Here is a 56,687-nt window from a genome sequence, read left to right on the forward strand (position 1 = left end):
GAGCCGCGCGGGGGCAGCGTCCACCTGCGGCTGTGGACCGCGGAACGCCTCGCCGAGCGCGTCGGCGCGAACCGGCTGACCGGCACCTGGATCACCCACTACGCCCGTGCGCTCGGCGCGCGGATCGGCGCGGACGCCGATCTGCACTCGCTGCCGCCCGTCACCGGGATGCTGCGGCTCGGCAAGGGCTGCGCCGTCGAACCCGAGGTGGACCTGTCGGGCCACTGGCTCGACGGGGACCTGCTGCACATCGGCAAGATCCGGATCGGCGCGGCGGCCACGGTCGGCGCGCGCAGCACCCTTTTCCCCGGCGCCCGCGTCGGCAAGCGCGCCGAGATCGCGCCGGGCTCCGGTGTGACCGGGGCGGTGCCGGCCGGCCAGCGCTGGTCGGGCGTTCCGGCGGCCCGCTCCGGCAAGGCCGCCCACCGCTGGCCCGGCAGCCGCCCGCCGCGCACCCGTGGGTGGTCCCTGGTCTACGGCCTCACCTCCACCGCGCTGGGCCTGCTGCCCGCGCTGGCGGCGCTGCCCGGACTGCTGACGCTGCTGTTCTTCGTCCGCGGCGAGTCCGCGCCCGGCGCCGCGCTCGCCGCCGCGCTGATCGCCGTACCGCTCGCCACGGTGGTGTCGCTGGCCACTTACGCGCTGCTCGTCCTGGTCCTGGTCAGGGCGCTGGGCACCGGACTGCGCGAGGGGTATCACGCCGTGCACAGCGGCGTCGCCTGGCGGGCCTGGGCCACCGAGCGGCTGATGAACACCGCCCGCGTCGTGCTCTTCCCGCTGTACGCGAGCCTCTTCACCCCGGTATGGCTGCGCGCCCTCGGCATGAAGGTCGGGCGGCGCGTCGAGGCGTCGACCGTCCTGGCGCTGCCCGCGATGACCACGGTCGGCGACGGCGCCTTCCTCGCCGACGACACGATGGTCGCCACCTACGAACTGGGCGGCGGGTGGATGCGTATCGCCGCCGCCCGGGTCGGCAAGCGGGCGTTCCTGGGCAACTCCGGGATGACCGCGCCCGGCCGCTCGGTACCGAAGAACGGCCTGGTCGGTGTCCTGTCCTCGACGCCGAAGGGCGCCAAGGCGGGCAGCTCCTGGCTGGGCATGCCGCCGATGAAACTGCCCCGGGCCGCCGAGGCCGGCGACCAGAGCCGCACCTACGACCCGCCCCGCGCCCTGATGGTGGCGCGCGCCGCCGTCGAGGTGTGCCGCCAGCAGACCCGCGGCCAAGTGGCTGCTGGTCGGCAGGTTCCGGACGGTCGAGCATCCGCTGTGGAGCTCGTTCGTGTGGCGCAACGAGCTCGCGGACACCTTCGTCGAGGTGCTCGCCGTGCCGTGGCTGGTGGGATCGGTCCCCGGCACCCCGCTGATGAACCTGTGGCTGCGGACGCTGGGCGCGCGGATCGGCCGCGGCGCCTGGTGCGAGACGTACTGGCTGCCGGAGGCCGACCTCGTGCGGGTCGGCGCCGGGGCCACCGTCAACCGGGGCTGCGTGGTGCAGACCCATCTGTTCCACGACCGGATCATGCGCATGGACACGGTGACGCTGGGGGATGGATCAACCCTGGGTCCGCATGGCATCGTGCTCCCCGGCGCGACCGTCGGGCCGCGCACCACCATCGGTCCCGCCTCGCTCGTCATGCGCGGCGAATCGGTGCCCGAGGGCACCCGCTGGCTCGGCAACCCGATCGCCGCCTGGCACACCGACCGGCACGCAGAGGGGACCCGCAGTTAGTGAACAAGGCACCGGGGGGCGGCCGTGCGGCCGCCCCGGCCAGGCCCGGGGCGGCCGTCTCCACCGATTCGTACCTGCCCGAGCACGGCAACGGCGGCTACCGTACGGTGCGCTACGACCTGGAACTGGACTTCCGGCCGAGCGCCGACCGGCTGTCCGGCCGGGCCCGGATCTCCGCGGTCACCGAGCACGCGCTCTCCGAGTTCAGCCTCGACCTCGGAGCGTTCCGGATCGACCGGGTCCTGGTGGACGGCAAACGGCCCGCCCGCTACACCCACCGCGCCGGGAAGCTGCGGGTGCGCCCCGCCCGTGAACTGCCCGCGGGAACGCCCTTCGCCGTCGAGGTGCGCTACGTCGGCACCCCGCGGCCGATCCGCAGCCGCTACTGGGGTGACCTGGGCTGGGAGCCGCTGGAGTACGGCGCGCTGGTGGCCGCCCAGCCGATCGGCGCGCCCTCCTGGTTCCCCTGCAACGACCATCCGTCGGACAAGGCCGTCTACCGCATCGCGGTGACGGCGCCGTCGGTGTGCACGGTGCTCGCCAACGGCACCCTGGAGTCGTGCACCATCGGCGGTTCCACCACGACCTGGGTCTACGAGCAGCGGGCGCCGATGGCCAGCTATCTGGCCAGCGTCCAGATCGGCCCCTACGAGCTGGTGGAGCACCTCGGCGGCCCGATCGCGCAGCCCGCGGCCGTCCCGGCCGCCCTGCTCGCCCCGTTCGCCCATGACTTCGGCCGCCAGCCGGAGATGATGGAGCTGTTCCAGGAGCTCTTCGGCCCGTACCCCTTCGACGACTACGCGGTGGTCGTGGTCGACGAGGAGCTGGAGGTTCCGGTCGAGGCGCAGGCCCTGTCGGTCTTCGGTGCCAACCACATCGACGGACGGCGCGGCTTCGAGCGCCTGGTAGCCCATGAACTGGCCCACCAGTGGTTCGGCAACAGCCTCACCCTCGCCGACTGGCGCCACATATGGCTGAACGAGGGCTTCGCCTGCTACGCCGAGTGGCTGTGGTCGGAGGCCGCGGGCGGCGCCCCCGCCACCGTCCTGGCCACCCGTGCGCACACACGGCTCGCCGGACTGCCGCAGGATCTGCGGCTCGCCGACCCGGGCGTACGGCGAATGTTCGACGACCGGCTCTACAAGCGCGGCGCGCTCACGCTGCACGCGCTGCGGACGACGATGGGCGACACGGCCTTCTTCGCGCTGCTGCGCACCTGGACGTCGCAGCACCGCCACCGCACCGTCACCACCGAGCAGTTCACCGCCCTCGCGCAGCAGTACACCCCGCGCCCGCTGGACGCCCTGTTCACGGCGTGGCTGCGCGAGCCCCGGCTCCCGGCACTGCCGCGGGCCGGCGACTGACCGCACTCGGCATCCGGCACCACGGCAGTCCGGCACCACGACATCCCGCACTCCCGCATCACGACATCCGGCGTTCCGGCATGCCGACACACCCGGAACAGCCCTGGATGCCGGGATATGTCATACAAGCTGTATAGGCTCGGCGTCGCAATATGGGCTAAATCGGTCAACTCCTATCATCATCGAGGCTCTGCAGGCCGAGAAGTGAAGGTCCGTCATCGGTTCGCCCTCTCACAGCTGCGGTGATCACCGACTAGGAGACGCCCGTGCCAGGCACTCCCCACTTCTCCCTACGGCGCGGCGCTCCTCGCCGCGGAAACCGTCCCCGAACCCGTCGCGGACGCCCGAGGCACCTCGCCGTCCTGCTCGTGGCGGCCCTGTCGGCGAGTCTGACGCCCGCGGTGGCGGGATCGGCGGCGCAGGCGGCGCCGGGCTCCGACCCCGTCGTCCCCTGCGGCATCACGACGGCTGCGCTGAACCGGCCAGCCACCGCCTCGTCGACCGAGAAGTCCGACACCCCGGCGGAAGCGGCGTTCGACGGCAACGCGGGCACCCGCTGGTCCAGCGCCGCCGCCGATCCGCAGTGGCTGCAGGTCGACCTCGGATCCAGCCGGCCGGTCTGCGGAGTGCAACTGGCCTGGGAGAACGCGTACGCGAGGGCGTACCGGATCCAGGTCTCCGACGACGGCACCGACTGGACCACCGTCTACTCCACCACCGCGGGCCAGGGCGGCATCGAGACGGTGGCGCTGAACGGAACCGGCCGCTATGTGCGGCTGGCCGGCATCCAGCGAGCCACCTCGTGGGGCTATTCGCTCTGGGAGTTCAGCGTCCTCACCCCCGGCGGCACCAGCAGCCCGCCCGGCGGCGGCGGCGGCAGCTGCCCCTGGTCGGGGTCCAGCGCGCCCGTGGCCGAGCGTGTCACGCAGGTCATGGCGCAGATGACGCAGGCCCAGAAGATCCAGATGGTGCACGGCACCGGCAACACCTCGCCGTACGTCGGGAACCTCGCCGCGATCCCGTCCCTGTGCATCCCCTCGGTGGGCTTCCACGACGGCCCCGGCGGGGTGGGCGACGCTTTCTCCGGTGTGACCCAGCTGCCCGCGCCCGTGTCGGCCGCGGCCAGCTGGGACACGGCACTGCAGCACCAGTACGGCGCCGTCGCCGGGAACGAGTTCGCGGGCAAGGGCGCCGATGTGGCACTCGGCCCGACGCTCAACATCGTGCGGGACCCGCGCTGGGGCCGGGCCTTCGAGAGCTACAGCGAGGACCCGTACCTGTCCGGCGAGATGGCCGTCGCCAACATCCAGGGCATCCAGAGCCAGGGCGTCATGGCTCAGGCCAAGCATGTGGCGGTCTACAACCAGGAGACCAACCGCAACGGGCCGAAGGACAACGCGGTCATCGACACCCGCACCCTGCAGGAGATCTATCTGCCCGGGTTCCAGACCGCGGTCAGCAAGGGCGCGGCGGCGTCGGTGATGTGCGGCTACAGCACCGTCAACGGCGCCTACGACTGCCAGCACCCGTACCTGCTGAACACCGCCCTCTACCAGCAGGCGGACTTCGGCGGGTTCGTCACCAGCGACTGGGGCGCGACCCACTCCACCGTGGAGTCCGCGAACAGCGGGATGACGATGGAGATGCCCGGCGGGTACTACTACTCCAACTACCTCGCCCAGGCGGTCGCCAACGGCCAGGTGAGCCAGGCCACGCTGGACACCATGGTGAGCCGGGTACTCACGCAGATGTTCGCCTTCGGCCTCTTCGACCGGAAGCACACCGGGTCGACCACGGCCCTGGTGACCTCCGCCGCCCATCAGGCGACCGCCCGTCGGATCGCCGAACAGGGCAGCGTCCTGCTGAAGAACACCGGTGTGCTGCCGCTGTCGACGGCGTCGACGCACTCGATCGCGCTGCTCGGCCCCGACGCCGGCGCGGGCGTGCGCAGCGTGGGCGGCGGCAGTGCCGTCGTCACCAGCTCCGGCACCGTCTCGCCGCTGGCCGGGATCCAGAACCGGGTCGCGGGCACCGGCACCACCGTCCAGTACAACGACGGCACGGACATCGCCGCCGCGGTCGCCCTGGCCCGCGCCTCCGAGGTGGCGGTCGTCTTCGTCGGGTACGGGGAGAAGGAGGGCACCGACCTGACGGGCATCGATCTGCCCGCCCAGCAGAACGAGCTGGTGGCGCAGGTCGCGGCCGCCAACCCGAGGACTGTGGTGGTGCTCAACACCGGCTCCGCGGTCACCATGCCGTGGCTGGGCCAGGTGCAGGGCGTGCTGGAGGAGTGGTACGCCGGGCAGGAGGTCGGCAACTCCGTCGCCCGGCTGCTGTTCGGCGACGCCAACCCGTCGGGGAAGCTGCCCGTCACCTTCCCGGCGAGCCTGGCCGACGTGCCCGCGCACACCGCGGCCCAGTGGCCGGGCACCGACGGCAAGGTGCAGTACTCGGAGGGCCTGAAGGTCGGCTACCGGTGGTACGACGCCGGCGACGTCACCCCGCTCTTCCCGTTCGGGTTCGGGCTGTCGTACACGACGTTCGCCTTCTCCGGACTCCAGGTCGGGACGCCGGACGCGAGCGGCAACACCACCGTCTCCGCGACCGTCACCAACACCGGCAGCCGCGCCGGCGCGGAGATCGCCCAGCTCTACGTCGGCGCTCCCGCCGCGACGGGTGAACCGGCCCGGCAGCTCAAGGGGTTCCAGCGGGTGGAACTGCAGCCGGGGGCGAGCCGGCGGGTGCAGTTCACCGTCACCGCGCACGATCTGGCGCACTGGTCGGACACCACGGCCGGCTGGACGACCACCCCGGGCGACTACCGGATCCAGGTCGGCGACTCGTCCCGTGAGCTGCCGTTGACCGGGACCCTGACGGTCGGCACACCGCTCTCGGCCAGGACGGTGACCAGCACCGTTACCAGCACGGGCAGCGTCACCGTGACCAACCCGCACGGTATGAGCAGCCGTGCCGGCACCCCGGTGCGGCTGGCCATCGCGGCCCGCACCACCGGATCCGCCGGGACCGGCCCGGTGTTCACCGCGACCGGGCTGCCCGAGGGTCTGTCGATCAGCCCGGCCGGGCTGATCTCCGGTACCGCGACGGCCCCGGGCACCAGCACGGTCTCGGTCACCGCGACCGGCCCCACCGGCGCGACCGACACGGCCGGCTTCGTGTGGACCGTCAGCCGGTCCTGACCTCGCCGACGTGGCCGGTCCGTGCCGTGCCGTCGTGAGCCGGCGACGGCACGGCGCGGCCGACCACGTTGACGGCGGTCCACGCGGCGCCGACCGCGGCGTACTGGCTGCTGGCTGCCCCGTAGAGGTCGCGCGCCGCCGCGAGGGTCGCGGTCCGCGCGGCGTGGTAGTTGGTGGTGGACGTCATGTACACGGTCAGCGCCCGGTACCAGATCGCCGCCGCGGTGTTCTGCCCGATCCCGGTCAGCACCGAGCCGTTGACGGTCGGGCTGTTGTAGGAGATCCCGTTGATGACCCGCGGGCCGCTGCCCTCGGCGAGCAGGAAGAAGAAGTGGTTGCCGATCCCCGAGGCCACGTGCGGGTCGAGGTTCGGGACCGACGTCGACCAGTAGTCGGGTGAGACACCGTCCCTGGACGGCCGGTCCATGTAGCGCAGCGGGGTGCCGTTCCCGTTGAGGTTCGCCTTCTCGCCGATGAGGTAGTCCGGCACGTCGGCCGGGATGTTCGCGGAGAACTCCACCATGGTGGCGAAGATGTCGGAGGTGCTCTCGTTGAGCGCGCCCGCCTCGCCGCTGTAGGTGAGCCCGGCGGTGGCGGAGGTGATGCCGTGGGTGATCTCGTGCGCGCCGATGTCGATGGTGGTCAGCGGATGGGCGTTGTCCGATCCGTCGCCGTAGTTGACACAGCCGCAGGCATCGCTCCAGAAGACGTTGGTGTAGTGGCTGCCGTAGTGGACGACGCTGCGGACGCCCTTGCCGTCGTTCCTGACCCCGAGCCGGTTGAACGAGTACTTGAAGTAGTCCCACACGGAGACGGCGGCGAACTGGGCGTCGACGCCCGCGGACTGGAGATTGGTCGGCAGCCCGTTGCCCCAGATGTTGTCCGCGTCCGTGAGGATGGTGTTGGTACGGCCGTCGACGGTGACGGTGTTGCCACGCGTCGGGTCCTGGAGCAGATAGGACGAGATCGTCTTCGTGGTGGTCAGCGGCACCTGGCCGTCATGCACCCCGTAGCCCGTACCGAGGGCGGGGGAGTCGGCGGCGGCCGTCCCGGTGCCCGCACCCATGACCGACGCCAGCAGCGCCGCGGCCGCGAGAACGGCCCCGGCGGTGAGTCTCCGTCGCATCTGACTGCCTTCCTGTCGCCGGCGCGGGCGCGGTGGCGCCTCGCTCTTGGGGCGCCGGGTGGGCGCCGGGACGAAGCATGACGGTACGGACAGGATCCTTGGCAGGGGCCCGTCAAGAATTGGCGCGCCTTCGCCGGTCAGGAGGCCGGATACGTTCGGCCGGCGGCCGGTATCCGATCCCAGGCGCCCTGGACGGAGCCGGTGCTCCCCTCTACGGTTGCGTCCGTGGACCGGATGAGCGCCTTGGATGCGGGTTTCTACTTCATCGAGGACGAGAACGTGCCGATGCACGTGGGATCGGTCCTGGTGTTCGAGGGGCCGGTGCCGTCGTACGGCGATGTCATCAGACTTCTGGTGTCCAAGCTCCCCGACGTGCCCCGGTACCGGCAGCGGGTCAAGAGCCTGCCGATGCATCTGGGCCGTCCCGTCTGGGTCGACGACGAGCACTTCCAGATCCTCTACCACGTACGCCACACCGCGGTGCCCGCACCGGGCGGCGACGACCAGCTGCGCAACCTCGCCGGCCGGCTCTTCGCCCAGCGTCTGGACCTCACGAAGCCGCTGTGGGAGATCTGGCTCGTGGAAGGGCTGGAGGGCGGCCGTTGGGCGCTCATCTCCAAGGTCCACCACTGCATGATCGACGGAATAGCCGGCACCGACATGATGCAGCTGGTGCTGGACTGGCGTAAGGACAGCGAGCTGTCGGAACCCCGGCCCTGGACGCCGGAGCCGAGCCCGTCCACGCTCGACCTCGTCGCCGACGGAGTGCGCGACGCGGTCCTGACGCCGCTGGAACACCTGTCCGCCGTCCCCGCGCTCGCCCGGCGGTTGCGCAGCGGTTCCGAACTGCTCGGCATCGCCCGCGCCCTGGCCGGCAGCCTGCCGAACACGGCCCGCCGGCTCACCACCCGCGCGGCCGGCTCCCTCAACGGGTCCCTCGGTCCGCACCGCCGCTGGGTGTGGGCGAAGGCGGATCTGACGGAGACCAAGCAGATCCGCAAGGTGACCGGCGGAACGGTCAACGACGTCATCCTCGCCGCGATCACCCGCGGTTTCCGCGATCTGCTGGAGAGCCGCGGTGAGCTGTCCGAGGGCATGGTGGTCCGCACGATGGTGCCGGTCTCCGTGCGCTCGCGGGACCAGCGCAACAAGCTGGACAACCGGGTGAGCGCCGTCCTGCTGAACCTGCCGGTGAGCGAGCCGGATCCGCAGGCGCGGCTGGCCGCGGTGCGCGAGCAGATGGACGACCTCAAGAGCAGCCGCCAGGCGGCGGGCGCCGACGCGATCACGGGTATGGCGAACTTCGCGGCGCCCACCCTGCTCGCGCTGGGCTCGCGCACCGCCATGCGCTTCCCGCAGCAGTTCCTGCAGACCGTCACCACCAACGTGCCGGGCCCGCGGGTGCCGCTGTACATGCTGGGCCGGCGGCTGGCCGAGATCTACCCGTACGTGCCGATCGCCAGCACCATGCGGATCAGCGTCGGGATCTTCTCCTACCTGGGCCAGATCACCTTCGGCATCAACGCCGACTTCGACGGCGTACCCGACATCCAGGTGCTCGCGGACGGCATCCGCGAGGGCTTCGACGAACTGCTCGCGCTGACCTGACACGCGCTCCGTCGCGGCCCCGGTGATCGATTGGCGGGGCCGTGCGGGCAGGCTTAGCCTCGAAGGAGTGACCGAATTCGTTCACTTCCGACCTGAGGCGCAGGCAATCGCGCAGGCACTCCCATGACGGACTCTCAGACGGCATCCCCGGAGTCTGCCGCATCCCCGGAGCGGGGCCACGGCAGCGGTATCGCACTCCTCGTCATCTGTTCGTGCCAGCTGATGGTGGTCCTCGACATCACCATCGTGAACATCGCCCTTCCGCACATCCAGACCTCGCTCGGTTTCTCGACCGAGAACCTGTCCTGGGTCATCAACGCCTACACGCTGACCTTCGGCGGACTGCTGCTGCTCGGCGGGCGGCTGGGCGACATCCTCGGCCGTCGCCGGGTCTTCATCTTCGGCGTGCTGCTCTTCGTGCTCGCCTCGCTGCTCGGCGGACTCTCCCAGGAATCCTGGCAGTTGCTCGCGGCCCGCTCGCTGCAGGGCGTCGGCGGCGCCGTCGCCTCTCCCACCGCCCTCGCGCTCATCACCACGACCTTCCGCGAAGGACCCGAGCGGAACAGGGCGTTCGGTGTGTTCGCCGCCGTCTCGGCGGGCGGCAGCGCGATCGGACTGCTCGCCGGCGGACTGCTCGTGGAGTGGCTCGACTGGCGCTGGGTCTTCTTCGTGAACGTGCCCATCGGCCTGCTGATCGTGCTCGCGACCCCCCGGTTCATCCGGGAGTCCGAGCGCCATGCCGGCCACTTCGACATCATGGGCGCGCTCACGTCCACGCTGGGCATGGTGCTGCTCGTCTACGGATTCATCCGGGCCTCCAAGGACGGCTGGAGCGACAGCGTCACCATCGGGGCCTTCGTGGCGGCCGTGGTGTTCCTGTACCTGTTCATCACCATCGAGCGCCGGTCGCGGCAGCCCATCACCCCACTGTGGATGTTCCGTGACCGCAATCGCGCCGGTGTGTACGGAATGATGCTGAGTCTGTCCGCCGCGATTTTCGGGATGTTCTTCTTCCTGACGCTCTTCGTGCAGAACATTCTGGGATTCAGTCCGCTGCGGGCCGGTCTCGCCTTCCTGCCGGTGAGCGCGATCATCGCGGTGGCCGCGGGGTTCACCTCGCAACTGCTGCCCAAGTGGGGACCCAAGCCCTTCATGGTGGTGGGGGCGGTGCTGGCCGCGGTGGGACTCGGCTGGCTGACGATGACCGATGTCGACAGTTCGTACCTGGGCAGCATCCTCGGCCCCATCCTGGTCTTCGGCACCGGCATGGGTCTGCAGTTCGTGTCCCTGACGCTGATGGCGGTATCGGGCGTCGAGGCGAAGGAGACGGGTGCGGCCTCCGGGATCCTCAACGCCACCCAGCAGGTGGGCGGGTCGCTCGGCCTGTCCGTGCTGGTCACCGTCTTCGGCACGGCCAGTCGCAACGAGGCCACCGACCAGGTCCCCCGGTTCCTGGCGCAGGCGACCCCGGCCCAGCAACTGGAGTTCCGCAGGACCGGACAGCTCCCGTCGCCCTGGGGCGACCAGGTGCTGACTTCGGGCATCTCGACCGCATTCGTCGCCGCCGCCGTCTTCGCTGTCGTCGGCGCACTGATCGCCCTGCTGGTCATCCAGGTACGCCCCTCCGACCTGGAGCGTCTCCAGGGTGGCGGCGCTGTTCCGCTCGTGCCCGCAGAGGTGGGCGAGACGGCTTCCGAGGCGTCGCCGCGAGTGCCGGACCCGCGCGATGTTCCCCCTCCGCCCGGCTGAGCGCCGGGCTCGTGCACTCCGACCACTCGCTTACCGGGGTCAACCGGGGTACACATAGGCCATGGCCCGGTTGACGGTCCGATCCTCGGGCGCCCTGCCGGCCGGCCGACGCAGGTGGATCAGGGGGATACGCAGCGTCGCCGGCCAGGTCTTCGCGCTGCAGGTGGTCGTGGTGCTGCTGCTCGTCCTGGCGGCGGTGTTGGCGCTCGTCCTGGAATCGGAGCACGACAGCACCCAGGAGGCCCGCAACCGCTCGGTCGCCGTCGCGCAGACCTTCGCGAACTCGCCGGGAATCGTGGCGGCGCTGAAGGCCCCGCACCCGACCGCGATCCTCCAGCCGAAGGCCGAGGCCGCCCGGATGGCGTCCGGGGTGGACTTCATCGTCGTGCTCAACACCGACGGCATCCGCTACACGCACCCCAAGCCGGACCGCATCGGCAAGAAGTTCGTCGGCAACTACGAGTCGGCCCTGCAGGGCCAGGTGATCACCGAGAAGATCGTCGGAACCATCGGGCCGCTCGTCCAGGCCACGGTCCCCGTCTACGACACCAACGGCAAGGTCGTCGGCGTGGTCTCCGCCGGGATCACGATCACCAAGGTCAGCGGGGTCGTCGACCGACAGCTGCCGCTCATCCTCGGCGCCGCGACCGTCGCGCTCTCGCTGGCCACGGTCGGGGCGGCACTCACCAGCAAACGGCTACTGCGCCAGACCCACGGTCTGGGGCCGACCGAGATGACCCGGATGTACGAGCACCACGACGCGGTGCTGCACGCGGTCCGGGAGGGCGTGGTCATCGTTGGCGGGGACGGCAGGCTGCTGCTCGCCAACGATGAGGCGCGCCGGCTCCTCGGACTGCCGGCGGACGCCGAGGGGCGCCCCGTGGCCGGCCTGGGACTCAGCAGCCGGGCAGTCGAGCTGCTGGCCTCGGAACAGGCCATGAGCGACGAAGTCCTGCCGGCCGGTGACCGGTTGCTGGTGGTGAACGTCCGGCCCACGGACCGTAACGGCGGGCCCCCTGGCATGGTCGCGACCCTGCGGGACTCCACGGAGCTGCACGCGCTGTCGGACAAGGCCGAGGCGGGCCGCAGACGCCTGCGACTGCTCTACGAGGCCAGCGTGGCCATCGGCACCACTCTGGACGTGGTGCAGACCGCCCAGGAACTCGCCCGGGTGGCCGTCCCCCGGTTCGCCGACTTCGTCTCCGTCGACCTCGCGGTGCCCGTGCTGCGCGGTGAGGAGCCCTCGGGGAGCTCCGGCACCCAGATGCAGCGGGTGGCCGTCAGCGCCATCAGGGACGATGCTCCGCTGTATCCGGTGGGCGAGCCGATCACCATCATCCCGTCCACTCCGCAGGCCTGGAGTCTCGACACCGGACAGGGCGTGTTCGACCCCGACCTCGCGTCGTCCACCGACTGGAAGGTGCAGGATCCCGAGCGCGCCGACGCGATGCTCGCGTACGGGGTCCACTCGGTCGTCAGGGTCCCGCTGCTGGCCCGTGGCGTGCTGCTGGGCATCGCCAAGTTCTGGCGCTCCGAGCGGCCGGAGCGCTTCGACGAGGACGATCTCTCCTTCGCCGAGGAACTGGTCACCCGCGCGGCGGTGTGCATCGACAACGCCCGCCGCTACACACGCGAGCACGCCATGGCCGTCACCCTCCAGCACAGCCTGCTGCCGCACGGCCTGCCCGAGCAGAACGCCGTCGAGGCCGCCTACCGCTATCTGCCCGCGCAGGCCGGCGTCGGCGGGGACTGGTTCGACGTCATCCCCCTGCCGGGCGCCCGGGTCGCGCTGGTGGTGGGTGATGTCGTCGGCCACGGCCTGCACGCCGCCGCCACCATGGGGCGGCTGCGCACCGCGGTCCACAACTTCTCCACGCTGGACCTGCCGCCGGACGAGGTCCTCGGGCATCTCGACGAGCTGGTCGGCCGGATCGACCAGGACCAGACGGCCGCCGGCTCCGGCGACGACGTCACGGGCGCGACCTGCCTGTACGCGATCTACGACCCGGTCTCGCGGCTGTGCACCATGGCCAGGGCGGGCCATCCGCCGCCCGCGCTGGTCCACCCGGACGGGACGGTGGAATTCCCCGACCTGCCCGCCGGCCCGCCGCTCGGCGTCGGCGGTCTGCCGTTCGCGACGGCGGAGATCAGGCTGCCCGAGGGCAGCCGGCTGGTGCTCTACACCGACGGGCTCGTCGAGGACCGTGAGCGGGACATCGACGACGGCCTCGAACGGCTGCGCAGTGCCCTCAAGGACACCGACCGGACCCCGGAGGAGACGTGTGAGGCGGTCCTGGAGGCCCTACTCCCCGCCCACCCGAAGGACGACATCGCCCTGCTCGTCGCCCGCACCCACGTGCTGCCGGCCGACCGGATGGCGGAGTGGGAGGTACCGTCCGACCCCGCGGCCGTGTCCGAGGTCCGTGCCGCGGTCAGCCGGAAGCTGGCGAGCTGGGGCCTGGACGAGACGGCCTTCGTGACCGAGCTGATCCTCAGCGAGCTCGTCACCAACGCCATCCGCTACGGGGCGGAGCCGATCAAGGTCCGGTTGCTGCTCGACCGCACCCTGATCTGCGAGGTGTCCGACACCAGCGACACCTCACCGCACCTGCGCTACGCCGCCACGATGGACGAAGGCGGCCGGGGACTCTTCCTCGTCGCCCAGTTCGCCGAGCGCTGGGGCACCCGCTACACCGCCGACGGCAAGGTCATCTGGAGCGAGCAGCCGCTCCAGGGCTAGCCGGCGAGCCGGACGTCGTCCAGCCAGTCCAGCATCCGCGCGGCGACGACGTCCGGTATCTCCAGCTGCGGCACATGGCCGACGCCGGGGAAGGTCTCGAAGCGCCAGCCGGGATTGCGCGCCGCCGCCGCGCGGGCCGACCGCACCGGCACCAGCCGGTCCCGCTCCCCGCTCATGAGGAAGACCGGCACCCGCAGCGACCGCATGGCGGACCAGTACGTGGTCCGCCGCGCGTTCACCAGCACCAGTGAGCGCGCTGCGGCCAGGAAGGCCGCGTCGAGCCCCGGCACCCCCGCCCGCCGTTCCGCCAGCTCGACCGAGGCGCTGACCAGCTCCTCGGGAACCGCCGACGGGTCGGCGCACACGAGACTGAGCAGCCGCCGTACCTGCTGCCGGGCCGTGCTCCCGGTCCGCGACCGCGCGAGCACCCGTTCCCCCACCCCCGGCACGGCGTAGAGCAGGAACGCCGACAGGACCAGCGGATCGGGCCGGGCCCCGAACGGCAGTGGAAGGGCGGGGTCCACCAGCACGAGTCCGGTGGCCGTCCCCGGACGGGCCGCCGCCTGCAGGATCGAGATCATCCCGCCCATCGAGTTGCCCACCAGCAGCGCCGGCTCCCCGACGACCTCCCGCAGGAAGCGGTCGAGCAGCGCGACGTTGTCCCGTACCGCCGTGCCCCGGCCCGCCGGCTCCGTCAGCCCGAATCCGGCCAGGTCCACGGCGGTCACCCGCAGCCGGGCGGTCAGCAGCGGGGCGAGCAGACACCAGTTGAGGTGGGACCCGCCGAGCCCGTGCACCAGGACCACCCGGGGTGCGCCGGGCGGCCCCCCGAAGTCGACCCAGTGGACGCGCCCGCCGAGGTCCGCGTAGCGGCTGGTTCCGCCCCAGTGGGCCACCGTCGTCATGGCAGTCAGTATTCGCCGCGGTGCTACCCGGCGGTAGGGGGAGGCGGCTGCGGGATGGGGGACGCACCCGGTGCGGCACCGCTGCGGCGGTTTCCGGGCCGCTCGACGCGGTCTCGAGCGGCCGTCGTTGATGCCCCCTCCACACTTACCAGGAGGTAACCCCTGATCTGTTCTGCGGTACTTGTGGACGTCCGGGGCTCGGTGTGAACATCGACCGCTACGGAGCCGGCGGGACCGCCCTGAACGCCGGGCCCGCCGCGCCCGTAGAACACCGCACAGTGTTTTCCGCCCGGCAGCCGCTCCTGAATGGACTCGATATGAAGCCTTCCTTCCGTGCCCAGCTGATAGAGCGGAACCCGGGCGAGCCCGAGTTCCACCAGGCGACACAGGAGGTGCTGGGGACCCTCGCGCCGCTGCTCGCGGCGCGTCCCGAGTTCGCCGAGGCGAAGCTGGTCGAGCGCATCTGTGAACCGGAGCGCCAGCTGATGTTCCGGGTCCCGTGGCAGGACGACTCGGGCGAGATCCACGTCAACCGGGGATTCCGGGTGGAGTTCAACAGCGCGCTGGGTCCGTTCAAGGGCGGTCTGCGCTTCCACCCGTCGGTGAACCTGGGCATCGTGAAGTTCCTCGGGTTCGAGCAGATCTTCAAGAACGCCCTCACCGGACTGAACATCGGTGGCGGCAAGGGCGGCAGCGACTTCGACCCGCACGGCAGGTCGGACTCCGAAGTGATGCGCTTCTGTCAGTCGTTCATGACCGAACTCCACCGCCACCTCGGCGAGCACACGGACGTCCCGGCGGGCGACATCGGCGTCGGCGGCCGCGAGATCGGCTACCTCTTCGGCCAGTACAAGCGCATCACCAACCGGTGGGAAGCGGGCGTCCTCACCGGCAAGGGCCTGGAATGGGGCGGCTCCCAGGCGCGTACGCAGGCCACCGGCTACGGCAACGTCCTGTTCACCGCCGAGATGCTGAAGAAGCGCGGCGAGGACTTCGACGGCCAGCAGGTCACGGTCTCCGGATCGGGCAATGTCGCGATCTACACCATCGAGAAGGCCCAGTCCCTCGGCGCCAACGTCCTGACCTGCTCCGACTCCGGCGGCTATGTCGTCGACGAGAAGGGCATCGACCTCGAACTGCTGCAGCAGATCAAGGAGGTCGAGCGCGGCCGGGTCAGTGACTACGCGGAGCGGCGCGGCGCCTCGGCCCGGTACGTGGCAGGCGGCCGGGTGTGGGACGTGCCCGCCGACGTCGCCCTGCCGTCGGCGACCCAGAACGAGCTCGACGCGGACGCCGCCGCCGTTCTCGTCCGCAACGGTGTGAAGGCCGTTTCCGAGGGCGCCAACATGCCCACCACCCCGGACGCGGTCAAGCTGCTGCAAACCGCCGGGGTCTCCTTCGGGCCCGGCAAGGCGGCCAACGCGGGCGGTGTCGCCACCAGCGCACTGGAGATGCGGCAGAACTCCAGCCGTGAGTCGTGGTCCTTCGAGCGCACGGCGGAGGAGCTCGCGACCATCATGCGCGGCATCCACGACACCTGCTACGACACCGCCGAGCGCTTCGGTGCCCCGGGCGACTACGTCACCGGCGCCAACATCGCCGGCTTCGAGCGCGTGGCCTCCGCGATGCTCTCCCAGGGCGTCGTCTGACCGGTCTCCCGCGGGCGGTGCCCAGCGGGGTGCCCGGAAACCGCTCTGTCAGCATCGGCCGCATGGTCCATCAGACGCCCGGCCTCGTCCCGCGCCGGTACGTGGATCTCCAGTACCAGGCCACCGCCATCATGCCCGCCACGTTAATCGCACAGATGTACGAATGCGTATAGGCTGGTCCCATGGCCGTACATCTGCAGAACTCGCTCTTCGACCAGGAGGACGAGATCGCACCGCGCCCGCTCGACGGGCTGCGCCGTACCGACATCGGGCTCGGCGCCTGGATCGACGTGCTGCCGCAGTGGCTCGTCGGGGCGGACGCGCTCTTCGAGGCGCTGGCGCGGGACGTCGAGTGGCGTGCCGAGCAGCGCGTCATGTACGAGCGCACGGTGGACGTGCCGCGGCTGCTGTCGTTCTTCGGCGACCGCGACGCCCTGCCGCACCCGGCGCTCGACACGGCCCGCTCGGCGCTGAGCGGGCACTACGCCGCCGAGCTCGGTGAGCCGTTCACCACGGCCGGGCTCTGCTTCTACCGCGACGGACGCGATGGTGTCGCCTGGCACGGCGACACCATCGGCCGCGGCGGCACCGAGGACACCATGGTCGCGATCGTCTCCCTGGGGGCGCCGCGGAACCTGGTGCTGCGGCCGCGCTCCGGCGGTCCGGCCGCCGTGCGCATGCCGCTCGGACACGGTGACCTCATCGTCATGGGCGGCAGCTGCCAGCGCTCCTGGGAACACGCGATTCCCAAGACGGCGCGGCCGGTGGGACCCCGGATCAGTGTGCAGTTCCGGCCGCGCGGGGTGCGCTGAACCGGTAGCGGACGGGATCGGGTCGGGTCCGGGCGGGGGCCGGGCCGCTTCGCCCCGGGAGACGGAACGGGAAAGCGGGTACGCATGGGCCACGCGCAGCCTTCACCGCCCCAGCCCTGGAGTTCCCCGCCCATGCTGCTTCACGAACTGGCCGTCACCTCCCAGGCCGTCGGCGCCGAGCCGGCCCGCAACGCGAAGATCGCCCTGCTGGCCGGATACCTCCGGAGCCTGGGGCCCGACGAGCTGCCCGCGGCCGTGGCCCTGCTGTCCGGTGAGTCCCGGCGGATGCGGATCGGGGTCGGCCCCGCCGGCCTGCGCGAACTGCCGCCACCCGCCGGCGAACCGGAGCTCGGCGTGCGGGAGACCCAGGACGTACTGGCCGCGCTCGCCGCCGTGCACGGATCCGGCGCGCAGGGCGAACGGCGCCGGCTGCTGGAGGAGCTGTTCGCCAGGGCCACCGCGCAGGAGCAGACGTTCCTGAGCGCGGTGCTGGTCGGCGAACTGCGGCAGGGCGCACTGGACGCGGTGGTGGCGGACGCCGTCGCCAAGGCGGCCGGTGTGCCGGCGGCGGACGTCCGCCGGGCGCTGATGTTCCGCGGCTCCGCCCGCGCCGTCGCGGCGGCCGCCATGTCGGGCGGGAAGGAGGCGCTGCGCGCGTTCGGGCTGGAGGTCGGGCGCCCGGTACGGCCGATGCTCGCCGCGGCGGCCCCGGACGTCGCCGCCGCCCTGGAGCGGGTGAGCCCCGCCGCGCTGGAGTGGAAACTCGACGGGATCCGGGTCCAGGCGCACCGGGACGGGGACGACGTCTCCGTGTTCACCCGGAGCCTGGACGACATCACCTCCCGCGTACCGGAAGTGGTGGAAGCCGTACGCTCACTGCCCGTGCGGACGGCCGTGCTCGACGGCGAGGCCATCACCCTCGGCCCGGACGGCCGGCCCCGCCCGTTCCAGGTGACCGCCGCCCGCACCGCCTCGCGGCAGGACCCGGAACAGCTGCGGGCCGAGGTGCCGCTGAGCGTCTTCTTCTTCGACCTGCTGCACCGCGACGGCGCCGATCTGCTCGACCTGCCCGCGGAACGCCGCTGGGCGGAACTCGACGACGTGGTGCCGGCGGAACTGCGCGTGCCGCGCACCGTCACCGCGGACGCCGACGACGCCGCGCGCTTCTTCCAGGAGGCACTCGCCCGCGGCCACGAAGGCGTGGTGGCCAAGGACCCGGCCGCGCCGTACGCGGCGGGCCGCCGCGGCGCCGGGTGGATCAAGGTGAAGCCGCGGCACACCCTGGACCTGGTGGTGACGGCCGCCGAATGGGGTCATGGCAGGCGCCAGGGGTGGCTGAGCAATCTGCATCTCGCGGCACGCGGCGAGGAATCCGACCCCGCCCCCTGGGTGATGCTCGGCAAGACCTTCAAGGGGCTCACCGACGAGCTGCTGACCTGGCAGACCACCGAACTGCTGGAGCGGGAGGAGACCCGCGACCGGTATGTCGTCCACGTCCGGCCGGAGTTGGTCGTCGAGGTCGCCTTCGACGGCCTCCAGCGCAGCCCCCGCTACCCGGCGGGCCTCGCCCTGCGCTTCGCGCGCGTGCTGCGCTACCGCGACGACAAGACCGCGGCCGAGGCGGACACGGTGTCCACCGTGCGGGCGCTGGCCGCCGAGGAAGGACTGTAGGTCCCACCTCGTCCTCCGGGTGCGGTGACCACCGCACCCGGACACGGAGCGTGCTTACCAGCCCACCGCGACCAGCAGGTACTGCGGATTCGCGTGGGAGACGAACGAGGACTGGCCGGCGTAGTCGTCGTACGGGAACCCGTACGCCAGCTTGCTGATGCCGTGGTCGTGCCAGAACTTCGCGTAGTAGTTCGCCGGGCCCGCCTGGTAGTACAGGCTGGGGTCCGACCACTGCGACTGCGGCAGCGTGGCGACATGCCGGTTGAGCGCCGAGCACATCCCCGGGCTCTCGGACAGGGTGCCCGCGCAGCCGAAGACATCGGACGTGGGAGCGTTGACACCGACCGAGTTCGCGTAGGCGGTGTAGTAGTTGGCGTTCACCCCGCCGGCCCGGAACGTCGGGTCGCTGCCCGGCGCGATGATCCGGTACGGGGCCTGGGACTGCGCCAGCACCTTGAACTGCGCCGGCACCTCGTTGATGAACTTCTGGAAGGTGACCGACCGGTCCTCGGCGAAGGTGGCCTGGTCCTCACCCACGGACACGTCGTAACCGTCGCGGGTGTGCAGCCGCATCGCGAGCTTCAGGCCGAACGCGTCGACCCGTGTGGTGTTGCCGTTGAAGACGTTCGCTCCGACGGTGAACTCGATGAAGTCGAAGTACTGGCCGTTCGGCGTGCCGACGTAGAAGTACATCCGCCCGGCGGAGTTGACGGGCATGTCGAAGTACGGCTGATCGGCGATCGAGTGGACCTGCCCGTTGTAGCTCCAGTAGACCTGGCTGTCCGGGTACTTGCCGTTGGTCCGGTTGAGGATCTTGAGCATGACGACGTTCTGCGCGGGCGGGATGGTGCTGGTGTCGCCCCAGAACGAACCGGGGTCCGTCGGGGGAGTGGTGGGCGGGGTGCCCGGTGAACCGGAGCGCACCTGGAACTCCCACAGGGAGTAGCCGTAGGCGGTGGCGCGCGTGGTGCCGTTCATGCGGACGTAACGGCCGGTGCCGTTGACGTCGAGGGTCTGGGTGCCACCGGTTCCGGTGGTGGCGGAGTAGACCGTGGTCCAGTTGCCCGTTCCGCTGTCGGAGACCTGGATCTGGAAGCCCTTCGCGTACGCCGCCTCCCACTGCAGGACGACCTGGCAGAGCGACGCGGTGCCCCGAGGTCGACCTGGACCCACTGCGGATCGCTGAACGCGCTGGACCAGCGGGTGCCGGTGTTGCCGTCGACGGCGGCGCCGGCGAGGGTTCCGGCGTTCTCGGCGGAGGACGCGGTGGCCGGCTTCCCCTGCGAGAGCAGCGCGCCCGCCGCGTGGGCCGGCGGCTGCGTCACGACGAAGAGCAGGCTCGCAAGTAACGCGGTGAGCAGGGCGATGAGGACATACGGTCGGCGCTTGTCGCGGCTCAACCGATGGCGCACCAGCAAGGAACGATCGCCTGACATGGCATCTCCTGAACGGGTGGGGGTCCGTGATGGAGCCGGAAACGTCGAGAGAGCGCTCTCCCGGTGGGGTGATGTTTACAACCGCGTTTCCTCGGCGTCAAGAAGTAGCTCCATAATCGCCCCAACCCACCTGCTGACAACGAGGGTTGAACACGCGCCGAGCGCGGGGAACCTGACAGGCCGGGTTCCCCGCGCTCGGCACGGATCGCTGTGCGGGGCCGGCTCAGGTGTGCGGCCGCCGGCCCTTCTCCTGCTTCGGGAACGTCTGGTCGGCGCCGGGGAGAACCGGCTTGGGGAGGGTGGCCACTTCCTTCTTGGCCTCCTCCAGCTGCTTCGCCGTGTCGTGCGGCAGCCGCGGCGGCCGCACGGTGGCGTGGGAGAAGCGGAACGCCGAGGTCAGATCGCCGAAGGTGCGCCGCCGCCACTGTGTGACGTTCGGTGCCTCGACGCCGGTGAACCGCTCCAGGAACTGCAGTGCCGAGGTGTGGTCGAAGGCCTCGCTCGCCACCCAGCCGCCCACGGTCCAGGGCGAGACGATGATCGCCGGGACCCGGAAGCCACCGCCGATCGGCAGCCCCTGGACGAACTCGTCGACCGTGCCTGCCTTCGGCGTGGGCGGGGCCACATGGTCGAACAGGCCGTCGTTCTCGTCGTAGTTGAGGATGAACGCGGTCTTCGCCCACACCTTCGGATTGGACGCGATGGCCTCGATCTTCTGCGCCACGAAGTCGGCGCCGGCCGCCGGCAGGTAGTCCGGGTGCTCGGACTGGAAGCTCGTCGGCATGATCCAGGAGACCGTCGGCAGCCGGTCGTTGCGCGCGTCGTCCTCGAAGGTGCCCTCGGGCTGCGGGCGCATGCCGCGCTCGTAGAGGTCCTCGCCCGGCTTGGAGTCCCGGAACGTCTTGAACTGCTCCAGCATGTTGCAGCCGTAGTCGTCGTCCTGCTGGTACACCTTCCAGCTGATGCCGGCGGCCTGCAGGCGCTCCGCGTAGGTCGGCCACCGGTACGGCGTGGGCGCCTTGTTGGTGAGCACCGGGCCGCCCATCGTGCCGCCGGGGTCGATGGTGCCGGTCATCCAGTACAGGCGGTTCGGCCAGGTCGGGCCGAAGACCGAGCAGAAGTAGTTGTCGCAGATGGTGAAGGTCTCCGCGAGGGCGAACTGGAAGGGGATGTCCTTCCGCGTGTAGTAGCCCATCACGTACGGGCCGTTGACCCCGTCGGCCTTGCGGTGTGCGGGCAGCCACTGGTCCATCCTGCCGCCGTTCCAGGCGGCGTGCTGCACGGCCCAGGCGTGGCTGGTGGACGGGATGGCCTGGGCGCTGGACTTGTGGGTGTCCAGATGGAACGGCAGCAGATAGCCGTCCGGGTTGACGGTGTCGGGCTGGTAGAAGACCGAGCGCCTGTTGTCCAGCTTCAGCGCGTGCGGATCGTTGAAGCCGCGGACGCCGGAGAGGGTGCCGAAGTAGTGGTCGAAGGAGCGGTTCTCCTGCATCAGCATGACGACATGCTCGATGTCGTTCAGCGAACCGTGCCGCGGTGGTCCCGCCGCGACGGCCTTCTGCACGCTGGGCGGCAGCAGGGAGAGCGCCGCCGCGCCTCCCATCGCCCCCGCCGCCGATCCGAGGAGTCTGCGTCGCGTCAACTCGGCCATGAACATCCCTTCTCGACCTGTCGGTGCGAGCCCTGGTCGTGGACCCATCAACACCTTTGCGGGGACCGGGAGGGAGGCGAAGGGGGCAATCGGTGAACACGTGACCAACGAGCAGCGAGCACCGGGCCACGGCACGGCAGGCCGCCGCGGGAGGGCGGGAGCTCCACCGGACGTCATGTCTCCATGGGGCACCTGACGCAGAGTCATGGTGCCGGGACACGCCCATGGCCGGGCCGGCGGGGGATGATGACCGGGTGGAGATCCGTATCGAGGCCTCAGACCTGCCCGGCCGTGCCTTCGTCCTCGGCCCGGACTTCCCCGCCGCGGGCAACGTTCACATCGGCGTGCAGCGCAAGGACCGGCCGGGCGAGTGGACGGGCCTCCACCCGGGTGACGCCGCGTCGGCGAGCTGGACCCTGGAGGCCGTCGCCGTGGCGACCGCCACCGGGACGGAACTCGAAGGCCCTTACATCCAGAACCGGCTGGGCGGGCAGTTCGTCTTCCTGTCCTGGGTCACGGTGGACGCGGCGGGTGTGACCGACATGCTGCGCCGGGCGAAGCTGATGTTCGCCGACGTCCCGTCGGAGACGTTCGACGAGGCGGTGCGCGGTGGCCGGCTGACCGCGCGGCTGCGGCTGACGACCGCCGAGGGCCGGCCGCTGTGCGGGCGGGTGCGGCCGCCCCTGGTGACCTGGTCGGCAACCACCCCGCAGACGCTACGGCCCAGGTGAGTTGTCAGAACCGGATGCCACACTTTTCCCATGACTGAGACTGTGAAGGGCCCCGCCGCCTATTTCCCCTCGATCGAGCAGAAGTACGGCCGCCCGATCGCCGAATGGAAGGACCTCATCCGGTCCTCGCCGCTGACCAGGCACATGGAACTGGTCGGGTGGCTCAAGGCCGAGCACGGCATGGGCCATGGCCATGCGAACGCCCTGGTCGCGCACACCCTCGCCGAGGACAACGGTAAATAGCCCGCCGGCGCGGACTCCGCGCGGCGGGCTGTCGCCCGGATCAGACGGTGGCGAGGGAGATCTCGGTCGACTTGATGAGCGCGACCACGGAGGTGCCGGCGGTCAGGCCGAGGTCGGTGACGGCGTCCTTGGTGATGGCCGCGGTCAGTTCGCCGCCCGGGACGGTGACCTTGACGCTGGCCATCGCGCCGCCGGTGGCGACCTCGGAGATGGTGCCGGCGAGCTGGTTGCGGATGCTCAGGCCTTCGACCGGGCCGGTGGCCAGGGAGACCTCCGTCGACTTCACCAGGGTGCGGACGGCCGTACCCTCGGCGATCCCGAGCTCCTTGACGGCTTCCAGCGTGATGGCCGCGGTGATGTCCTGGCCGCCGTCCAGCCGGACCTTGACGGTCGCCATGACCTCGCCGGCGGTGACGTCGGTGACGGTGCCGGGAATCTGGTTGCGGATGCTCAGACTCATGAAGGTGCGCCTCGCAAAGTGAGTGGAATGTCGGGCTTGGCCCGTCGTGTCCCTTCACCGTAGCCACACTCCGCGCACCCGTTCCGGCACGCGTCGCAAACGCCATGCCAGTGGCGGGAACGGCCTGGCACATCCCCCACAACTGCCCGATTCCGCCGGTTCGCCACGCCGCGGCCGGGCGACCGCTCAGCCCTCCAGCGCCTTCCGGTCGACCACGCCGACCGCGCGCCCGTCGAGCAGGACGACGGCGGCCTCGTGGCGGCGTTGAGGAGTGTCGAGGCAGGCGAGCGCACTGGAGAGCGGCTGGCCGAGGCCGACGACGGGCAGCGCCGGGGCGAGGTGGTCGCGCAGCGGCTCCTCAGGACCCGCACCCGAGTCGAGTGCCCGCTGGAGTCCGGCGGCCTCGGCCGAGCCGGTGATCTCGGAGGCGGCGATACCGAACGGCCGCTCGGCGCGGGCGAGCACCACGGGCGCGACATCGGTCCGCGCGGCGCGCAGCACGGCCAGTGCCTCGCCCAGCGAGGCGGTGGAAGCGACGGTGACGAAGTTTTCGCCGTGGCCCCGGGCGTCGCCCAGGACCGTGCGCACCGTCGGTTCGGTGTCATCGCGGTGCCGGGGCTCCTCCAGGAAGCCGCGCTGCCGCAGCCAGTCGTCGCTGAGCGCCGAGGACAGATAGGAGCGGCCCGAGTCGGGCAGCAGGACGACGACCAGGTCGTCGGGGCCCAGCCGCCGTGCCACCCGTAGCGCCGCGGCCACCGCCGTCCCCGAGGAGGGGCCCACCAGCAGTCCTTCCTCACGGGCCATCCGCCGCGCCGTCAGCAACGACTCCCGGTCCGGCACCCGTTCGAACACGTCGACCACGCTCCGGTGGTACGACTCGGGCCACACGTCCTCCGAGGTCTCCGGATGGACGAAGTGGCCGATGCTCTCCACGAAGTAGGAGCTGCCGTCGCCGCCGGCGTACACCGACGCCTCCGGGTCCGCGCCGACGACGGTGACCCGTCCGTCGGATGCCTTCTTCAGGACGGCGCCGGTGCCGCTGTAGGTGGCGCCGGTGCCGACGCCCGCCCCGAAGTGCGTGACCCGCCCGCCGGTCTGCTCCCAGATCTCCGGCCCGGTGGTCACCACATGGGCGTCCGGGTTGGCCGGGTTGTCGTACTGGTTCGCCAGCCAGGCGCCGGGGATCTCCTCCGCGAGCCGGCGCACGACATGGAAGAGGTGGTCCGGATGGTCCTTGGAGAGCGCGGTCGGGGCAAGCACGACCTCGGCGCCGTAGGCCCGCAGGATGTCGCTCTTCTCCGGGGCGGCCCGCTCGGACACCCCGATCACGACCCGGTAGCCGCGCTGCCGTCCGACGATGGCCAGCCCGATGCCGGTGTTCCCCGACGTCGCCTCGATGATGGTGCCGCCCGGCCGGAGCTCACCCGTACGCTCGGCCTCCCGCACCATCGACAGCGCGGCACGGTCCTTGACGCTGCCGCCGATGCTGAGGAACTCCGCCTTCGCGTAGACCGGAGTCACGATTCCCGCGCCCAGCCGCGCCAGCCGGAACAGCGGCGTCCCGCCGATCGCGTCCGTGACCGATTCGTAGACGGTCATCTCTGGAACCTCGTCCCTCTTCCGGTGGTTTCGACGCGACGGAACCACCGGGTGTGAAGGACCAGCGGCAACACCGCGGGGCCGGTGTCCGGTTCATGGACCCGCAGGGGGACGATACCGTGACCGCCCCCGGCCCTGCCCCGGGTGTGTGCCGCCGGGTGGTCAGCCCTGGCGGGAGGATTCCAGATGGGCGAAGACGACGACGTTGTCCGTGTAGTCCTTCTTCGAGTGGTCGTACGCGCCGCCGCAGGTGATGATGCGCAGCTGGGCGTTGGGGGTGTCGGCGTAGACGCGCTGGTCGGGGAAGTTGTTCTTGGAGAAGGTCTCGACGGAATCGACCTTGAACTTCGCGATGACGCCGTCGGCGCGGGTGATCTCGGCGGTGGCGCCCGGCTTGACCATGCTGAGCAGGAAGAACACCGCGGGGCCGGTCTTGGTGTCGACATGGCCGGCGACGATGGAGTTGCCGCGTTCGCCGGGGGTGGGGCCTTCCGCGTACCAGCCGGCGAGGTTGTTGTTGTCCGACGGCGGGGGATCCAGTTTGCCCGACGTGCCGATGTGCAGCGGGGTGAAGGGTGCGCTCACGCCGATGTCGGGAATCGTCAGCAGGGTCGGGCGCGAGGCGGGCAGTCCGGGGGCGGCGCTGACCGGCGGCGGGGCCGCCGCGTGCGCTGTGGCCTGCGCCACGACGGCGGCCGGGGGCGGCGCGGCCTCGGAGGCGTCGACGGAGTTGTAGATCAGGAACGCGCCGAGCAGAGCCGCGCCGGTGGCCCAGCCCAGGACTCGGGACGAGCCGTCACCGCCCGGTGCGTTCTCCGCCGCTCGGGCGCTGTGCTGTGCGGACTGCTGGGCCATTCGGTGATGCCTTTCATCAGCTCTGCGGTTCGTGGTTCTGCTGCCCGCGAGCGGGGCGGCGGGCCGGGCCCGGAACCGGCGCTGCCACCGTCATCGTGGGACGACGGTGGCAACGACGGAACGCGTGGTGCGGAACGTGCGTCGGATCAGGCCGCGAGGCCGGCGCCGGCCGAGGTGTTGCGGCGGCGCAGGACGAAGGCGCCGGCGCCGAGGCCACCGAGCAGCAGAACGGAACCGGCGGCCAGGCCACCGCCCGAGAGGGCCATGCCGCCACCGCCGGTGTGCATGCCACCGTGCGGCTTCTTGGCCTCCTGGCCCTTCCACCCTTCCTCGGACTTGGCGCCCTTCTTGGACTCCTCGCCCTTCCAGCCGTTCTCGGACTTGGCGCCCTGCTCGGACGGCGACCAGCTGTCGCTGGAGCTGGAGCTGGAGCTGGAGGAGCCGCTCGGGTCGTATGCGTTGTGGGCACCCGTGGCGGCATGGGCGGCGGGAGCGGCGATGGCGAGGACAGCGGAGAGGGTTGCTCCGGCCAGCAGGGTGCGAGCAGTGCGCATGGGAAGGTTCCTTCCGCCGCGACGTGCGCTGGCTGACAGGGCATCAGCCATAGGAAGCGCAGTAGCGACGTCATCACCGTCAGTCATATACCGAGGTTGTGCCACCGGAGAGAGCACAATGGGTGACGGAGTGCTCTCTTCGGGTGGTGCCGGCCGTGGGGGAGTGGGGCGGCACCGGGCTGACGGTGCCTCACCCCGACGGGGCATCAGCACCCCCGGCCCGCGGGCCGGACCACGGGGAAATGCGGCGTCACCCGGCGTGACACGGCGGAGCGGGCCGCGCGGCGTCGGCGCGGCCCGCTCCCGGTGGCAGCCGTCACCCGTTGCCGGGAACGCCGCCCAGTACCTTCTCCAGCACGTCCGTCAGCGTCCGCTCCGCGTTCGCGTCCGCGGTCCGCGACCGCCAGGCGATGAATCCGTCGGGGCGGATCAGGACCGCCCCGTCGTTCTCCGCCCCGTGCAACTGCGCCCAGTCGGCGCCCTCTTCGGGGACGAGGTCGTGATTCTCGTCCGGGCCCACCCGGAAGCAGGCCAGCGGGATGCCGGTGCGCCCGGCGACGCTCAGACCGGCCTGGTGCCAGGCGCCGCCGTCGGGACCGCTGAGCAGCACCGGGGTCCGCTCGTACAGGTCGAGGGTGGAGAGCCGGCGGCCCTCCTGGCTGAGCCACATGTGCGGGGCCCGGCCGCCCGGCTGGGCCAGCGGACGGAACTCCTCCGGGACGGCCGGCTGGTCCTGCGGGGCGCCCACCACCGCGCCGTCGAGGTAGCGGTAGCCCAGCACCACCGCGAGCATCCCGGGCTTCCGGCCGGCGCCGGGGCTGACGTCGTAACCCGGGTGACGGTGTTCCGCGGAACGGGTCGAGGCGCGGGCGCCGGTGGCCAGCGCCACCGGCCGCCGCTCGGCGTCGTACGTCTCCAGCAGCCCGGGGCCCGCCCAGCCGCGCAGCACCGCGGCGAGCTTCCAGGCGAGGTTGTGTGCGTCCTGGATGCCGGTGTTGGAGCCGAACGCCCCGGTCGGGGACATCTCGTGCGCCGAGTCCCCGGCCAGGAAGATCCGGCTGGTGCCGTAGCGCTCGGCCACCCGCTCGGCGGCATGCCACGGCGCCTTCCCGGTGACCTCCACCTCGAGGTCGGGCACCCCGACCGCGGTGCGGATCAGTGCCTCGCACCGCTGGTCGGTGAAGTCCTCCAGGGTCTCGCCGTCGTCCGGGCGCCAGGGTGCGTGGAACACCCAGTTCTCGTCGTTGTCGACGGGCAGCAGCGCGCCGGGGCTCTCGGGGTTCGTCAGGTAGCAGACGATGAAGCGCCGGTCGCCGACCGCGTCGGCCAGCCGCTTGGCCTTGAACGTGATGCTCACGTTGTGGAACAGGTCGCCGGCCCCGGTCATCCCGATGCCGAGCCGCTCGCGCACCGGGCTGCGCGGCCCGTCCGCGGCGACGAGGTAGTCCGCCCGGATCGTCCGGTCCTCACCCGTCTCACGGGACCGGACCACCGCCGTCACTCCTTCGGCGTCCTGCTCGGCGGAAATCAGCTCGGTGCCGAAGCGGATGTCGCCGCCGAGCTCGCGGGCGCTGCGCAGCAGCACCGGCTCCAGGTCGTTCTGGCTGCACAGGCACCAGCCCGACGGGCTGAACTTGGCCAGCGCCCCGCCGGGGTCGATCTGCTTGAACAGCCACTCCTGCTCCGAGCCGGTCAGTGTGTCGGCCTGCAGGATGCCGTGGTTCTCCGCCAGGACGGAGGCGGCCTCGCGGATCAGCGGTTCCACCCCCGCGGTCCGGAACAGTTCCATCGTGCGGACGTTGTTGCCCCGGCCGCGGGGGTGGTGCGAGGTCTGGGCGTGCCGTTCCACGAGCAGGTGCTCGATGCCGAGCCGGCCCAGGAACAGCGAGGCGGACAGCCCCACCAGGGAGCCACCAACGATCAGGACGGGCACGCGATCGTCGATCTTCGACGTCATGAGGTCTCCAGAGAGGGTTGTGCGGGAGCGGGTCCGCCACGGATTCGTGACGGCCGTTCGGCTGCGTTCCTCCTTTCCCTGTCGCAAGCCTGTTGACCGGGAAGTCACTCGCCCGCCTCACGTACCGTGCGCGATTCATGCCGTTATGTGAGCATCGGCCGTAGCCGAGCACGCCTGGTGCATATGCAGAGGGCAAGGCCTGCGGCAGTCGGCAGGGGTGTCGGAGTTTCCCGACCCGTCATCGAAGCCGCATTCCGTGGCGGGCGGTACGCCCGTCCCCCGACAGAGAGGAACGATCACGGTGACGACTCTGGACGACCGGCGCATAGCGGACCCCACCCTGGAGACGACGCGACTGCGCGTCGTGCTCCTGCTGGACGTCCTCGACGGCCGACAGGAGCGCTTCCTGGAGGCGTACGAGGAGATCAGGCACCAGGTGGCCGGAGTACCGGGCCACGTCAGCGACCAGCTCTGCCAGTCGCTCGGAAATTCGTCCCAATGGCTCATCACCAGCGAATGGGAGGGCAGCGAGCCCTTCCTGGCCTGGGTGGAGAGCGCGGCCCACCGCAAGATGGTCGAACCGCTGCACGGCTGCGTCCGGGACACCACGTCCCTGCGCTTCGTGATCGCCCGGGAGACCCCCGACCCGCTGGACCCCCCGGCCCGCCCGGAGCGGCGTGCGGCCCGGCCGGGCCCCGCCAAGGGGAAGGCCGCCGCCAAGCGCGCCGCCGGTACCGACCCGCTGCCGGCACCGCCGCTGTGCTCCGGCGGCGTCGTGCGCCACGCGATCACCTTCACCGTCAAGCCCGGCAGCGAACCGGCCGTGGCCAAGATCCTGGCCGGCTACCGCTCGCCGCAGGCCCGCGTCGACGACACCACGCAGCTGCGCCGCACGTCGCTCTTCATGCACGGCAACCGCGTCGTGCGGGCCGTCGAGGTGACGGGTGACCTGGGCAACGCGCTGCGGCACGTCGCCGCCCAGCCCGAGGTCAGGGCCGTCGAGGAAGCGATCAACCCGTATCTGGAGGAGGCCCGGGACCTCACCGACGGGTCGTCCGCCCGCGCCTTCTTCGCCCGCGCGGCGCTCCCCGCCGTCGAGCACGTCACCGGCTCCGCGACCGCCCCGGACGACGGCGTCACCCGCCGGGCGTACTTCTACCCGGTCAAGCCCGGCCGCGGCGAGGAGGCGGCCCGCCTGCTCGCCGAGCTGGACGCGGCCGCCGCCGCGGACCCCGGGCAGCGGCTCGTGGGCAGCACGGTCTTCCACCGTGACGACGTCCTCGTCCGTGTCGTCGACCTGGCGGACCCGCAGCGGCGCTCGCCGGCCGGCGAGCTCGCCGATGTCGTGCCCGAGGAGCTGAACCGGCTGCTCGACCTCGGCAAGCACCACGACCCGTCCGCCGCCGGTGAACTCTCGTACGGAGTCGCGGCGATGGACCTCATCACCGACCGCCGGGCGCAGGCCGCCTGAAACCCCCAGCGCGTCCGGCTCCGCAACCGGACGGCACCGACCAAGGAGCGGCCATGACACCTCAGCAGGCACGTATCGTCCACCTCGACGACACCAGCCCCAACACCCGGCGTGGCGGAGACATCCGCGCCGTCCTCACCCCGACGTCCGTGGGCTCCACGAGCGGCTTCATGGGGCTGGCGATCATCCAGCCCGGTGAGCAGATCGCGGAGCACTACCACCCGTATTCCGAGGAGTTCGTCTACGTCGTCTCGGGCGCGCTCGAAGTGGACCTGGACGGCGTCAGCCACTCGCTCCGCCCGGACCAGGGGCTGCTGGTTCCCCTCGACGTCCGGCACCGCTTCCGCAACGTGGGCACCGAAGAGGCCCGGATGGTCTTCCATCTGGGGCCGCTCGCGCCCCGGCCGGAACTGGGCCATGTGGACACCGAGGAGACCGAGCACGTCCAAGCCGGAACGATGGCTCCCCCCGACCCCGCGGGGGCGAGGACGTGACCCGGCGGGTGGCGGTCACCGGACTGGGCGTGGTCGCCCCCGGCGGCGTGGGGGTTCCTGCCTTCTGGGACCTGCTCACCGCCGGGCGTACCGCGACCCGGGGCATCACGCTGTTCGACCCCGAGGGCTTCCGCTCCAGGATCGCCGCGGAGGTCGACTTCGATGCCGCCGCCTGCGGTCTCGGCCCGGACCTCGAGAAGCGCGCCGACCGGTACGTCCAGTTCGCGCTGGTCGCCGCCCGCGAAGCGGTCCGGGACTCGGGGCTCGACATGGAGGCCCAGGACCCCTGGCGGGTCGGGGCCTCCCTCGGGTCGGCCGTCGGCGGTACCACCCGGCTCGAACACGACTACGTGAAGGTCAGCGACTCGGGTGGGCGCTGGGACGTACGGCCGGAAGGTGCCGGACCGCATCTGCACCGGGCCTTCTCGCCCAGCGCGCTCGCCTCCGAAGTGGCCGAGGACCTCGGCGCCAAGGGCCCGGTCCAGACGATCTCGACGGGCTGCACGTCAGGGCTGGACGCGGTGGGCCACGCCTTCCACGCCATCCAGGACGGCAAGGCCGACGTGATCGTCGCCGGAGCCGCGGACTCACCGATCTCCCCGATCACGGTGGCCTGCTTCGACGCGATCAAGGCGACCTCCACACGCAACGACGACCCCGCCCACGCCTCCCGTCCCTTCGACGCCGAACGCGACGGGTTCGTCCTGGGCGAGGGCGCCGCCGTGCTGCTCCTGGAGGAATGGGAGCACGCGCAGAAGCGCGGCGCCCGGATCTACTGCGAGCTGCGCGGCTTCGCCACGTTCGGCAACGCGTACCACATGACCGGTCTCACCACCGAGGGCCTGGAGATGTCCCACGCCATCGACCAGGCGCTGGACCAGGCCCGTATCGACCGGACCGAGATCGACTACGTGAACGCGCACGGCTCCGGCACCGTGCAGAACGACCGGCACGAGACGGCGGCCGTGAAGCGCTCCCTGGGCGCGCACGCGCACACCGTACCGATGAGCTCGATCAAGTCGATGGTCGGGCACTCGCTCGGCGCCATCGGGGCGATCGAACTCGCCGCCTGCGCCCTGGCGCTGACCCACGGCGTGGTGCCGCCGACCGCGAACTACGACACCCCCGACCCCGACTGCGATCTCGACTACGTGCCGAGGACCGCGCGCACCGCCCCGCTGCGGTCCGTGCTGTCGGTCGGCAGCGGCTTCGGCGGCTTCCAGTCCGCCGTGGTGCTCGGGCACGCGGAGAGGAGCCCGTCATGAAGCGAACGTCACCGGATCGGAGCACCACCGGCCGGCAGACCGTGGTGACCGGCCTCGGCGTCATCGCGCCGAACGGCGTCGGGACCGACGCCTTCTGGAAGGCCGTCCAGCAGGGCGTGTCCGTGCTCGGCCCGGTCACCCGCGAGGGCTGCACCGAGCTGCCGCTGCGGGTCGCCGGAGAGGTCGCCGGGTTCGACCCGGCCCTCCTGGTCGAAGGCCGCTATCTGGTCCAGACCGATCGCTTCACGCACTTCGCGATGGCAGCGGCCGATCTCGCCCTCGGCGACGCCCAGCTGGAGCACGACCCGCAGTCGCCCTTCGCCATCGGCGTGGTGACCGCGGCCGGCTCCGGCGGCGGCGAGTTCGGTCAGGGCGAACTGCAGCAGTTGTGGGGCCAGGGCCCGCACTTCGTCGGGCCGTACCAGTCCATCGCCTGGTTCTACGCCGCGAGCACCGGCCAGATCTCCATCCGGGGCGGCTTCCAGGGCCCCTGCGGAGTGCTCGCCAACGACGAGGCCGGTGGCCTCGACGCGTTCGGACACGCCTGCCGCACGATCCGGCGGGGCACCGACGCGGTCGTCGTCGGCGCCACCGAGGCGCCGCTGGCCCCCTACTCGGTCGTCTGCCAGCTCGGCTACCCCGAGCTCAGTCTCGCCACGGACCCGCACCGGGCCTATCTGCCGTTCACCGACGACGCCTGCGGATTCTCGCCCGCCGAAGGCGGCGCGATGTTCGTGGTCGAGGAGGAGTCCGCGGCGCGCCGCCGCGGCGCCCCGGTCCGGGCCGTGGTCGCGGGACATGCCGCCACGTTCACCGGCACCGCGGGCTGGGAGCACTCCCGGCCGGGTCTGGCGCGGGCGATCCAGGGCGCGCTGGACGAGGCGGGCTGCTCCGCCGAGGACATCGACGTGGTCTTCGCCGACGCCCTCGGCGTACCCGCGGCCGACCAGGCCGAGGCACTGGCGATCGCCGACGCCCTCGGCCCGCACGCCGCGAACGTCCCCGTCACCGCGCCGAAGACCGGCTTCGGCCGGGCGTACTCCGCGGCCTCGGCACTGGACGTCGCCACCGCGGTACTCGCCCTGGAACACGGCGTGGTGCCCCCCACCCCCAACATCACCGAGGTCCGCCACGACCTCGACCTCGTCACCGGCGAGGCCCGCGCCACCGAACTGCGCACGGCCCTCGTCCTGAGCCGCGGTCTGATGGGCTGCAACTCGGCCCTGGTGCTGCGCCGCGTTCCCGACGACCGGCGCTGACGGGAACGGCGCGCCCACCGGGCGCCGTTCCCGCGTCCCCCGACCGCTGTTCCCCGGAGCTGTTCCCCCGAGCCAAGGAGAAACCAGTGATGAACGGACCTGTCACGTTCGATGAGCTCGCGTCCCTGATGAAGGGCCGCGCCGGCCTGTCCGTCGACCCGGGCGAGATGGAGAAGAGGCCCGAGGCGACGTTCGAGGAGTTCAACCTCGACTCCCTCGGCCTGCTCGGCATCGTCTCCGAGCTGGAGAACCGCTACGGCCGGCAGATCGGCGACGAAGCGGACTCGTGCAAGACCCCGCACTCCTTCCTGCAGAGCGTCAACGCCCAACTCACCCTCGGAGCCTGACATGACCGGACACACCGACAACGAGATCGTCATCAACGCGCCCCTGGACCTCACCTGGGAGCTCACCAACGACCTCGAACGCTGGCCGACGCTGTTCAGCGAGTACGCGTCCGTCGACGTGCTCGAGCGCCAGGGCGACACCGTCACCTTCCGGCTGACGATGCACCCCGACGAGAACGGCACGGTCTGGAGCTGGGTCTCGGAGCGGGAGGCCGACCCGAAGACGTTCACCGTAAAGGCCCGCCGCGTGGAGACCGGTCCCTTCGAGCACATGAACATCCGCTGGGAGTACCGGGAGGTGCCGGACGGCACGTCCATGCGCTGGCTGCAGGACTTCGCGATGAAGCCCACCGCGCCGGTCGACGACGCGGGCATGACCGACCACATCAACCGCAACTCGCTGATCCAGATGGAACGCATCCGCGAGCAGGTCGAGCAGCACGCCCGGGTCGTCTGACCGACCCCGCTCCGACCCCGAAGGGACCACCCCGATGCACCGTTCGCTCATCGTCGCCCGTATGCGGACCGACGCCGCCCCCGACATCGCCGAGGCCTTCGCCGCCTCCGACCGCGGGGAACTGCCGCGCCTCATCGGTGTGACCGGGCGCAGTCTGTTCCAGTTCGGCGACCTGTACCTGCACCTGATCGAGGCGGACCGGCCGCCCGGCCCCGAAGTGGCCCGGTTCAAGGGCCATCCGGAGTTCCGGGACGTCAGCGACCGGCTCGCCGCGCACGTCCAGGCGTACGACCCGGCCACCTGGCGCGAGCCCAAGGACGCGATGGCCCGCGAGTTCTACCGCTGGGAGCGCAGCGACGCCGACTAGTTCGGAGCAGCCTGGGGCCGGATCTCCGGCCCCAGGCAACTTGCGATGCCCGCACGTTCGAGCCCTGCACGGCAGGCTGGAAGGACACCACCTCCCATGGTCGAGGTCGAGATTCCCCACAACGCCGAGCCCCCGGCGTGGGTGCGGTGCGACAGCTGCGTCACGCTCATCTACGCCAAACGCTTCACCCGGGCACTCAAGGTGTGCCCCGACTGCGGTTCCCATACCCGGCTCACCGCCCGTCAACGGCTGGAGCACCTGCTCGACCCCGGAACCGCGGTACCGCTGGACCCGGTCGAGTGCGTACCCGACCCGCTGGGCTTCTCCGACACCCGCCCGTACGTCGACCGGCTGGTGGACGCGCGGGCGGCGACCGGACAGCGGACGGCGGTGCTCTGCGCCCGCGGCACCATCGAGGGCCGGCCGGTGGTGGTCGCCGCGATGGACTTCGGGTTTCTCGGCGGCAGCCTCGGCTGCGGTGAGGGCGCGCTGATCACGGCGGCGGCGCACACCAGTCTGCGGATGCGCGTCCCCCTGCTGCTCGTCACCGCCTCCGGCGGCGCGCGGATGCAGGAGGGCGTGCTGTCGTTGATGCAGATGGCGAAGACCACCAACGCCCTGGCCGAGCTGGACGAGGCCGGGATCCTGGTGATCTCGCTCATCACCGACCCGACCTACGGCGGCGTGGCCGCCTCGTTCGCGACGCTCGCGGATGTGATCATCGCCGAACCCGGTGCGCGGCTGGGCTTCGCCGGGCCGCGGGTGATCGAACACACCACCGGCGAGACGCTCCCGGAGGGCTTCCAGACCGCGGAGTTCCTGCTGAGCCACGGACTGGTCGACGACGTCGTGCCGCGGGCCGCACTGCGGGCGACGCTCGGCCAGCTCCTCGCGCTGCAACCGGCCGCGGACCCGGAACCGGATGCGGCGGCGACCGCGGCTCCCGCCGCGACGGCCACTGACAGCGGAGCCATCCTGCGCCGGCCGGAAGAACTGGCCGGCGCCGACCCATGGGCGACGGTGCAACTCGCCCGCCACCCGGACCGCCCCACGACGCTGGACTACGCCGCGCACCTGCTGGACGGCTTCCACGAGCTGCACGGTGACCGGATCGCGGAGGACTGCGCGGCGGTGGTCGGCGGCCCGGGGCTGCTGAACGGCCGGCCCGTCATGCTGATCGGCCATCAGAAGGGCGGCACCGGACTCGTGGAGCGCAAGCGCCGCAAGTTCGGGATGCCGAATCCGGGCGGATACCGCAAGGCGGCCCGGCTGATGCGGATGGCCGCGAAGCTCGGACTGCCCGTCATCACGCTGATCGACACCCCCGGCGCCAACCCGGGTCCCGACGCGGAACGCACCGGCCAGGCCGGTGCCATCGCGGCGAACCTGCGGCTGATGGCCCGGCTGCCGGTGCCGATCGTGGCCGTCGTCACCGGCGAGGGCGGCAGTGGCGGCGCGCTGGCGCTGGCCGTCGCGGACCGGGTGCTCATCAGCGCCAACGGCATCTACTCGGTGATCAGCCCGGAGGGCTGCGCCGCCATCCTCTGGAAGGACGCGTCGGCGGCGCCGACCGCCGCCGAGGCCCTGCGCGTCGATGCCCGGCAGCTGCTCGAACTCGGCATCGTCGACGGTGTCGTGCCGGAACCGCCGGGCGGTGCGCACACCGACCACCCGCAGTCCGCCGCCCTGCTGGGCGCCGCGCTGACCGCGGCGCTGAACGAACTGGACCCCTGGGAGCCGGAGCGGCTGCTGCGCGACCGCAGCAGCCGATTCCAGCGCTTCGGGACCGCACACAACCTGAGCGTGGAAAGAGGTGCGCTGTGAAGCCGGACCACGAGCAGCGGAACAGCAGTGACGGAAACCCGCCGGCGGACGGCCAGGTGCCGGGCGCACCGCCGGTACCGGACGCGGTGACGCGCGACGCCGTGATGCCGGACGCCGCGATGCCGGCCGGAGCGGTGCTCGACGCCGTGTGCCGCAGTGTCGTGCGGCTGAGCGGGACCACCGCCCATCCGCCGTCCCGCATCCGGATGCAGGACGGCCAGATCACCGTCGAGGTCGAGTGGCCGGACCCGGCGGCCCTGAGCCGTCCCGCGCCGGCCGCCGGCGCTCCGGTCGCCGCCCCGGAATCCGACGCCGCGCCCGCCGGGGACGGCGAGGCGCTGGACTACGTCCGGGCGCCCATGGTCGGCACGTTCTACCACGCGAGCTCCCCGGACGCGCCGCCGTACGTGTGCGTCGGCGATGTGGTCGCACCGGGTCAGCCGGTAGGTGTTCTGGAGGCCATGAAGCTGATGAGCACCATCACGGCGGAGGTCGGGGGCCGGGTGACCGAGGTGCTCGCGCCGAACGGGCAGCCGGTTGAGTTCGACCAGCAACTGATCGCGCTGGAGCCGGTGGACGCCGAAGCGGGTGCGGGTGCGGACCTGGTCGCGGTCCGTGAGCCGGCGGCCGTCTCCGGGCCGTCGAGGTGATGCCCGTGTTCTCCACCGTGCTGATCGCCAACCGCGGGGAGATCGCCCTGCGGGTGGCCCGCACCTGCCGTGAAATGGGCATCCGTACGGTCGCGGTGTACTCCACCGCGGACCGCGACTCCGCGGTCGTGCGGTTCGCGGACCAGGCCGTGCACATCGGCGCGCCGCCCGCCAAGGGCAGCTACCTCAACGTCCCCGCCGTCATCGAGGCGGCGCTGCAGACCGGCGCGCAGGCCATCCACCCCGGGTACGGCTTCCTCTCGGAGGACCCCGACTTCGCCGAGATCTGCGAAGCGCACGACATCGTCTTCATCGGGCCGCCCCCGCAGGTCATGCAGCAGCTCGGCGACAAGGCGGCGGCCCGCTCCCTGATGGCGCAGGCCGGGCTGCCGGTACTGCCCGGCAGCATGGACGCGCTGACCTCGCCGGCCGAGGCGAAGGAGCTCGCCCGGCAGGTCGGCTACCCGGTGATCCTCAAGGCCGTCGCGGGCGGTGGCGGCCGCGGCATGGCCGTGGTCCGGTCCGCCGACGACCTCCGCCTCGCCTACAACGAGACCCGCGCCCACGCCCGGGCGGTGTTCGGCGACGACCGGCTCTACCTCGAACGGTTCGTCGACGACGCCCGCCACATCGAGGTGCAGGTGCTGTGCGACCGGCACGGCAACGCCGTCCACCTGGGCGAGCGCGACTGCTCGGTGCAGCGCCGGCACCAGAAGCTCATCGAGGAGGCGCCGGCCACCGGGCTGCCGCAGGAGCTGCGCGAGGCGATGCTGACGGCCGCCGTCCACGGAGCCACGGCGGTGGGCTTCGTCGGGGCCGGCACGTTCGAGTTCGTCGTGACGCCGGACGACCGATTCTATCTGATGGAGATCAACTGCCGTCTCCAGGTGGAGCACCCGGTCACCGAACTGGTCACCGGAATCGACATCGTCCGCGAACAGATCACGGTGGCCGCCGGGCTGCCGCTGTCGTTCCGGCAGAGCGACATCACCCTGCGCGGCGTGGCCGTCGAGTGCCGCGTCAACGCCGAGAACCCCGACAACGAGTTCTCGCCCACTCCCGGGCTGCTGTCCGAGTTCGTGCCGCCCGGCGGCCCGTTCGTACGGGTCGACACGCACGCCTACCCGGGCTGGCCGGTCGGGCCCGACTACGACTCGCTGCTGGCGAAGGCGGCCGTGTGGGCGCCGGACCGCGAACAGGCACTGGCCAGGATGGACCGCGCGCTCAGCGAGTTCCGGGTGAGCGGACCCGGTGTGCACACCACGCTCGGCTTCCTGCGCAGGACGCTGGCGCACCCGCTGTTCCAGGCGGCGCTGCACACCACCGGGCTGGTCGGCGCGATGACCGCCGAGGAGTCCGACCGGGACGGCGACACGAGCAAGGAATCCGCACCGGTCGGCTGACCGGACCGTACGACGCACTGTGCGCCACGCTCCCTGAGGGGCGTGGCGCACAGTGCGTGGTGACGGTGACGACCCCTAGACGGGGACGACGGCCTCGAACGCGTGCAGGTAGGGGTTGACCGGGCGGATCTGGCCGACAGCGAGCCCGGCCTCCTCCATCAGGGCGGCCATGCTGACCTTGGAGTGCTTCGCGCCCCCGACGTTCAGGAGCAGCAGCAGGTCCATGGCGGTGGTGAACCGCATCGACGGGCTGTCGTCGACCAGGTTCTCGACGACCAGCACCCGGGCGCCGGGGCGCGCGGCCTTGACGATGTTGGCCAGGGTGGCGCGGGTGCTGGCGTCGTCCCACTCCAGGATGTTCTTGATGATGTACAGGTCCGCCTGGACGGGGATCTCGTTGCGGCAGTCGCCCGGGACGAGCCGGACCCGCCCGGCCAGCGGGCCGCCGTCCCGCAGCCGCGGGTCCGCGTTCGTGATCACCTTGGGGAGGTCGAGCAGGGTCCCGCTCAGCTCCGGGTTCCGCTCCAGCAGACAGGCGAGCGCCAGCCCCTGGCCGCCGCCGATGTCCGCGACGCTCGACACCCCGGTGAGGTCGACGAACTCGGCGAGGTCCTCTGCGGACTGCCTGCTGGACGACGACATCGCCCGGTCGAACACCACGGCCGACTCGCTCGCGTCGGTGTGCAGGTAGTCGAAGAAGTTCTTGCCGTACAGCTCGGGGAAGACGTCCTTGCCGGACCGGACCGCGTCGTCGAGCAGCGGCCACGCGTCCCAGGTCCACGGCTCCGTGCACCACAGCGAGATGTACCGGAGGCTGTCGGGGGAGTCCTCGCGCAGCAGCCGCGACATCTCGGTGTGCGTGAAGCGGCCGTCCTCCGTCTCCGCGAACAGCCCGTAGCACGACAGCGCACGGAGCAGCCGGCGCAGCGGCTTGGGCTCGGCGTTGACCTCCTGGGCCAGTTCCTCGACCGTCGCGGGGGTGTCGCCCAGGGCATCCGCGACCCGCAGCCGGGCCGCGGCGCGGACGGCCGCGGCGCAGGCGGCGCCGAACACGAGTTCCCGCAGGCGCATGCCGGCGTGCGGGGTGATGGCGGATGCGGATGCGGGTGCCGCGGGGACGGGTGCGGTGGAAGGGGTGGTCGTCATGGGGCTGCCTCTCCTGGGGATCGGAAGGGTGTCGGACGCGGCGCGGCGGACCACTCGGTCAGCAGCGGCCCACCGGAGCTGAGACCAGACAGTGGTTTCCGTTGAAGGTGTTGCCGAGGCCGGTGTCCCGGTCGGACAGGTCGGCCGGACCGTTGCGGAGCGCCGTGTTGTCCTTGACGGTGTTGCCGGAGTTGGGACCGCCCGCGAAGCTCGGGAACAGCACGACGCCGCCGGACAGCGGTGAGGTCCCGACGTTGTCGGTGATCCTGTTCAGCTCCACGGTCGTGTTCTCCACGCCGGTCAGGACGATTCCGGAGCCCTGGATGACCGGCAGCCGGCTGTTCGCCGGGCAGAACTTGTTGTTCGCCACCACCTTGTTGAGACGGATGCCGATCGCTCCGGCCCTCGGCGTCCCCTCGTCCCCCACGACGAAGACGCCACCGCAGTTGCCGGTCATCGTGTTGTTCTCGACCGTCAGATTGCGGACCCGCCGTGCGACGACGCCGATCCGGTTCCCGGAGACGTCATTGCCGCTGATCATCGCGCTCTGGGTGTCCATGGCGCCGCCTTCGCCGCTGGTCAGGTTCGCCATGAAGATGCCGGCCTGCCCGTTGTTCCGTGCCCGGTTCATGGACAGCCGGGCGCGGGTCGACTTCTCGACGCTGATGCCGTACTGGCCGTTGTCCTGGGCGAGCACGAAACGCACGCTCAGTCCGTCGGTGTCGGACGCGTTGATCGCGTGCTTCGTGAACCCGGAGACCGCGAGCGACTCGACGGTCACACCGGTGACCGGCTGGTCCGCCGTTCCGGTGACGCAGATCCCGTAGCCGCCCGCGGCGCAGGTGTTGCCGCCCGGTACGGCCGGAGGGGTGATCAGCGTCCGGTCGCCGGACCCGCGGATCGTCAGATTCGGGATCGTGACCTGAACGCTCTCCTGGTACGTGCCCGGCAGCACGAGGACCGTGTCCCCGGGTTTCGCCCGGTTCACCGCCTCTTGGATCGACTGACCCTTGCTGACGAGAAGTACGCTCTCCGCCTGTACGGGCGGCGCCGCCGCCAGCCCTACGGCGGCGACGCCGACAGCAGTACCCACCAGTTGATGAAACCGTCGCGTAGCCATGACCGGAACCCGCTCTCCAGGATGGTCCTCCCGTAACAGCGCCGGGCTCGGCGACGGATCCGAGGGACGTTCGACAGCGGCACCGCATTCCTCGCCCGTACAGAGCGTGCGCCCGCCGGTTCGAAGCTATGGGTGATCATCAGGCCCCGCCACTCATAGTCGACCGCCCGGGAAGAGCGCGTTCAGCCGAGCGTGTCCAGCGTGTCGAGTGCGGCCAGGATGTCGGCGGGTTCGGCGCGCACGGTGTAGTCGGACCTGACGAAGGCCCAGCGGATGACGCCGGAGCGGTCGATGACGTAGGTGGCGGGCAGCGGCAGGGTGCGGGCATGGCCGCCGTTGACCCGCTGGAGCTCGAAACCGAACCGGTCGTACACCTCGCCCAGTTCGCCGGAGAGGTCGAACGCGATGCCGAACCGGTGTGCGACGTCGGAGCCGATGTCGCTGAGAACGTCGAAGGTGAGTTGCTCCTTCTCGGTGATGGAGAGGGTCTCGTCCGGGATCTGCGGGGAGACGGCCACCAGGCGGGCGCCGCGGGCGGTGACGGCGTCCTGGTGCAGTTGCAGGGAGCGCAGGGCGAGATTGCAGTACGGGCACCAGGCGCCGCGGTAGAAGGTGAGGACCACGGGTCCTTCGGCGAGCAGCGCGTCCAGCGCGATCTGCTCCCCGGTGGCTGCCGGAAGGGTGAACCGAGGAGCCCGCGCACCCGGGCCCAGGGCGCGCTCCGCCAGGCCGGACGCGGCGAGCTCGGACCCGCCCCGGTCCATGACCTCGAGCAGCTCGGCGGGGAGTTTCCGGGGTCCGTTCTCGTACAGGTCGCGCAGGTCGCGCAGCTCATCCTGGAGGCTCACGATCGCCGTCCTCTCTCTGTGCAGGGGAGTGCGGAACACATCCCGAACATCTTGGAACACTCGTTCCAGGATGATGGCGGGTCGGTTCGCACGTCAAGGGTTATCTTGGAATCACCATTCCAAGTACTCGGGAGCGGTGAGTGATGCCCGACATCAAGCACTTCGATCCGGACACGGCGCTGGAGCGCGTCGAGCGGCTGTTCTGGCAGCACGGCTCGGACAAGGCGTCGATCCAGGCCGTCGCCACCGCGACGGGGCTCAGCCGGTCCAGTCTGTACACCACCTTCGGCGACAAGCGGGAGCTCTATCTCGCCGCCCTGCGCCGCTATCTGCTGCATCGCGCGCAGCCGGCGTTCCGCGAACTGGCGGAGGACGGGCGGGGCCTGCCCGCCGTGCGGGACTTCTTCGCCGGTCTGATCGAGGCCCGCTGCTCCGGTGAGTACGCCGGATGGGGCTGCATGGTCGTCAACGCCCATATCGGCCCCGAGGGCAGCGACCCCGCCGTCCGCGCCCTGCTCGACGAACACCACCGGCTGCTGCGGGACGCGCTGTGCGCGGAACTCGAGACGGCCCGGCGTCAGGGGCAACTCGCCCCGGGCGTCTCCCCGGACGCCGCCGCCGAGACGCTGGCGCTGCTCGCCTACGGCGTGAACCTGCGCTCGCGCGGCGGAGCGGACGTGGAGACGCTGCTCGGCACCGTCCAAGCGGCCCTCGAACTGCTCGGCCGGCGGGAGCGCGGTCGGTAGGGCCGTCGTTCGATTAATAACAAGCCCTGTGGCTTGTTTTCCCGTCGCCGACGAAAAGCCCAAAGCGCCGGCGGAGGAGGGGGCGCCCCTCATCACCGGTATATGTCCTGGTCGTTAAGTAGATCTTGTTCAACTTCTTGACGCGAACACGTCGTGCGCTAAGAATCCAACACGATCCTGTTGGGTGAGAGCGCTCTCATCTCGCTGGTTCGAAGGCATCCCTGGGGATGATCGCTTGCCTTCGGCTGTGAGGTGAAAGCGCGACCTGCCCGGACCAGTACTTCCCTTTCGCTTCGTGAACAGAAGAAGGGATACCAGTTTTCCGATGCGCAGAACCCCACTTCCGCGCCTTGATCGGCCCCGACGGCGCTGGAGCCGCAGCGCCACCGCACTCGCCTCCGCCGTCGTCCTGGTGCTCGCGGGACTGTTCGGTCTCACCGCCGTCGCGGGGAACGCGGCGGCCGGACCGTCCGACTACACCCAGAGCGTCACCGCTACCGGTTCCACTCAGGCGCGGATCACCTTCACCCCCACGACGACCGCGCTGTACGTCGATGTGCACTACCAGGTGAACGGCGCCGGCCAGCAGAACTTCCGGATGACCAACAGCGGGGGCAGTTGGACCCGCACCGTCGACCAGCTCTCGACGGGCTCGGTCCTCACCTACTGGTTCACCTACGAGAAGGGCGGACCGCAGTACGACACCCCCCAGTTCACCTACACCCAGGGCGGCGGCGGAACGACCGGCGGCACCACGGGTGGCGGCGGTGGCGGGCAGCCGGTGCCCGGGACCATACCGCTGAAGATCACCAACAACTCGGGGCGCGGTGGCAGCGTCTACATCTACGACCTGGGCACCCAGCTGTCGAGCGGTCAGCAGGGCTGGGCGGACGCCAACGGCGGGTTCCACGCCTGGCCGGCGGGCGGCAATCCGCCGACCCCCGCCCCTGACGCGTCGATCCCCGGCCCCGCCTCCGGGCAGTCGGTGACGATCCAGATCCCGAAGTTCTCCGGCCGGGTCTACTTCTCCTACGGCCAGAAGCTGGCGTTCAAACTGACCACCGGCGGTCTGGTGCAGCCCGCGGTACAGAATCCGAGCGACCCGAACCGCAACATCCTGTTCAACTGGTCGGAGTACACGCTCAACGACAGCGGGCTGTGGATCAACAGCACTCAGGTGGACATGTTCTCCGCGCCTTACGCGGTCGCGGTGCAGTCCACCACCGGGGCCGGCCAGACCACGGGCCATCTGAAGCCCGGCGGATACAACGCGGTCCTCAACGCGCTGCGCGGCCAGTCCGGTGGCTGGGGCGGGCTGATCCAGACGGCGCCGGACGGTTCGGTCCTGCGGGCGCTGGCGCCGGGGCACGGCATCGAGTCCGGTGCGCTGTCCAACGGCGTCCTCGACGACTACATCAACCGGGTGTGGCAGAAGTACTCCACCTCGACGCTCACCGTGACGCCCTTCGCCGACCAGCCGAACACGAAGTACTTCGGCCGGGTGTCGGGGAACGTCATGAACTTCACCAACACCTCAGGGGCGGTCGTCACCAGCTTCCAGAAGCCCGACGCCGACAGCGTCTTCGGCTGCTACAAGCTCCTGGACGCCCCCAACGACCTGGTGCGCGGCCCGATCTCCCGCACGCTGTGCGCGGGATTCAACCGCTCGACACTGCTGGTCAACACCGGTCAGCCCGACGCGAGTTCCGCGAACTTCTACCAGGACGCGGTGACCAACCACTACGCGCGCTTCATCCACGCGCAGATGGCCGACGGGAACGCGTACGCGTTCGCCTTCGACGACGTCGGCCACCACGAGTCGCTGGTGCACGACGGCAGCCCGCAGCAGGCATCACTCATCCTCGATCCCTTCAGCTGACGTCGCCTCCCCGGAACCCATCCGCACCTCTCGTACATCGCGTACGTCTCGGAGCTCTGCAGAAAGGCCACGACCGCCCATGAGGAAAAACGTCCCGCCCGAAACCGCGTCGAGCGCCGCGCGCCGTATGCGGCGTGTTCCGCTCACTGTCTTCAGTGCTCTGCTCATGCTGGTCGCCGGCACCCTGGGTCTGTCCCTATCGGGCGGGTCGGCCGCCGCGGCGCCGGCGCCTCCGGCCGGCTGGACCACGGTCTTCAGCGATGACTTCAGCGGCGCGTCGGGCAGCGGTCTCAACAGGGCCAACTGGCTCTACGACATCGGTACCAACTACAACTACCCGGGTGCGGCGCCGAACTGGGGGACCGGTGAACTGGAGACGGCGACCGATTCAACGGCAAACGTCTACCAGGACGGTGCGGGCCATCTGGTGATCAAGCCGATCAAGGACGCCGGCGGACACTGGACCTCCGGCCGGATCGAGACCCAGCGCACCGACTTCGCCGCCCCGGCCGGCGGTCAGCTGCAGATCAGCGCTTCCATCCAGCAGCCCAACCCGGCACACGGACTGGGCTATTGGCCGGCGTTCTGGGCGATGGGCGCCGCGGCCCGCCCGGTGGGTGCGACCAACTGGCCGAACATCGGCGAGCTGGACATCATGGAGGACGTCAACGCGCTGAGTCAGCACTCGACCACCTTCCACTGCGGTGTCTGGGCCGGCGAGTGCCATGACCCGGACGGCATCAGCAGTGGGCTGCAGGCGTGCGGCGGCTGCCAGACCGGGTTCCACACGTACTCGGTGATCGTGGACCGTACCAACACCGCTGCCGAGCAGCTGCGGTTCTACCTGGACGGCGGTCTGACCTATCAGGTCAATCAGAACCAGGTGTCGACGGCTACCTGGCAGGCGGCCGTCGACCACGGGTTCTTCGCCATCTTCGATGTGGCGATCGGCGGTTCGTACCCGAACAAGGTCTGTGGCTGCACCTCGCCCTCGGCGGACATCACCTCGGGCGCCGGTATGAGTATCGACTGGTTCGGTGTCTACCAGACCAACGGCGGTGGTACCACGAACGGTGGCACGACCAATGGTGGGACGACGACCGGTGGGACGACCACCGGCGGGACGACGACCGGTGGTACCACGGGCGGCACCTCGTCACCCGACTACTCGGCGAGCGCCACCCGGATCAATGCCACTCAGGCGCGGATCTCCTTCACGCCGACCACGGCCGCGCAGTACGTGGACGTGCACTATCTGGTCAACGGGGCGGGTCAGCAGAACTTCCGGATGGCGAACAGCGGGGGTGCCTGGACGCAGACGGTCAGTCAGCTTTCCGCGGGCAGCGTCATCACCTACTGGTTCACCTACGAGAAGAACGGTCCCCAGTACGACACTCCGCACTTCACCTACACACAGAGCTGAGCGCCGAAGCCGAGTACGACTGCCGGCCCGTGGGAAGGGCGATCCTCGCGATCGCTGTTCCCACCGGTCCGCGGCGTTCCGGGCATGGTTGCGCCGAGGCCGCGGGCCGGTCATATGCGGGTACGGAACGGTACCAGGGATTCCGGGTAGGGCTCCGATGTTTATCCAATGGTGATGATCCCTCAACAGGAGTGCCACATCCGGCACTAGCGTCCGGTGGCACCCGGGAAGGCGGTGCCCGCCGCATGTCGGTGCGGATCCTCTGCGCCGACATCCCCCTCCCGGCAAAGCGCAAGGAGGCACTGTGCGGACATTCGTCCGGCGATCCGCCCTCGGCGCGTCCGTCGGTTTCCGGTACACCACGGGAACCGTCCTCGTCATCGGTGCCCTCGCGGTGACGCTCGTGGCGCTGCTGATCCCCATGCAGAAGTTCGGCGGTCAGAATTCCGCGGTGGCCGCTCCTCCGATCACGGACGACGGCCTCGGGGTCGTGAACACGCAGTACGGACCGCTGACCCCGCTCGACCGGGACTTCGTCCGGAAGGTCCGGCTCGCCGGGCTGTGGGAGGGCCCCGCCGGCCACCAGGCGCAGCAGCGCGGCACGCAGGAATCGGTCAGGACCGCGGGGCTGCATCTCATCGACGGGCATACCGAGTTGGACGCGCGCGTGCTGCAGGTGGGCCAGGCGCTCCATATCGATCTGCCCAACCAGCCGAACTCGGACCAGCAGGGCTGGCTCGCCCAGATGGATGCCGCCACGGGGGCCCAGTACGACCGGCTGTTCGCCAATCTTCTGCGCCGCGCGCACGGGAAGGTGTTCGCGCTCGTGGCGCAGGTTCGGGGGCAGACCCGTAACTCCATGGTCCGGTCCCTGGCCACCAGAGCCAACACCGTGGTCCTGGACCACATCTCGGTTCTCGAGGAAACCGGGCTCGTCGATTTCGGCGCGCTCGCTGACGGGGCCTCGCCCTCCGGGAAGCCAGTGGTCACCGTCACGGCTTCCGCTTCGACTCCGGAACAACGAAGTGAAGTGAAGTGATCTCATGAGCAAAAAGGACCATAAACGCTCCCGCCTGACGAACAAGACCGTCGCGGTGATCACCGCGCTGGTGTTGGGCGCGGGCGGGGTCGCTTTCGTCGCCGCCAACGCCTCCGCCGGCAACTCGCGGCAGGATTCGGCGAAGACCGAGCAGGTGGGGGCGGCCACGATCGCCTGTCCCGATGTGGGGGACCGGCTGCGTGACGTTCCCGACCAGGCCAAGCCGGAGGTCGACAAGAATCTGGCGCAGCTCGACGCGCAGGTCGCGGACTCGTACAAGCAGCTCTCCGCCGGGCAGTGGAACAAGGACACGTCGCTCAGTGAGCTGCAGCAGAAGCGCAGCGGCACGATCGCGAAGATCGACGACGCGATCTCCCAGGTGGCCCAGCCGCCCGCCGGGCTGGACGAGTTGAGTGCCTGTGAGATGAAGGCCACGGATGTGAAGCCCGGTGACACCGGGGGCGGCGGTCAGGATGACGCCGTTGCCGTTCAGGGCCAGCAGGACGGGCAGGGTCAGGCCGTTCAGAACCAGGCTGTGCAGGATCAGAGCAAGAAGCAGGGCAAGGGCCCGTCGAAGGCGGACTTCGTCGACATCACCAAGGTCCCGCCGAACGTGGTGAAGCCCCGTGCCCGTGCCGGTGCGTCCACCGGTTCCTTCACCTCGAAGTGCGGCGTCAACGCGAACAAGCACCTCAATCCGGACAATGTCATCGTGGCACCGGGTGTGAGCAACGGCGCCCACCACATGCACGACTACGTGGGCAACAAGACCACGGACGCGTTCTCCACCAACGACTCCCTCGCGGCGGCCGGCACGACGTGCAGCAACGGGGACCAGTCGGCCTACTACTGGCCCGTGCTGCGCGTGCAGAACGCCGGCCAGGGTCCGGACGTGAACGCGCCGGGCGGTGGCCAGGACGCCAACGTCGGTACGATCCTGCAGCCGAAGACCACCACGATCCGCTTCGACGGCAGCGCCGTCAGCCGGGTGACCGCGATGCCGCGTTTCCTGCGGATCATCACGGGCGACGCCAAGGCCTTCACGAACGGCACGGCCAACGCGAACGCTTCGTGGAGCTGCACCGGGTTCGAGAACCGCCAGCTGAAGGACAAGTACCCGATCTGCCCGAAGGGCAGTGACGTGGTGCGTACCTTCACCTTCCAGAGCTGCTGGGACGGCAAGAACATCGACAGTGCCAACCACCGGACCCATGTCGCCTTCGCGGACCGCAACGGTGCGTGCGGCAAGGGGTTCAAGGCGATTCCGCAGCTGGTGGAGCGGGTCACCTACAGCGTCCCGCAGGGCGCGCGGATCGCCGTGGACAGTTTCCCCGAGCAGCTGCACAAGCCGGTGACGGACCACGGTGACTTCGTCGAGGCGATGTCGGACCGGCTGATGCGGCAGGCGGTGAACTGCGTGAACAGCGGCCGCAGGTGCTGATGGTAGCGGGAGGGAGCGTCTCCGGGCCGGCCCGGAGCGGTTTCCTCCGCTAGAACCCTCGGGGCTGGGCGCTCCCCATGCCCCCGCCCGGCCCCGAGACGGGCGATGGCCCCGGAGCCGACTCGGGGGCCACCGCCATGTCGTGCCACAATCCTGCCGACCGACCTGTGCGGCGGCTGTGGAACGCGTACGGTTCGGCGCACGTCCCACGGAACACGACTACGGAGCCGGGGCCGAATCCGGAAACAACTCCGTAGTCGCTCGATTGTGCGAGGTGGCAGTGCTGGGCTCTCGCGAAGCCGCGAACGACCGGGAACGCACGGTGGCGCAGGACGCCGTGCCCTCCGACGAGGAGCTCACCCGGCAGCTCAAGGACGGCTACGGCTCAGGCACCGCCAACCCGGCCGCGGGTGACATCCTCTACCGCCGGCACCGCGAGGCCGCGCTCGCGTACGCGCACCGGTGCTGCCGCGATTCGCACGACGCCGAGGACCTGGTGTCGGAGGCGTTCATCCGTACGTTCCAGGCGGTGCGTTCGGGGGGCGGCCCGCTGGGGGCCTGGCGGCCGTATCTGCTGACGGTCGTGCGTCATACGGCCATCGAGTGGGGTGCGGGTGACCGCAAGGCGCTGCTGACGGCGGACTTCGAGTCGTGGTGGCAGCAGTCGGCGGCCGGTACCGATCCGCAGCAGCATCTGCTGGCCAGCGAGGACCGCCAGTTGCTCGTCCGCAGTTTCAACACGCTGCCCGAGCGCTGGCAGGCCGTTCTGTGGCACACGCTCGTGGAGAACGATTCCCTGCCGGAGGTCGCCGCGCTGCTGGGCATCACTCCGAGTGGTGTCACGTCGTTGGCGTTCCGGGCCCGCGAGGGGCTGCGCGAGGCCTATTTGCACGCACATGTGGACAGTGTGGGCGACGACCGGTGCCGGCACTTCAGTGCCATGATCGGTGCGGCGATACGGCGCGGCGGCGCTGTCCGCAGCCGTGAGCTGGCGCGGCATCTGGCGGACTGTGATTCCTGTTCGCGGGCCTACACCGAGCTGCTCGACCTCAACGCGACGATGCGCGCGGCGGTCCCTGCCGGGTTGTGACGCGCCTGCGGCGGATCACGGATGTTTTCCGTGATCCGCCGGGGCGGGCCGGCCGGCCCGGGTGGGTCAGAGGCCGTTGACGCGTGCTTCCCGTGCGACGACCAGTGGGCGGAAGCCCACCGCGACGGTGCGCGCCCTTCGGGTGACCCGGGAGCCGCGCCGTCCTATCTCCGCCATCAGCCGGCGGCTGCGCAGGGCCATCTCCAGTTCGAAGCGGGTGCGTGGGTCACGCAGTCCCTGTCCGAACAGCTTCTCCAGTTGACGCATGCGGTATCGCACCGTTTGGGGGTGCACACTCAGGGCTTTCGCCGCCTCCGGTGCGCCGCCGCCTTCGAGCCAGGCCAGCAGGGTCACTTCCAGCCGTTCGCTCTGGCGTGGTGTCAGTCCTGCCAGCGGCCGCAGCCAGCGGGCCGCCAATGCCTTGGCCAGCGGTTCGTCCTGGAGCAACAGCAGGGTGGAGAGGTGGTCGTCGACGAAGACGGGCCGGGCGTCGGGTCCTCCGGGGGCGGGGGGCAGGGTCAGCAGGCGTCGTGCCCAGCGCAGTGACGATGCGGCGTCACGGACCGGGACGGAGTGTCCGACGGCGGTGGAGCGGCCGCGCAGGGCGGCCTCCAGTGCGCCGCGGGTGTCCGGGTCGGGGCTCGGTATCAGCAGGCACGGTCCGTCGCCGCCCATGCCGACCAGGCAGTCGTCCAGGGTCGCCGCCAGTTGATGGGCCTCGCCGGGGGAACTGACGGCGACGGCCCGGACGGTGTCGGGCAGTGGCCAGCCGGCCCTGCGGGCCAGTTCCGGGAGGACTGCGTCCGGTACCTCGGTGGCACCGGTCAGTGCGTTGAACAGGTCCTGGCGTGACCGGTCGAGGGGTGCCGCGGTGGTGGGCAGCTCCTGGGGGATGTCTTCGTCCTTCGGTGGCTTCCGGTAGCCGAGAGCCGTCAGCAGGGCTTCTTCGAGCCCCTGCCTGACCGTTTCGCGGCCCATGTCCTGGAGAAGGTCGGCGAAGCCGGGAATTTCATGCCGAAGCGCCTCGACCATCTCATCTGCCAGTGACGGGAGTTCCTTGCGCAGAACGCGAGTCCATTCGCCACGGGGGAGGGACCAGATGCGGTTAAGAAGTTCGCACATCTCTACCTCGTTCATGCCGGGGTAAGACCTGCCTGGGGGGAGGACAGGTCTTGCGGAGGTTGCCTCCATCGCCGTCGTCCTTGTCCGGCGGAGGAGTTGAGGGTCCTCCTGCGCCCTCCTAGAGGTTGCTTCCCGCCGATGGTCCCGGAGTTTTACCGGGTCTTTACCACCAGGGTGCGGCCGGGCCGGTTTAGACCCGGTCCGGCCGGAACCGGAAGCACTTGGTTGAGCATCTTCCGCAGTTGCACACCGTGACGACGACGGGGAAGCAGGAACTTGTCACGATGCGATAAATCTTGTGGAGATGCTGGGAAGTTGAGCGATGCTGCTGCACCCCGGGTCACTGCTCGTCGGCTGTGGAGGCGATCCCTCCGAGAATCCGCACCGGAGCCGGTCCGACCGCCGTTGTGTTGCGGCGGGTTCCGGCTCCTCATATCCCCGTGCGGGCCTGTGCTGCCCCGGGTCCCACCAGCTGCCGCCAGGCAGCGCCGATATCAACCCCCTGGGCTCCGGGTGCGACTTGCAGTGCTCGGTACCCCCCGCTCGGGAGGCTTTCCCTATGCCCTTGTCCCCCATGCAGTTCCCCCGCTCGCACGGACCGCGCCAGTCGGGGCGGTCGCACCGAAGGAGAATGAGTGCCGGAGCGGCCGCCGGCGGACGGCGAGCCGTCCGCCGGCCTCCTTTGCTGTCCGGAGCCGGCAGCCGGCGCCCGGTCACCATCGTCACGCTCGTCCTGGCGATCCTCATCGCGTTGGCCGTCGCGGGCAACGCGGGCGCGTTCAGCAGGCCGCTGGACTTCCTGGACTTCGGAGCGGGAGTGCTCTCGCTGGTGTCGCTCACCGCCACCGTGCTGTGGGGTCTGGCATCCACCGACCGGCTGCTGCTGCACTCCAGTCACCGGCTCCTCGCCCAGGGGGTGCACCGGGGTCTGGCGAGCAGCGGACTCGGTTTCCTCGCCCTGCACATCTGGGTGAAGGTGCAACGACAGGAGACCAGCGCGGGTGCCGCGGCCGTGCCCTTCACCGACGGCCGCCAGCCCCTGCTGATCGGGCTCGGCACCCTCGCCGGGTATCTGTTCCTGACCGTGGCGGTGACCGGCGCGGTACGCAGCGCGTTCGCCTCCGGCACGCGCTCGCGCTGGTGGCGGGCCCTGCACATGGGCGCCTATCCGGCCTGGGGCGCGTCGCTGCTGCACGGTCTGAAAGCCGGCCGGCCCGCGAGCACCTGGGTGACGGTGTCCTACATCCTGTGCCTGCTCGGCATCGTCGTGGTCCTCACCGTGCGGCTCAGGACCCGGCAGAAGCGAACGGCCGCCGGAGCGCAGGCCGTGACGGCCGCCGCCTACCGGGTCGTCCCACCGCGTGAGCCGGACCGCCCACCGAGGGCCGCTCTCTACGTGCCCCGCCAGGACACGGGCACCATGGACCGCTCCGGCGGGCGGGTCGACAGCACTGCTGGATGGCGGCCGTGAACGGCCCCCGCCCGGCCATCGGTTGTGTCGGACCGCCCCGGGTGCTCGCCGGACTGGACGAGGTGCCGCGGCTGGACCGTGTCACCCATCTGGCCGTGCACGGCTCGCTGCCCCGGCTGCGGCCGGAGGAACTGCTGGCGCTCGCCGAGGACATCGACCTGCGCGGCCGCGGGGGAGCGGGCTTCCCGTTCGCCCGGAAACTGAAGTCGGTGACCCGGGCGGCCGAGAGCCGGGACGGCCGTACGGCCGTCGTCGTCAACGGCAGCGAGGGCGAGCCCAGCTGCCTCAAGGACACGGCGCTGCTGCTGCACTCCCCGCATCTGGTGATCGACGGAGCACTGCTGGCCGCCGCGGCGCTGAACGCCGAGGAGGTCGTCGTCGGGGTGACCAGGACCGACGTCGAGCAGTCCGTTCGGGACGCCATCTACGAACGCGGCCCGGTCGGCCTCAAGCTCCGGGTGACGCTGCTCCCCGAGCGTTTCGTGACGGGCGAGAGTTCCGCTCACGTCAGCGGGCTGAGCGGCGGTCCCGCGCTGCCCTCGGGGCGCTCCATCCGGACGAGCGACCGGGGCCTGGGCGGTCTGCCCACCCTGCTGTCCAACACCGAGACATACGCCCAGCTCGCCCTCGCGGCACGGGTCGGCGCACTGGGCTACCGCTCGGTGGGCCTGCCGACGGAGCCGGGCACGCTGCTGCTGACCGTCGCCGGGGCCACGGTGATGGAGACACCGACCGGTGTCCCGCTGTCGTACATCCTGGAACTGTGCGGGCTCGGCCCCGGTCAGGGTGTGCTGGTCGGCGGCTATCACGGCAAGTGGCTGGACCCGTACTCCGCGAAGGCGGCGGAGATATCCCGCGAATCCCTGGTCTCGTTCGGCGCGGTGCTCGGAGCCGGAGCGGTGCTGCCGCTGCCCGACGACACCTGCCCGGCCGGTGAGGTGTTGCGGGTCACCCGTTGGATGGCCGGGGAATCCGCAGGTCAGTGCGGACCCTGCGTACTGGGGCTGCCGGCGCTCGCCGACACCCTCGAACTGGCCGTCCGCGGAGGCGGCCAGGCCGCGCTCGACGCCGTCCAGGCCCGCATGCAATCGGTCAGGCGCCGCGGCGCCTGCAGCCACCCCGACGGGACGTCGAACTTCGTGGAGTCGGCGCTCGCCACGTTCCCGGACGAGTTCTACGACCACGCGCTCGGCAGCGGCTGCGGCCGGCCGGTCCTGGGGACCCTCCCGCTGCGCGCCGACGAGACCGCCGCGGCGCCGGCCGCCGAAGAGAGCACCGAGCGGCTGCTCGTGGACTGGACGCGGTGCCAGGGGCACGGGCTCTGCATGGACGTTCTCCCCGAGATCATCCAGCTCGGCGCCGACGGCTATCCGGAGAAGGCGTCGATGGAACTGCCCGGGCGGCTGCGCCCGAAGGCGCTGCGCGCGATACGCCGCTGCCCCGCCCTCGCGCTGCGCATCCAGGACTAGGGCGCGTGCCAGGCGTCGTGGGCCAGGCGGGACTTTCGCCACACGCCCTAGACCCGTCCGGCGGGCGGGCTCGACCGCTCGCCCCACGACGGCAATTCCCGTCGTCACGTGGGCAAATGCCCTGCGTCCACGCAGCGTTGAATCTCTCGGTTCTTGCTCTGATGTGACAAGTTTTGATTCGGCTGAACACCCACCAGGGTCCCCCCGTATCCATGAGCAACGGCGAGCGAATCCGCCGGACCGAATGCGAAGGAGCAGTCATGGTAAACAGGCGTCGAGCGGCATTCGCTGGAGCGGCCACCGTGGTACTTCTGCTGACGGCAGGATGCGGCAGCAGCGAAAAGGGCAACAACGCCCAGGGAACCAATGTCCAGCCCGCTGGAGACAGCAAGGACATCGGGACCGGATACGGCTCGGATTACGGTGCCAGCAGTACGGGCGGATACGGCACCGACGCCCAGGCGGGCGCGAAGAAGGGCGAGCCGGCCAAGGAGCTGGCGGTGCGCAGCGACGGGAAGCTGGGGCCGATCGTCACCGACAGCAAGGGGTTCACCCTCTACCGGTTCGACAAGGACACCGCCCAGCCGCCCAAGTCCAACTGTGACGGCGCCTGCGCCATCACCTGGCCCGCCGTGCCGGCGGACGACGCCACCGCCTCCGCGGGCATCAAGCCCGAGCTGCTGGGTGAGGTCATCAGGACCGACGGCAGCCGCCAACTGACCCTCGCGGGCTGGCCGGTGTACCGCTACGCCATGGACACCCAGGCCGGCGACACCAAGGGCCACGGGGTCGGCGGTACGTGGAACGCGCTGGCGCCCGACGGCAAGAAGGCCGGACAGCAGGCCGCTGCCCCCGCCCCCAGCCCCAGCCAGACCCAAAGCCAGGTCAGCGACGTGCAGCTGTCGGTCACCGACAACGACGAACTGGGCAAGATCATCGTCGACGGCAAGATGCGGACGCTCTACCGCTTCAACAAGGACAGCGCCTGGCCGATGAAGTTCGCCTGCCTCGACGCCTGCCTGAACACCTGGAAGCCCGCCAAGCCCGTCGACAAGACCAAGGTGCGCGGAGTGGCGTCCAAGCTGGTCGGCACCGTCACCCGGCCCGACGGAACGAAGCAGCTCGCCATCGACTGCTGGCCCGTCTACTGGTTCACCGGGGACGAGAAGCCCGGTGACATCAACGGCCAGGGCAAGATGGGTCTGTGGTTCGCGGTCACCCAGGGTGGCAAGAAGGCCGGCGCGGGTTCCTAGCACCGTCCTCCCCGGCGCCCATCCGCACGGGGAGGACCGGGCCCGGCCACCGGGCCCCGGCCTCCCCGTGCGGGCACCCGCCCCGCACGGGGAGAAGAAGCAGAGTCGCGGAACGACGGAATTCCGTAATTCCGACCGAATCAATGGGGTTGATGTGCCGAATTTGCGACTGGGACGTGTCGTCGCGGCGCTGTGTGTGGTCCTGCTGAGCGGCTGCACCGGGAATGCGCACACGAAAAGCACGGCGGCAGCAGTTCCCACCACCGTACCGGCGGTCGCCGGCCCCGCTTCGATACAGCAGATCGCCGCTGTTCTCGGCTGCAAGGCCGAAATCAGCGTGGTCGCGACGGAACTGCGACAGGGTTCGTGCCGCACCGGGCAGGGCGAGTTCCGCATGCTCACCTTCGCCGCGGAAACCGGCCAGCGCGACTGGCTGACCGAGGCCCAGGCGTACGGCGGCATCTACCTCGTCGGGACCCGCTGGATCGTCACGGCCCAGTCCCAGGAGGCCCTGAAGGGCCTGCGTGCGACGCTCGGCGGAACGATCCAGGCGGCACCGGAGCACGCGGGGCACGGCGGCTGAGCCACCCCCGGGCGTACCCGGTGCGTCGCACCGCCCACCGTCCCGCGCGCACCCCCCGTCACCCACCGGACCGCAGGCCGGCGCGCACCCAGCGCGGCTGTCGGCGCGACGGCCGGCTCCGCCGGCGCACCGCCGTCCCGAGGGCCAGGACCGCGACGGGGTCGCCCGATGTGCAGGCCGCCCAGGCCACTCCGGTGAGCAGGGGTCCGACGGCGTCGTGCTCCGGCACAGTGCACGCGGCCTCCAGCATCCCGGCGAGCGCACGCGGTCCGGTGGGCGCCCCGGTCAGCAGATACCGGGTCTCGCGCAGCCAGTCCTCCGTGGGGCGGACCTTCCTGGCGGTGCCGCAGTGCGCGAGGAGTTCGATGACCCCGTCGTCGAACAGCACCGGGCCGAGCGCGTCCCGGACGGCACCGCCGAAGGGTTCCGCGGCAGGAAACAGCCGAGCGTCCCTCTCGAGGAGGTCCGGGGCGGGAGGGATCGCGTCGTGCGGTTCCGGTTCCGGCGGGGCCGGGTCGTGTGACGGCGAGTCGGTGGCGTCAGGGACGTCGAGCGGCGCGCTGGGAGGCCGGCCGTGGCGGCGGGCCCGGAACCGCGGGCGGCTCAGCGCCGCCGCGATCCGCGGTGTCAGCCAGTGCGTCGATGCCATCGCGCCCCCGTCCCCCGACCGCACCGTACCCCGGCGTGCGGAGCCGGCGGGAGCACTTCGCGTGCGAGGAACAAACGGACTGGTCACGTCACTTCACCGCGTTCCCGGTCCCCAGCGCTGCGGGCGGCGGCGGAAACTGCTGCCAAAGCGCCGACCGGACGCGTGGACACCACCCGTGGTGAACGGGTGTGCTGGAGAGCGGCTTTCCGCGGGACCACCGTCCGCTCGCTCATCCGTCTCGTCCGCTCCTTCAGGAGGGCATGTGTCGCTCCATCCCCAAGTGGAGACCCTGCGCGCGCGCCTCGTCGCCGCCGGGACCCGGCCCCTGTACACACTGGATCTCGCCGAGGCGCGTGCGGCCGACCTGGCCGCCGCCCGGTCCGCCGGCGGGGTCCCGGAGCCCGTCGGGAGCGTCCTCGACGCCGAGATCCCGGGGCCCGGCGGGCTGCTGCCCGTCCGGGTGTACCGGCCGGAGTCCGACGGCCGCCCGCTCCCCCTGCTCTGCTACTTCTTCGGCGGCGGCTGGACCCTCGGCACGCTCGACACCTGTGACGCGATCTGCCGCAGGCTCGCCAACGCGGCAGGGTGCGTCGTGGTGTCGGTGGGCTACCGGCTCGCCCCGGAGCACAAGTTCCCCGCCGCGCTGTACGACTGCCGGGCCGCCGTCGAATGGATCGCCGGGCACGCCGACGCGCACGGCGCCGACGGTTCGCGGCTCGCGCTGGGCGGTGACAGCGCGGGCGCCAACCTCGCCGCCGCCCTGGCGCTGCACCTGCGCGACCACGGAGGCCCGCCGATCGCCGCCCAGTTGCTGGTGTACCCCAACACCGACCATCTCGCCGACACCGCGTCGCGGCGCGAGAACCAGGACACGGTGTTCTTCAACCACCGTTCGGTGGACTGGTACTGGCGGCACTACCTGGCCGATCCGGCGCACGGTGCGGACCCGTACGCGTCACCGCTGCGCGCCGGGGACCTCGGCGGGCTGCCGCCCGCGCTGGTGATCACGGCGGAGTACGACCCGCTGCGGGACGAGGGCGAGCAGTACGCAGAATGCCTCGCCGCCGCCGGGGTGCCGGTGGCGCTGAGCCGGTACGACGGCATGATCCATGGATTCTTCGCGATGCCGGGGGAGTTGGATGCCGCCACCACCGCCCAGGACGAGGCGGCCGCGTTCCTGGCCGAGCGGCTCGCGGAGGTGCGCGTATGACCTCGCCGACTCCCGCCGGAGACACCGCGCTGCGGATCGAGGATCTGCACGGTTCGCTCCGCGACCCGGTGCTCGACGCGATGAACTTCCTCAACGAGGTGGTCTCGCGCTACCCCGAGGCCATCTCGTTCGCGCCGGGCCGCCCCTACGACCCGCTGCTCGACCCCGGCGTCATCACCGACTGCCTCACCGCCTATACCGACCATCTGCGACGGGACCGGGGACTCAGCGAGCCGCAGATCAACACTCTGCTCATGCAGTACGGGCCCACCGCGGGCATCATCCGGGAGCCGATCGCGCGCTCGCTCGCCGAGGACGAGGGCATCGACGTCCCGCCCGAGGCGATCGTGGTGACCGTCGGAGCCCAGGAAGGGATGCTGCTGGTGCTGCGGGCCCTGTGCGCCGGGCCGGACGACGTGCTGCTCGCGCCCTCGCCTTGCTACGTCGGCATCAGCGGTGCGGCCCGGCTGCTCGACATCCCGCTCTTCCCGGTCCCGGAGGGCGAGCACGGGATCGACGCCGCCGACGTGGTGGACGCGGCCCGCCGGGCCCGCGCGCAGGGGCTGCGGCCGCGCGCCCTGTACCTCGTGCCGGACTTCGCCAACCCGTCCGGCGTCTGCATGAC

The 56,687-nt window shown here is 70.9% G+C and carries 44 protein-coding genes and 4 pseudogenes; 34 read left to right on the plus strand and 14 right to left on the minus strand.

Going from position 1 to position 56,687, the window contains the following annotated elements; genetic code table 11:
• The 3 genes and pseudogenes from O3W51_RS33740 to O3W51_RS33750 form a co-directional block, all read left to right on the plus strand.
• Positions 1-1,729, plus strand: a pseudogene (locus O3W51_RS33740) (Pls/PosA family non-ribosomal peptide synthetase); the annotation flags it as partial.
• Entirely contained in the window at positions 1,729-3,093 is a 1,365-nt protein-coding gene (locus O3W51_RS33745; RefSeq protein ID WP_138356878.1) for a M1 family metallopeptidase, read from the plus strand. The pseudogene O3W51_RS33740 and the gene O3W51_RS33745, both read left to right, overlap by 1 nt.
• Before the next feature lie 266 nt (positions 3,094-3,359).
• Positions 3,360-6,290 (plus strand): glycoside hydrolase family 3 C-terminal domain-containing protein, encoded by a 2,931-nt coding sequence (locus tag O3W51_RS33750; protein WP_269288214.1) that lies wholly within the window; start codon positions 3,360-3,362, stop codon positions 6,288-6,290.
• On the opposite strand, the gene O3W51_RS33755 is transcribed toward O3W51_RS33750, so the two are convergent.
• A complete protein-coding gene (locus O3W51_RS33755) occupies positions 6,277-7,416 on the minus strand; it encodes a M4 family metallopeptidase (protein WP_138356880.1) in 1,140 nt (379 codons plus the stop codon). The genes O3W51_RS33750 and O3W51_RS33755 overlap by 14 nt on opposite strands.
• A 234-nt stretch (positions 7,417-7,650) precedes the next feature.
• Here O3W51_RS33755 and O3W51_RS33760 point away from each other — a divergent pair, with 234 nt between their 5' ends.
• The 3 genes from O3W51_RS33760 (at position 7,651) to O3W51_RS33770 (ending at position 13,513) form a co-directional block, all read left to right on the plus strand.
• Positions 7,651-9,024 (plus strand): WS/DGAT/MGAT family O-acyltransferase, encoded by a 1,374-nt coding sequence (locus O3W51_RS33760; RefSeq protein ID WP_198358292.1) that lies wholly within the window; start codon positions 7,651-7,653, stop codon positions 9,022-9,024.
• Between the two features lie 123 nt (positions 9,025-9,147).
• Positions 9,148-10,773 carry an MFS transporter gene (locus O3W51_RS33765; RefSeq protein WP_138356882.1) on the plus strand — a complete coding sequence of 542 codons (1,626 nt, stop codon included), beginning with the start codon at positions 9,148-9,150 and terminating at the stop codon, positions 10,771-10,773.
• Between the two features lie 61 nt (positions 10,774-10,834).
• Positions 10,835-13,513: a SpoIIE family protein phosphatase/ATP-binding protein gene (locus O3W51_RS33770; RefSeq protein WP_138356883.1), complete on the plus strand. Its 2,679-nt coding sequence runs from the start codon at positions 10,835-10,837 to the stop codon at positions 13,511-13,513.
• Here the strand turns inward: O3W51_RS33770 and O3W51_RS33775 are convergent.
• Entirely contained in the window at positions 13,510-14,418 is a 909-nt protein-coding gene (locus tag O3W51_RS33775; RefSeq protein WP_164296387.1) for an alpha/beta fold hydrolase, read from the minus strand. The genes O3W51_RS33770 and O3W51_RS33775 overlap by 4 nt on opposite strands.
• A gap of 317 nt (positions 14,419-14,735) precedes the next feature.
• On the opposite strand from O3W51_RS33775, the gene gdhA reads away from it, so the two are divergent.
• From gdhA to O3W51_RS33790, 3 genes are all read left to right on the plus strand, one after another.
• Positions 14,736-16,067: an NADP-specific glutamate dehydrogenase gene (gene gdhA / locus O3W51_RS33780; RefSeq protein ID WP_269288216.1), complete on the plus strand. Its 1,332-nt coding sequence runs from the start codon at positions 14,736-14,738 to the stop codon at positions 16,065-16,067.
• 182 nt (positions 16,068-16,249) lie between these two features.
• Positions 16,250-16,879 carry an alpha-ketoglutarate-dependent dioxygenase AlkB gene (locus tag O3W51_RS33785; protein WP_138356886.1) on the plus strand — a complete coding sequence of 210 codons (630 nt, stop codon included), beginning with the start codon at positions 16,250-16,252 and terminating at the stop codon, positions 16,877-16,879.
• A gap of 132 nt (positions 16,880-17,011) precedes the next feature.
• Positions 17,012-18,550, plus strand: a complete 1,539-nt coding sequence (locus O3W51_RS33790; RefSeq protein WP_138356887.1) for an ATP-dependent DNA ligase — start codon at positions 17,012-17,014, stop codon at positions 18,548-18,550.
• Between the two features lie 54 nt (positions 18,551-18,604).
• Here O3W51_RS33790 and O3W51_RS33795 read toward each other — a convergent pair.
• Together O3W51_RS33795 and O3W51_RS33805 are read right to left on the minus strand one after the other, a co-directional pair.
• Positions 18,605-19,986 (minus strand): annotated as a pseudogene (locus tag O3W51_RS33795) (beta-1,3-glucanase family protein).
• A gap of 223 nt (positions 19,987-20,209) precedes the next feature.
• Complete coding sequence (locus tag O3W51_RS33805; protein ID WP_138356889.1) at positions 20,210-21,637, minus strand: alkaline phosphatase family protein; 1,428 nt, start codon at positions 21,635-21,637, stop codon at positions 20,210-20,212.
• 254 nt (positions 21,638-21,891) lie between these two features.
• On the opposite strand from O3W51_RS33805, the gene O3W51_RS33810 reads away from it, so the two are divergent.
• Together O3W51_RS33810 and O3W51_RS33815 are read left to right on the plus strand one after the other, a co-directional pair.
• On the plus strand, positions 21,892-22,368 hold the full coding sequence (locus O3W51_RS33810; RefSeq protein ID WP_244809015.1) for a DUF5990 family protein: 477 nt from the start codon (positions 21,892-21,894) through the stop codon (positions 22,366-22,368).
• A 30-nt stretch (positions 22,369-22,398) separates the two neighbouring features.
• On the plus strand, positions 22,399-22,611 hold the full coding sequence (locus O3W51_RS33815; RefSeq protein ID WP_138356891.1) for a DUF4287 domain-containing protein: 213 nt from the start codon (positions 22,399-22,401) through the stop codon (positions 22,609-22,611).
• Between the two features lie 40 nt (positions 22,612-22,651).
• Here O3W51_RS33815 and O3W51_RS33820 read toward each other — a convergent pair whose 3' ends face one another.
• The 5 genes from O3W51_RS33820 to O3W51_RS33840 form a co-directional block, all read right to left on the minus strand.
• On the minus strand, positions 22,652-23,071 hold the full coding sequence (locus tag O3W51_RS33820; protein WP_138356892.1) for a TOBE domain-containing protein: 420 nt from the start codon (positions 23,069-23,071) through the stop codon (positions 22,652-22,654).
• Positions 23,072-23,257: 186 nt separating this feature from the next.
• Positions 23,258-24,670: a pyridoxal-phosphate dependent enzyme gene (locus O3W51_RS33825; RefSeq protein ID WP_269288219.1), complete on the minus strand. Its 1,413-nt coding sequence runs from the start codon at positions 24,668-24,670 to the stop codon at positions 23,258-23,260.
• 162 nt (positions 24,671-24,832) lie between these two features.
• Complete coding sequence (locus tag O3W51_RS33830; RefSeq protein ID WP_138356894.1) at positions 24,833-25,525, minus strand: class F sortase; 693 nt, start codon at positions 25,523-25,525, stop codon at positions 24,833-24,835.
• 146 nt (positions 25,526-25,671) lie between these two features.
• A complete protein-coding gene (locus O3W51_RS33835) occupies positions 25,672-26,079 on the minus strand; it encodes a hypothetical protein (protein ID WP_269288220.1) in 408 nt (135 codons plus the stop codon).
• A 316-nt stretch (positions 26,080-26,395) separates the two neighbouring features.
• Positions 26,396-28,036, minus strand: a complete 1,641-nt coding sequence (locus O3W51_RS33840; protein ID WP_269288221.1) for an FAD-dependent oxidoreductase — start codon at positions 28,034-28,036, stop codon at positions 26,396-26,398.
• A gap of 301 nt (positions 28,037-28,337) precedes the next feature.
• Here O3W51_RS33840 and O3W51_RS33845 point away from each other — a divergent pair, with 301 nt between their 5' ends.
• The 10 genes from O3W51_RS33845 (at position 28,338) to O3W51_RS33890 (ending at position 37,573) form a co-directional block, all read left to right on the plus strand.
• Positions 28,338-29,507 carry a SchA/CurD-like domain-containing protein gene (locus O3W51_RS33845; protein ID WP_198358290.1) on the plus strand — a complete coding sequence of 390 codons (1,170 nt, stop codon included), beginning with the start codon at positions 28,338-28,340 and terminating at the stop codon, positions 29,505-29,507.
• A 53-nt stretch (positions 29,508-29,560) separates the two neighbouring features.
• On the plus strand, positions 29,561-30,001 hold the full coding sequence (locus tag O3W51_RS33850) for a cupin domain-containing protein (RefSeq protein ID WP_138356898.1): 441 nt from the start codon (positions 29,561-29,563) through the stop codon (positions 29,999-30,001).
• The gene (locus O3W51_RS33855) at positions 29,998-31,266 is read left to right on the plus strand and encodes a beta-ketoacyl-[acyl-carrier-protein] synthase family protein (RefSeq protein WP_138356899.1); all 1,269 of its coding nucleotides are present in this window, start codon (positions 29,998-30,000) and stop codon (positions 31,264-31,266) included. Before O3W51_RS33850 ends, O3W51_RS33855 begins: the two co-directional genes overlap by 4 nt.
• A complete protein-coding gene (locus O3W51_RS33860; protein ID WP_138356900.1) occupies positions 31,263-32,525 on the plus strand; it encodes a beta-ketoacyl synthase N-terminal-like domain-containing protein in 1,263 nt (420 codons plus the stop codon). The genes O3W51_RS33855 and O3W51_RS33860 overlap by 4 nt, the downstream gene beginning before the upstream one ends.
• Positions 32,526-32,614: 89 nt before the next feature.
• Entirely contained in the window at positions 32,615-32,872 is a 258-nt protein-coding gene (locus O3W51_RS33865) for an acyl carrier protein (protein ID WP_138356901.1), read from the plus strand.
• A gap of 1 nt (position 32,873) precedes the next feature.
• On the plus strand, positions 32,874-33,329 hold the full coding sequence (locus O3W51_RS33870) for an SRPBCC family protein (protein ID WP_138356902.1): 456 nt from the start codon (positions 32,874-32,876) through the stop codon (positions 33,327-33,329).
• 34 nt (positions 33,330-33,363) lie between these two features.
• Positions 33,364-33,696: a TcmI family type II polyketide cyclase gene (locus O3W51_RS33875; RefSeq protein ID WP_138356903.1), complete on the plus strand. Its 333-nt coding sequence runs from the start codon at positions 33,364-33,366 to the stop codon at positions 33,694-33,696.
• A gap of 96 nt (positions 33,697-33,792) precedes the next feature.
• Positions 33,793-35,520 (plus strand): acetyl-CoA carboxylase carboxyltransferase subunit alpha, encoded by a 1,728-nt coding sequence (locus tag O3W51_RS33880; protein WP_138356904.1) that lies wholly within the window; start codon positions 33,793-33,795, stop codon positions 35,518-35,520.
• Positions 35,517-36,170 carry an acetyl-CoA carboxylase biotin carboxyl carrier protein gene (locus O3W51_RS33885; protein WP_269288224.1) on the plus strand — a complete coding sequence of 218 codons (654 nt, stop codon included), beginning with the start codon at positions 35,517-35,519 and terminating at the stop codon, positions 36,168-36,170. The genes O3W51_RS33880 and O3W51_RS33885 overlap by 4 nt, the downstream gene beginning before the upstream one ends.
• Before the next feature lie 5 nt (positions 36,171-36,175).
• A complete protein-coding gene (locus O3W51_RS33890; RefSeq protein WP_138356905.1) occupies positions 36,176-37,573 on the plus strand; it encodes an acetyl-CoA carboxylase biotin carboxylase subunit in 1,398 nt (465 codons plus the stop codon).
• Positions 37,574-37,648: 75 nt separating this feature from the next.
• Here the strand turns inward: O3W51_RS33890 and O3W51_RS33895 are convergent, their stop codons facing one another.
• The 3 genes from O3W51_RS33895 to O3W51_RS33905 form a co-directional block, all read right to left on the minus strand.
• Entirely contained in the window at positions 37,649-38,719 is a 1,071-nt protein-coding gene (locus tag O3W51_RS33895; RefSeq protein ID WP_138356906.1) for a methyltransferase, read from the minus strand.
• 58 nt (positions 38,720-38,777) lie between these two features.
• Entirely contained in the window at positions 38,778-39,839 is a 1,062-nt protein-coding gene (locus O3W51_RS33900) for a right-handed parallel beta-helix repeat-containing protein (protein WP_198358288.1), read from the minus strand.
• A 182-nt stretch (positions 39,840-40,021) separates the two neighbouring features.
• Positions 40,022-40,687, minus strand: coding sequence for a peroxiredoxin-like family protein (locus tag O3W51_RS33905; RefSeq protein ID WP_244809012.1), 666 nt, complete (start codon positions 40,685-40,687; stop codon positions 40,022-40,024).
• Between the two features lie 143 nt (positions 40,688-40,830).
• Between O3W51_RS33905 and O3W51_RS33910 the strand changes: the two genes are divergently transcribed.
• From O3W51_RS33910 to O3W51_RS33935, 7 genes and pseudogenes are all read left to right on the plus strand, one after another.
• Positions 40,831-41,433 carry a TetR/AcrR family transcriptional regulator gene (locus O3W51_RS33910; protein ID WP_138356908.1) on the plus strand — a complete coding sequence of 201 codons (603 nt, stop codon included), beginning with the start codon at positions 40,831-40,833 and terminating at the stop codon, positions 41,431-41,433.
• Between the two features lie 325 nt (positions 41,434-41,758).
• Positions 41,759-42,079, plus strand: a pseudogene (locus O3W51_RS49000) (hypothetical protein); the annotation flags it as partial.
• A gap of 135 nt (positions 42,080-42,214) precedes the next feature.
• Positions 42,215-43,312, plus strand: a pseudogene (locus O3W51_RS33915) (glycoside hydrolase family 64 protein); the annotation flags it as partial.
• 79 nt (positions 43,313-43,391) lie between these two features.
• Positions 43,392-44,735, plus strand: coding sequence for a glycoside hydrolase family 16 protein (locus O3W51_RS33920; protein ID WP_269288226.1), 1,344 nt, complete (start codon positions 43,392-43,394; stop codon positions 44,733-44,735).
• A 304-nt stretch (positions 44,736-45,039) separates the two neighbouring features.
• Positions 45,040-45,774 (plus strand): DUF4142 domain-containing protein, encoded by a 735-nt coding sequence (locus O3W51_RS33925; protein ID WP_138356968.1) that lies wholly within the window; start codon positions 45,040-45,042, stop codon positions 45,772-45,774.
• A gap of 4 nt (positions 45,775-45,778) precedes the next feature.
• Complete coding sequence (locus tag O3W51_RS33930; RefSeq protein WP_138356969.1) at positions 45,779-47,215, plus strand: DUF1996 domain-containing protein; 1,437 nt, start codon at positions 45,779-45,781, stop codon at positions 47,213-47,215.
• 280 nt (positions 47,216-47,495) lie between these two features.
• Positions 47,496-48,305: an RNA polymerase sigma factor gene (locus tag O3W51_RS33935; RefSeq protein ID WP_269288227.1), complete on the plus strand. Its 810-nt coding sequence runs from the start codon at positions 47,496-47,498 to the stop codon at positions 48,303-48,305.
• A gap of 66 nt (positions 48,306-48,371) precedes the next feature.
• On the opposite strand, the gene O3W51_RS33940 is transcribed toward O3W51_RS33935, so the two are convergent.
• The gene (locus O3W51_RS33940) at positions 48,372-49,442 is read right to left on the minus strand and encodes a PucR family transcriptional regulator (protein WP_269288230.1); all 1,071 of its coding nucleotides are present in this window, start codon (positions 49,440-49,442) and stop codon (positions 48,372-48,374) included.
• Positions 49,443-50,058: 616 nt separating this feature from the next.
• Here O3W51_RS33940 and O3W51_RS33945 point away from each other — a divergent pair.
• From O3W51_RS33945 to O3W51_RS33960, 4 genes are all read left to right on the plus strand, one after another.
• A complete protein-coding gene (locus O3W51_RS33945) occupies positions 50,059-50,898 on the plus strand; it encodes a hypothetical protein (protein WP_187144766.1) in 840 nt (279 codons plus the stop codon).
• On the plus strand, positions 50,895-52,367 hold the full coding sequence (locus O3W51_RS33950) for an NADH-quinone oxidoreductase subunit NuoF family protein (protein WP_244809009.1): 1,473 nt from the start codon (positions 50,895-50,897) through the stop codon (positions 52,365-52,367). The genes O3W51_RS33945 and O3W51_RS33950 overlap by 4 nt, the downstream gene beginning before the upstream one ends.
• 260 nt (positions 52,368-52,627) lie before the next feature.
• Positions 52,628-53,620 carry an SCO0930 family lipoprotein gene (locus tag O3W51_RS33955; RefSeq protein WP_164608056.1) on the plus strand — a complete coding sequence of 331 codons (993 nt, stop codon included), beginning with the start codon at positions 52,628-52,630 and terminating at the stop codon, positions 53,618-53,620.
• Between the two features lie 163 nt (positions 53,621-53,783).
• Positions 53,784-54,203 carry a hypothetical protein gene (locus O3W51_RS33960; protein WP_269288232.1) on the plus strand — a complete coding sequence of 140 codons (420 nt, stop codon included), beginning with the start codon at positions 53,784-53,786 and terminating at the stop codon, positions 54,201-54,203.
• A 58-nt stretch (positions 54,204-54,261) separates the two neighbouring features.
• On the opposite strand, the gene O3W51_RS33965 is transcribed toward O3W51_RS33960, so the two are convergent.
• Complete coding sequence (locus tag O3W51_RS33965; protein WP_198358285.1) at positions 54,262-54,852, minus strand: hypothetical protein; 591 nt, start codon at positions 54,850-54,852, stop codon at positions 54,262-54,264.
• A 262-nt stretch (positions 54,853-55,114) separates the two neighbouring features.
• Here O3W51_RS33965 and O3W51_RS33970 point away from each other — a divergent pair, with 262 nt between their 5' ends.
• Both O3W51_RS33970 and O3W51_RS33975 read left to right on the plus strand, forming a co-directional pair.
• Complete coding sequence (locus O3W51_RS33970; protein WP_269288234.1) at positions 55,115-56,062, plus strand: alpha/beta hydrolase; 948 nt, start codon at positions 55,115-55,117, stop codon at positions 56,060-56,062.
• Positions 56,059-56,687: aminotransferase class I/II-fold pyridoxal phosphate-dependent enzyme (locus tag O3W51_RS33975; protein WP_269288235.1), on the plus strand; the 629-nt coding region annotated here is incomplete at its 3' end. The genes O3W51_RS33970 and O3W51_RS33975, both read left to right, overlap by 4 nt.

Origin of the sequence: Streptomyces sp. H39-C1 (assembly GCF_027158125.1) — a bacterium.
GTDB lineage: Bacteria > Actinomycetota > Actinomycetes > Streptomycetales > Streptomycetaceae > Actinacidiphila > Actinacidiphila fildesensis.

Bases quoted from the DNA above. Each gene is read 5' to 3' on its own strand.
- O3W51_RS33945 (WP_187144766.1), top strand. From the start codon at position 50,059: ATGAGTGCCGGAGCGGCCGCCGGCGGACGGCGAGCCGTCCGCCGGCCT.
- O3W51_RS33965 (WP_198358285.1), bottom strand. From the start codon at position 54,852: ATGGCATCGACGCACTGGCTGACACCGCGGATCGCGGCGGCGCTGAGC.
- O3W51_RS33760 (WP_198358292.1), top strand. From the start codon at position 7,651: ATGAGCGCCTTGGATGCGGGTTTCTACTTCATCGAGGACGAGAACGTG.
- O3W51_RS33820 (WP_138356892.1), bottom strand. From the start codon at position 23,071: ATGAGTCTGAGCATCCGCAACCAGATTCCCGGCACCGTCACCGACGTC.
- O3W51_RS33765 (WP_138356882.1), top strand. From the start codon at position 9,148: ATGACGGACTCTCAGACGGCATCCCCGGAGTCTGCCGCATCCCCGGAG.
- O3W51_RS33785 (WP_138356886.1), top strand. From the start codon at position 16,250: ATGGCCGTACATCTGCAGAACTCGCTCTTCGACCAGGAGGACGAGATC.
- O3W51_RS33895 (WP_138356906.1), bottom strand. From the start codon at position 38,719: ATGACGACCACCCCTTCCACCGCACCCGTCCCCGCGGCACCCGCATCC.
- O3W51_RS33920 (WP_269288226.1), top strand. From the start codon at position 43,392: ATGAGGAAAAACGTCCCGCCCGAAACCGCGTCGAGCGCCGCGCGCCGT.
- O3W51_RS33835 (WP_269288220.1), bottom strand. From the start codon at position 26,079: ATGCGCACTGCTCGCACCCTGCTGGCCGGAGCAACCCTCTCCGCTGTC.
- O3W51_RS33790 (WP_138356887.1), top strand. From the start codon at position 17,012: ATGCTGCTTCACGAACTGGCCGTCACCTCCCAGGCCGTCGGCGCCGAG.
- O3W51_RS33825 (WP_269288219.1), bottom strand. From the start codon at position 24,670: ATGACCGTCTACGAATCGGTCACGGACGCGATCGGCGGGACGCCGCTG.
- O3W51_RS33940 (WP_269288230.1), bottom strand. From the start codon at position 49,442: ATGAACGAGGTAGAGATGTGCGAACTTCTTAACCGCATCTGGTCCCTC.
- O3W51_RS33840 (WP_269288221.1), bottom strand. From the start codon at position 28,036: ATGACGTCGAAGATCGACGATCGCGTGCCCGTCCTGATCGTTGGTGGC.
- O3W51_RS33830 (WP_138356894.1), bottom strand. From the start codon at position 25,525: ATGGCCCAGCAGTCCGCACAGCACAGCGCCCGAGCGGCGGAGAACGCA.
- O3W51_RS33930 (WP_138356969.1), top strand. From the start codon at position 45,779: ATGAGCAAAAAGGACCATAAACGCTCCCGCCTGACGAACAAGACCGTC.
- O3W51_RS33805 (WP_138356889.1), bottom strand. From the start codon at position 21,637: ATGGCCGAGTTGACGCGACGCAGACTCCTCGGATCGGCGGCGGGGGCG.
- O3W51_RS33870 (WP_138356902.1), top strand. From the start codon at position 32,874: ATGACCGGACACACCGACAACGAGATCGTCATCAACGCGCCCCTGGAC.
- O3W51_RS33955 (WP_164608056.1), top strand. From the start codon at position 52,628: ATGGTAAACAGGCGTCGAGCGGCATTCGCTGGAGCGGCCACCGTGGTA.
- O3W51_RS33860 (WP_138356900.1), top strand. From the start codon at position 31,263: ATGAAGCGAACGTCACCGGATCGGAGCACCACCGGCCGGCAGACCGTG.
- O3W51_RS33850 (WP_138356898.1), top strand. From the start codon at position 29,561: ATGACACCTCAGCAGGCACGTATCGTCCACCTCGACGACACCAGCCCC.
- O3W51_RS33865 (WP_138356901.1), top strand. From the start codon at position 32,615: ATGAACGGACCTGTCACGTTCGATGAGCTCGCGTCCCTGATGAAGGGC.
- gdhA (WP_269288216.1), top strand. From the start codon at position 14,736: ATGAAGCCTTCCTTCCGTGCCCAGCTGATAGAGCGGAACCCGGGCGAG.
- O3W51_RS33910 (WP_138356908.1), top strand. From the start codon at position 40,831: ATGCCCGACATCAAGCACTTCGATCCGGACACGGCGCTGGAGCGCGTC.
- O3W51_RS33880 (WP_138356904.1), top strand. From the start codon at position 33,793: ATGGTCGAGGTCGAGATTCCCCACAACGCCGAGCCCCCGGCGTGGGTG.
- O3W51_RS33770 (WP_138356883.1), top strand. From the start codon at position 10,835: ATGGCCCGGTTGACGGTCCGATCCTCGGGCGCCCTGCCGGCCGGCCGA.
- O3W51_RS33875 (WP_138356903.1), top strand. From the start codon at position 33,364: ATGCACCGTTCGCTCATCGTCGCCCGTATGCGGACCGACGCCGCCCCC.
- O3W51_RS33900 (WP_198358288.1), bottom strand. From the start codon at position 39,839: ATGGCTACGCGACGGTTTCATCAACTGGTGGGTACTGCTGTCGGCGTC.
- O3W51_RS33815 (WP_138356891.1), top strand. From the start codon at position 22,399: ATGACTGAGACTGTGAAGGGCCCCGCCGCCTATTTCCCCTCGATCGAG.
- O3W51_RS33755 (WP_138356880.1), bottom strand. From the start codon at position 7,416: ATGCGACGGAGACTCACCGCCGGGGCCGTTCTCGCGGCCGCGGCGCTG.
- O3W51_RS33775 (WP_164296387.1), bottom strand. From the start codon at position 14,418: ATGACGACGGTGGCCCACTGGGGCGGAACCAGCCGCTACGCGGACCTC.